This is a genomic window from Neorhizobium sp. SHOUNA12A, assembly GCF_023006505.1.
In the GTDB taxonomy this organism is placed as follows: Bacteria; Pseudomonadota; Alphaproteobacteria; order Rhizobiales; family Rhizobiaceae; genus Neorhizobium.
In genome coordinates, this window is record NZ_JALBGV010000036.1 from 1 (window position 1) to 55,270 (window position 55,270).

Here is a 55,270-nt window from a genome sequence, read left to right on the forward strand (position 1 = left end):
GCGCAACATTGTGAGAAGCTGGTTGAGGCGAACCTCATTTTTTAGTCTTTGAACACGTCTTTGAACCTTTCCGGACCTGACGAGCGCTTGAGGCACCCATACAGGCCAGCGGCCGTCGCCAATCGTTTGGCGGGCCGTCCGCAGCGCAGCATCCGAAGGATGCGACAGCGTCAGGACAAAGGTCTTTGGCATCATCAAGCAAAGCTTGATGAGCATGAACAATGAGAACGATCAAGCCAATCGGGCGATTAGTACCGGTAAGCTTCATGCATTGCTGCACGTCCACACCCGGCCTATCAACGTGGTCGTCTTCCACGGCCCTGATAGGGAATACTCGTTTTCAGGTTGGTTTCCCGCTTAGATGCCTTCAGCGGTTATCCATTCCATATATAGCTACCCTGCTATGCCCTTGGCAGGACAACAGGTCCACCAGAGATATGTCCATCCCGGTCCTCTCGTACTAGGGACAGATCCTGTCAATATTCCTACACCCACGGCAGATAGGGACCGAACTGTCTCACGACGTTCTGAACCCAGCTCACGTACCGCTTTAATTGGCGAACAGCCAAACCCTTGGGACCTGCTCCAGCCCCAGGATGCGATGAGCCGACATCGAGGTGCCAAACAACCCCGTCGATATGGACTCTTGGGGGTCATCAGCCTGTTATCCCCGGCGTACCTTTTATCCGTTGAGCGATGGCCCTTCCACGCGGGACCACCGGATCACTATGACCGACTTTCGTCTCTGCTCGACTTGTCAGTCTCGCAGTCAGGCGGGCTTATGCCATTGCACTCGACGACCGATTTCCGACCGGTCTGAGCCCACCATCGCGCGCCTCCGTTACTCTTTCGGAGGCGACCGCCCCAGTCAAACTACCCACCATACACTGTCCCGGATCCGGATAACGGACCGCGGTTAGACATCCATGACGATAAGGGTGGTATTTCAAGGATGGCTCCACGAAGACTGGCGTCCCCGCTTCAAAGCCTACCACCTATCCTACACATGCCGACACGAATGCCAGTGTAAAGCTATAGTAAAGGTGCACGGGGTCTTTCCGTCTGACCGCAGGAACCCCGCATCTTCACGGGGAATTCAATTTCACTGAGTCTATGTTGGAGACAGCGGGGAAGTCGTTACGCCATTCGTGCAGGTCGGAACTTACCCGACAAGGAATTTCGCTACCTTAGGACCGTTATAGTTACGGCCGCCGTTTACTGGGGCTTCGATTCAAAGCTTGCACCTCTCCTCTTAACCTTCCAGCACCGGGCAGGCGTCAGACCCTATACGTCGTCTTTAGACTTCGCAGAGCCCTGTGTTTTTGATAAACAGTCGCTACCCCCTGGTCTGTGCCACCCCATTATGGTTGCCCAAAATGGGGTCACGCTTCTTCCGAAGTTACGCGTGCAATTTGCCGAGTTCCTTCAACATAGTTCTCTCAAGCGCCTTGGTATACTCTACCTGACCACCTGTGTCGGTTTCGGGTACGGTCTATACGGTGGAGCTATTTCCTGGAACCGCCCCACTGCCCAACCAATCCAATAAGGTTGAACAATTTTTGCGATCCGTCACTACCACCAGGCCCACGAATATTAACGTGGTTCCCATCACCTACGCATTTCTGCCTCGGCTTAGGGGCCGGCTAACCCTGCTCAGATTAACTTTAAGCAGGAACCCTTGGTCTTTCGGCGAGAGGGTCTCTCACCCTCTTTATCGTTACTCATGTCAACATTCGCACTTCCGATACCTCCAGAGGCCCTCACGGGTCCTCCTTCACAGGCTTACGGAACGCTCCGCTACCACATACACTTGCGTGTACATCCTCAGCTTCGGTGCATGGCTTTAGCCCCGTTACATTTTCGGCGCAAAGACCCTTAATTAGACCAGTGAGCTGTTACGCTTTCTTTAAATGATGGCTGCTTCTAAGCCAACATCCTGGTTGTTTTGGGATCCTCACATCCTTTCCCACTTAGCCATGACTTGGGGACCTTAGCTGGAGGTCAGGGTTGTTTCCCTTTTCACGACGGACGTTAGCACCCGCCGTGTGTCTGCCGATTAGTACTCCCGGGTATTCGGAGTTTGGTTAGGATCAGTAAGACGGTGAGTCCCCATAGCCCATCCAGTGCTCTACCCCCCGGGGTATTCGATCGACGCACTACCTAAATAGTTTTCGCGGAGAACCAGCTATTTCCGAGTTTGATTGGCCTTTCACCCCTAGCCACAAGTCATCCCAATCTATTGCAACAGATGCGGGTTCGGTCCTCCAGTTGGTGTTACCCAACCTTCAACCTGCTCATGGCTAGATCACTCGGTTTCGGGTCTAATGCAACTAACTGAACGCCCTGTTCAGACTCGCTTTCGCTGCGCCTACACCTACCGGCTTAAGCTTGCTAGTTACACTAAGTCGTTGACCCATTATACAAAAGGTACGCCGTCAGGGTTGCCCCCTCCGACTGTTTGTAGGCATCCGGTTTCAGGTTCTATTTCACTCCCCTTGTCGGGGTGCTTTTCACCTTTCCCTCACGGTACTTGTTCGCTATCGGTCATGCACGAGTACTTAGGCTTGGAGAGTGGTCTCCCCATGTTCAGACAGGATTTCACGTGTCCCGCCCTACTCTAGGACAATCAGTGTTCTACGCCTACGGGGCTATCACCCGCTACGGCCGCCTTTTCCAAAGCGTTCGGCTTTATTCCTGATTGCCACTGGCCTGGTCCGTGTTCGCTCGCCACTACTTACGGAGTCTCGGTTGATGTCCTTTCCTTCGGGTACTTAGATGTTTCAGTTCCCCGAGTTCGCTTCTTACCCCTATTTTATTCGAAGGTAAGATACCTTATTATTGATATCTAGAAACCTTTCAGGTTTCACTCACGCTTGTTCCGCACTTGCGTGCGGCGCTGCGTGAACGCGCCGGACGACCGGCGACGGCCTCTGGCCTGCATGGGAATTCCCAATACAGCGCAGAGCGCGTCGGCGATCGTTCGCCGCAACGTCGGACCAAAGGTCCGACAACCAGAAAGATTTTCTAGATATCTAAGGTGGGTTGCCCCATTCGGAGATCCATGGATCAAAGCTCATTCGCAGCTCCCCACGGCTTATCGCAGCGTATCACGTCCTTCTTCGCCTGTGCATGCCAAGGCATCCACCAAATGCCCTTACGACACTTAATCGTTCTCATTGCCAATGCTCATCAATATAGCCACCCATCGGGCTTTCAGACCCAATGCGTGGCGGACCGGTTACCTTTTACAACCAGCCCTTCTCATGATGCCATCGACGTGTTCGACAGATCTGCTTGTATGGAACTACGCCGAGCAGTTCGCTTGCAGTCTGTCTTTAAGACCAGCTTCTCGAGATGTGATCCAGGACCGCGCGGTCAGGCAACGGCCATCAGTAAGTCATCAGAGCCATTCTTCAGGACAAGTCCCTCAAAATGACAACAACGACCGACCAGAGTGACAAGCTTCCTACCTATTCCGGCCCCTCTTTCGTATCCGGCCGGCTAGGCCATCAACGACATCATTGGAACCGGCTTCGGACATGGGCCTAAACCCATACCTGGAAGCCTCCAGATCAATCTTCTCTTCACGATTTTTGCAGAACAGGCACAGACGCAAATGCGTCGTGCAAACTTGTTTTTCTTCAGAAGACAAAGGCGGCAAACCCAACAACCGGTTCACCCATACAGGCCAAAGGCCGTCGCCGATCGTTCGGCGGCCCGTCCGGAGCGCAGCGGCCAAAGGCCGCGACAGCGTCAGGACAAAATATGGTGGAGCTGAGCGGGATCGAACCGCTGACCCCCTGCTTGCAAAGCAGGTGCTCTCCCAGCTGAGCTACAGCCCCAATCACTTGGGAACAGCTTGCAGCCGACAGCGTCAGCACAAAGCCCGTTCATCAACACCATAATCCGCGCGCCATTCAACTGTGTCCGCCACCCGTGCGGCGCCAAGCCATCCGCTTTTCAACAAATGGTGGGCCCGGGTAGACTCGAACTACCGACCCCACGCTTATCAAGCGTGTGCTCTAACCAACTGAGCTACGGGCCCATTCAGTCAAACCGGTCGTGCGGTTTTTTGTCTTCTTGAAGAAAGAGAAACGTAGTCGGCGGGTTCGCCATACCATCCGATGCTTAAAGCATTCCGTGGCGTATTGCGTTTCGATGGTCACCTGACTGGTGCCATCTATTGTTCTAAAAAGCACGGGAAGGTTCATATTGGGTTGATCCGAAGATCAGGCCAATCGTCTTACCGTTCCACAGCTTCCTTAGAAAGGAGGTGATCCAGCCGCAGGTTCCCCTACGGCTACCTTGTTACGACTTCACCCCAGTCGCTGACCCTACCGTGGTTAGCTGCCTCCTTGCGGTTAGCGCACTACCTTCGGGTAAAACCAACTCCCATGGTGTGACGGGCGGTGTGTACAAGGCCCGGGAACGTATTCACCGCGGCGTGCTGATCCGCGATTACTAGCGATTCCAACTTCATGCACTCGAGTTGCAGAGTGCAATCCGAACTGAGATGGCTTTTGGAGATTAGCTCGGGATCGCTCCTTCGCTGCCCACTGTCACCACCATTGTAGCACGTGTGTAGCCCAGCCCGTAAGGGCCATGAGGACTTGACGTCATCCCCACCTTCCTCTCGGCTTATCACCGGCAGTCCCCTTAGAGTGCCCAACTGAATGCTGGCAACTAAGGGCGAGGGTTGCGCTCGTTGCGGGACTTAACCCAACATCTCACGACACGAGCTGACGACAGCCATGCAGCACCTGTGTCCCGGTCCCCGAAGGGAACACTACATCTCTGTAGCTGTCCGGGCATGTCAAGGGCTGGTAAGGTTCTGCGCGTTGCTTCGAATTAAACCACATGCTCCACCGCTTGTGCGGGCCCCCGTCAATTCCTTTGAGTTTTAATCTTGCGACCGTACTCCCCAGGCGGAATGTTTAATGCGTTAGCTGCGCCACCGACAAGTAAACTTGCCGACGGCTAACATTCATCGTTTACGGCGTGGACTACCAGGGTATCTAATCCTGTTTGCTCCCCACGCTTTCGCACCTCAGCGTCAGTAATGGACCAGTAAGCCGCCTTCGCCACTGGTGTTCCTGCGAATATCTACGAATTTCACCTCTACACTCGCAATTCCACTTACCTCTTCCATACTCAAGATACCCAGTATCAAAGGCAGTTCCAGAGTTGAGCTCTGGGATTTCACCCCTGACTTAAATATCCGCCTACGTGCGCTTTACGCCCAGTAATTCCGAACAACGCTAGCCCCCTTCGTATTACCGCGGCTGCTGGCACGAAGTTAGCCGGGGCTTCTTCTCCGGATACCGTCATTATCTTCTCCGGTGAAAGAGCTTTACAATCCTAAGACCTTCATCACTCACGCGGCATGGCTGGATCAGGCTTGCGCCCATTGTCCAATATTCCCCACTGCTGCCTCCCGTAGGAGTTTGGGCCGTGTCTCAGTCCCAATGTGGCTGATCATCCTCTCAGACCAGCTATGGATCGTCGCCTTGGTAGGCCTTTACCCCACCAACTAGCTAATCCAACGCGGGCTCATCCATCCCCGATAAATCTTTCCCCCAAAGGGCGTATACGGTATTAGCTCCAGTTTCCCGGAGTTGTTCCGTAGGGATGGGTAGATTCCCACGCGTTACTCACCCGTCTGCCGCTCTGTATTGCTACAGCGCTCGACTTGCATGTGTTAAGCCTGCCGCCAGCGTTCGTTCTGAGCCAGGATCAAACTCTCAAGTTGAGAATCCAATCCGACTAATCACTCTTGTTCTGAATCGACGAGAACTCACTATGATAAGGTCCGCATCACTGCGCACCTAACCAGGTGTTCTCTTGTTCAAAACGTGACCGTCATTTGTCTTCCATAGATCAAGGCCTAAACCCTAATCCGCGAAAACCGCCGACCACGTTTCTCTTTCTTCTCATCTTCAATTGTCAAATAACCGACGCTTCAAAACCCAAGGGCCAAACCGTCAAAACTTCTCGAAACAGCAACACCCCAAGAGACCAAACCGAAACTCGGTCCCAACCAGCATGCGCCAATCAATCAGTGATTTCTGTAGAACGAAAGTCGTCGTCGCCAGCAGCGCCGCCGCCCTCGTTCAGTGAGCGGGTTATAGTGCCGACCCCAGTTTGAAGTCAACAGCATTGATTCAGAAATCTTGAGAAAAATGCCAACCTAATGATTTAAAAGATGAATTTCGGAAAAACTCTTCGAATTTCCGTTTTCCGGCAACTTTTGACCCCCTGAAGCAGGTATAAACAGCGCCCTTTCGGCCCTCGCCCCAAAACCGCCCCGACAAATTCACAATCTCATGGTTACGACAGGGCCAGTAGGGAATCGAAAAGCGCATGTCAGGCGAATGTACGCGTTTGCACCGTCGCCGATTTGACTCTCTATGTTGAAAGGGGCACATGTTTGGCCCAAGGTCCCGCAGGCAGTATAAAAGCTGCCTACGGCAATAACGAGTATCAGGGACTGGCTTTAATTGGCATGATGACGGCCCGCAGCATGATCCGCTCGCTCGGCAACGAACCGCCGATCCTCGCCGACGGCCGTCGCGCTCCGGATCGACGTGAGATTTCGTTGCGTTGGCTGTCCGGCACCTTCCTGACCGGCATTACCTCTTCCATTCTGATGGGCGTTGCTTTGTTTGCCGCCCTCGACGGCCGGCAGCAGCTTGCCATCCCCGCCGAAGCCTCCGCCGCCATCCCGACAAACGATGCTGATGCAGCGTCACGCGGCAAGCGGTTGCTCGGCGGCAATATCGTTGCCATGCCGACCGACCGGAAGGTGATGGAAGTCTCGACGGTCGTGCACGAGGGCAATAAGGAAGTCGTCCGCCGCAAGCCGTTCGCGCATGTGAAGATGAACCTTGCCGCAAACCACGTGGCGCAGGAAGATTACCCGAACTTCGATCCGATGACGATCTTCTCCTCAAGCGAGACCCCGCCGCCGCCTGCAGCGCGCGCCGGCGTCATCTACGGGTCGAACGTCGAATCCGAGGTCAGTCTCCAGACCGTGGCCTTCCCCATTAAGGGCAGCATGTATGCCTTCGCGCCGGCGATGACGCTGGAGGAGGTCGAGGAGAACGTCCGTTCCAACGGCTCGGTGCTCACCGACGGCGGTGGCCAGCTTTCGGCTCTCTATTATGTCGACCCGCAGCGCTTCTCCTCAAAGGATGACGGCGGCGGTCTCGATATCACCGCCGGCCTTTCGGCCCGCGTCGTCGAGGAAAACATCTCGGTTTCAACACCTGAGGCGATCAACTCCCATACCCGCGAATATGCCGACGACATCATTCCGGTGCGCAAGGCCGAAACGGTCAGCCAGGCGATGGCCGAGGTCGGTTATCCGGAAGGCAAGGCGCGGGAAATTTCCGGCTACCTGCAATCCCGCCTCGGCGAAGCCAATCTTTCCGTCGGCGACGTGCTGCGCATCGGGGTTATTCAGGAAGGCGACATGGTTCTGGTCGTGCGCGCCAGCCTCTACCGGCGCGGCGATCACCGGGTAACGGTCGCCCTCGACGACCACGGCCGCTTCGTGGATGGCCAGGAGCCGCCGATGTTGGACGCGGTCGCCTCGGCCTTCAGCGAACAGCCCGCACAGGTCGTCGCCGGCCGCGAACTGCCGCGCGTCTACGACGGCATCTACCGGGCAGCCCTTTCCTACGGCATGAGCAAGGAAATGACGGGGACGCTGGTGAAATTGCTTGCCAGCAACGTCGACCTGCAGGCCCAGCTAAAGCCGACGGACAAGATCGAGGCCTTCTTCTCGGTCGCCGACGAAAAGGGTCAGGCCAACAAGGATTCCGAACTGCTTTACGTCAACGCTCGCTTTGGCGACACAACGAGCCGTTTCTACCGCTTTCAGAATTCGGACGACAATTCGGTCGATTATTTCGACGAGGACGGCAAGAGCATCCGCCAATTCCTGCTGCGCAACCCGCTTCCGAACGGCCGCATGACCTCCGGTTTCGGCATGCGCGGCCATCCGATTCTCGGGAAAGCCCTCATGCATACCGGCACCGACTGGGCAGCCCCGCGCGGCACGCCGATCATCGCTACCGGCAACGGCGTCGTCGAAAAGGCCGGCTGGGACTCCGGCGGCTACGGCAACCAGACCCTCATCCGCCACGCCAATGGCTATGTCTCCTCCTATAATCACCAGAGCGCGATCGCGCCGGGGGTTCGCGAAGGCGCCAAGATCACCCAGGGCCAGGTCATCGGTTACGTCGGCTCCACCGGCCAGTCGACCGGCACCCACCTTCATTACGAATTGATCGTCAACGGTACCAAGGTCGATGCGATGAAAGTCCGCCTGCCCGGCGGCAATTCGCTGAATGGCAAGGCGCTCGCCCGGTTCGAAGAAGAACGCAAGCGGATCGATACGCTGCTCAACACCCAGTCGCCCGACGAAGTCGCCAGCCGGTAGCGAATTTGCCACCCGCTGAACTTCAAAACGCAGCACGCCCTCACTGATCAGGTCGATTTCTCGCGCAGGCTGCCCCGGATCGACCTTCATCCCGTCTAATACCGGCTCGATCCGCTCCGTCTTACGGCTGCAGTTCCGTATCCCAGTAGAGATAGTCCATCCAGCTTTCGTGCAGATAGTTCGGCGGGAACAGCCGACCGTTGTTATGCAGGTCCTGCACCGTCGGCTGGTAGGGCTTCTGGTGCGGGAACATGGCGGCCTGCTTCGGCAGCTTGCTGCCTTTCCTCAGATTGCAGGGTGAACAGGCGGCCACGACATTCTCCCAGGTGGTCTCGCCGCCATGAGCGCGCGGGATGACGTGGTCGAAGGTCAGGTCGTCGTGTTCTCCGCAATACTGGCACTCGAACCGGTCGCGCAGGAAGACGTTGAATCGGGTGAACGCCGGATTGCGGGTCGGCTGGACATAGGTCTTGAGGCTGACGACGCTCGGCAGCTTCATCGAGAAGCTCGGCGAGCAGACCGAGTGATCGTATTCCGCGATGATGTTCACACGGTCAAGAAAAACCGCCTTGATCGCGTCCTGCCAGGACCAAAGCGACAAGGGATAATAACTCAGCGGCCGGTAGTCAGCGTTCAGGACGAGCGCCGGCAGGGCCTGCGGGGAGACTGCAATCGTCAAATGACGCTCCTACCCGATTCGGCATCTGTATATTCTATATTAGGTCCGTTGTTACAGGATTGTGAAGCCCAATAAATGCAGTGGGATACTCGGACGCGGCTTCAGGCCAAAGGTGTGACATCCCGACGCATTTTTGCCGCGTAATAGGCCCAGAAAAGCCGCGCGGCGACGGACCTCCACGGCCCCCAGGCTTTAGCCATCACCGCCAGATTTTTGGCGGACGGCCGCGTTTCGAGCCCGAATGCGTGGGCGACCGCAGCCTGCAGCGCCACGTCGCCGGCCGGGAAAATATCCGCATGTCCGCCACAGAACATCAGGTAGACCTCCGCCGTCCACGGACCGATTCCCGGCAGCGTGGTCATCTGCCGGATCGCCTCGTCCGTTTCCAGCGCGCAAACGGAAGCGAGATCGAAATGCCCTTCCGAAATTGCCGTGGACAAATGATGAAGCGTCGCCGCCTTTGCCCGTGAGAGGCCGAACGTGGCGATGATAGTGGGATCCAAGGCCCGATACCCTTCGGCGGTAACCGGGCCGGCCGCCGTTATCCTCCGCCAGATCGCCTCGGCACTCGCCCTCGACACCATCTGCGATACGACGATCGACGCAAGGCCGGAAAAGCCCGGCTCGTTCAGCCTGAGCGGCACCGGGCCGGAAGCCTCGACGATATCAGCAAGCCTTGGATCGAGCGTCACCAACGCCTCGAGCCCCGCCTGAATGTCGGAATGATCGCGGATGATCGCCACCGCCTGCCTCCCCACTGGTTGCCTCCCCATGGCCGTTTTTCAAAAAGCATGGCAGAAGAAATCATGCCCGCTCCGCCTCCAGATAAACCGGTCTATCGTTTCGCGCCAAGCCCGAACGGATTTCTGCATCTCGGCCATGCGCTGTCGGCGCTGCTCAACTACGACATGGCGGAAGCAATGGGCGGCTATTTCCTGCTGCGCATCGAGGATATCGATCTAGCGCGCTGCACGCCGGAGTTCGAGCAGGCGATCTATCGTGATCTCGCCTGGCTGGGGCTTCGATGGGGAGAGCCGGTGCGGCGGCAATCCGAACATTTCGACGCCTACCATGCGGCGCTCGACCGATTGACCGAGATGGATCTCGTCTATCCGGCCTTCCTGACCCGCGGCGAGGTAAAAGCCAGGGTCGCTGCCTACGAGGCGGACGGGAAGAGCTGGCCGCGCGATCCGGATGGTTCGCCGCTTTATCCCGACCACGACAGATATCGCAGCGAGACCGAGCGGCGAAGGCTGATCGCGGAGGGTGTCCGGCATGCCTTTCGCCTCAACGTGGGAAAGGCACTTGGCCTCATCAAAGCGCCGCTGAACTGGACGGAGAGCGGCGACGGAGCGCGCGGCGAGATCCCCGCCGATCCGTCGGTCTGGGGCGATGTGGTCCTGTCCCGTTCGGATGCGCCGTCGAGCTACCATCTGTCGGTGACGGTGGACGATGCGGCGCAGGGCATCACCCATGTTGTGCGCGGGCTCGATCTCTTCGAAGCGACGGCCGTGCACCGCCTGCTGCAGGAGCTGCTGGAACTGCCGCAGCCGGCCTATCGTCACCACCGGCTGATCATGGGCCCGGATGGCAGGAAGCTGTCGAAAAGCGAGGGCTCAACCGGGCTCGCGGCGCTTCGCGACCAAGGCCTCTCGGGCGGCGATATTCGCCGCCTCGTCGGCCTCTGAGCGGATTTTCTCCCGCTCGCGATGCGCCTTCCGGCGGCGCGAGAAGACCGAATAGATCTTGTATTTCATCAGTGCGGCATTGAACTCGGCGCCGAGCATGAAGATGACGCCTACCATATAAAGGAAGATCAGCACGATCATGATCGACGCCAGACCGGCATAGGTGGCGGTATAATTGGCGAAGGTCGACAGATAGGCGGCAAAGCCGAGCCCGAAACACGTCCAGACGACGATCGTCAACGTCACGCCGGGAATGATGTCGATCAGCCGGCGGTGGCCGGCCGGCAGCCACTTGTGGGAAGCGAGCAGGCCGATCAGCAATAATAGGGCGGTGCCGTAGAGCCCCCAGTTTGCCGCCGTCGTGAGGTCGCTGATCAGCCACGGAAAATAAAAGCGGGTCTCGGCAAAACGCAGCGCCACGGGAACGGCAAGCAACAGAATGCTGAGGACCGCAAAGATCACCACCAGGATAACGACATAACCGAGGCTCGCCAGCCGCGTCACGTACCAGGGCCGGGTCTCCGTGACGCGATAGGCTCGGTTGAGCGAAATGCGCAGGGCTTCGACGCCATTCGAGGCGAAATAGGCAGCCGCCAGCACCGAGATCGTCAAAAGGCCGCCGCGCGGGATTTCGAGGACCCGCTGCAGCTCGGAGGCGATGGGCTGCGCGATATCCGCCGGCCAAGTATCGAAGAGCAGGTGGACAGTCGTCTGCGAGAAGTCGCCAGCCCCCAGAAAGCCCGCAAGCGCCGTGCCGAAGATCAGGAACGGAAACAGCGCCAGAAGGCCGGAAAGCGCGACATGGCTCGCCATCGCCCAGCCATCGTCATCCGAGAAATGCCAATAGGCGTCCCAAAGCACCCTGAAGGCGAGGCGATACCACCGGACGGGGCGGTTTTCTTCGGGCAATTGCAACTCCGTTGTGACGTGGTGGGAAATATGGGAGGAACTCTTTCGATTGTACAGGGAGCCTCACCGAATGGCCGAAAATAGAACGATCATCGTTACCGGCTGTTCCTCCGGCATCGGCGCCCATTGCGCGCGTGCCCTGAAGGCCGATGGCTGGCGGGTCTTTGCAACGGTGCGCAGGCAAGCCGATCTCGCAACCCTCGAGGCGGGCGGCATCGAAGCCCTTTTGATGGATTACACCAAGCCGGATACGATCGCCGCCCTGGTCGCAACAGTGCTCGAGCGCACCGGCGGACGACTCGATGCGCTATTCAACAACGGCGCCTACGGTCAGGCGGGTGCGGTGGAGGATTTGGCGACCGATGTGCTGCGCGAGCAGTTCGAGACCAATTTCTTCGGTTGGCACGAGCTGACGCGGCGGGTCATCCCGGTCATGCGGGCTCAGGGTTATGGCCGGATCGTCAACTGTTCGTCGATACTGGGCCTGCTGCCCTATCGTTATCGCGGCGCCTACACAGCCTCGAAATACGCCCTCGAAGGGCTGACGGTGACCATGCGCATGGAACTCGAAGGCAGCGGCATCGGAGTAAGCCTCATCGAGCCCGGACCGATCACCTCTCGCTTCACCGCCAACGCGCTCGCCAAGATCCGCGAGCATGTCGACCTCGAAGGTTCGGTCCATGCGGAGCAGTATCGGCGGCAGCTCAGGCGCCTCGAGGGCGGGGGGCAGGCCAACCGCCATAAACTTGGGCCCGAAGCCGTCTATGACGTCTTGACGCATGCCTTGACCGCACCTCGTCCGAGGCCACATTATCTGGTAACAACGCCCGCCAAACAGGGCGCTTTCCTGAAAAGAATACTCCCGGCCGCGCTCTTCTATAAATTGATGCGCCGGCTGGATTGAAAGGCAGCAATCCGACAATGTCCACTTTTACCACCGTCCTTGCCCTGATCGTCATGGGCCTCGTCGTGCTCGTCCTGATCCGCGGGCTGTTCAACATGGTCAAGGGCACCGATCCCAACAAATCCAACAAGCTGATGCAACTGCGTATTCTCTTGCAGGCAGTTGCAATCGTCCTCATCATGCTCACTCTCTGGATTACGGGCGGCGGTCGCCCGACCTGATTCTGATGATGGCGGATGGTAAAGCTCAACAAGATCTACACGCGCACCGGCGATAACGGCACCACCGCGCTGGTCTCGGGTGCACGCCGCGACAAGCATGACCTGCGCGTCGAGGCCTATGGCACGGTCGACGAGACGAATTCGACGATCGGGCTGGCGCGCCTGCACACGTCAGACATGGCCGAACTCGATGCCATGCTCTTCCGAATCCAGAACGACCTCTTCGACCTCGGTGCCGATCTTGCCACGCCGGATACCGGCGAGAAGCTGGACTACGAACCGCTTCGGATCGTCGAAGCCCAGGCGACGCGGCTGGAAACGGAGATCGATGCGCTGAACGCCCATCTCGACCCGTTGACCTCCTTCGTGCTGCCGGGAGGATCCCCCGCCGCCGCTCATCTTCATCTTGCCCGCACCGTGTCGCGCCGTGCGGAACGGCTGATGGTCGAGCTGTCCCGAAGCGAAACCGTCGGCGTCGCGGCGCTGAAATATATCAACCGGCTTTCCGATTTTCTGTTCGTTGCGGCGCGTTTTGCCAATGACGGAGGCAAAGCCGATATACTCTGGGTTCCTGGCAAGAACCGGTAACCGCAACGGCGCAGGAGCCACAGCATGTTCATCCCGCTGCACGACGCCGTCGAACTCAAGTACATCCGCGTGCAATATGTCACGATCAGCATCATCGCCATCAACGTGCTGATATGGCTGTTCACCAATTTTTCCGCGCCTGAAGTGGCCGAACACGCCTCGCTCGGGCTCGGCTTCATTCCAGCGGTGATCTTCAATTACGCGACGCTCGATCCGTCGCTGGTGATCGTGCCGGACGATCTGACCTTCGTCACCTATGCCTTTCTGCACATGGATTTCTGGCATCTCGCCTCGAACATGCTGTTCCTCTGGGTGTTCGGCGACAATGTCGAGGATGCACTGGGGCATGTGAAATTCCTCGCCTTCTATCTCGTCTGCGCAGCGGCGGGCGCCGCTCTCCACGGTTTCGTGGCATCGAGTTCGGAAGGGCCGCTGATCGGCGCATCCGGGGCGATCTCCGGCGTGGTTGCGGCCTATTTCCTGCTGCATCCGCGCGTGCGGGTCTGGGTGCTGGTTCTCTTCCGTATCCCGCTGCCGTTGCCGGCCTTCATTCCGTTGGCGCTCTGGATCGTTCAGCAGTTCGCCATGCTGGCGCTCGATCTCGATGGCATGGTCTCCTGGGGTGCGCATGTGGGCGGCATCATTGCCGGCGCCATCCTCGTGCTGTTCATGCGCCGCAAAGGCGTGCCGCTGTTCGACCGCAACATCGTCACCCCGAAAGCCGTCGAGCGAAAACCTGGCGCTCCGCAGATCGCCGCGGCAACCGAATAGAACTATGAGAAAACGGCAATGCCTGGAGGCAAATCCGCGTTGTAATCGCGCGAAAAATGCGTATCCATGTCGCCAACTGACAAATGAGGAAGCAGCAAATGTCGCAATTTGCGGCTGGAGATAGTCAAGGAAGGACCCCATGAAGATCCTGGTGCCAGTGAAGCGCGTGGTCGATTACAACGTCAAGATTCGGGTAAAGCCGGACGGTACGGGTGTCGAGCTCGCCAATGTGAAGATGTCGATGAATCCCTTCGACGAAATCTCCGTCGAGGAGGCTCTGCGTCTGAAGGAAGCTGGCAAGGCCGAAGAAGTGGTGGTCGTGTCGATCGGCCCGGCCAAGGCCGAAGAGACCCTGCGCACGGCGCTCGCCATGGGCGCCGACCGGGCGATCCTGGTCGAGACCGACGACCTGGTCGAGCCGCTTGCCGTGGCCAAGATCCTGAAAGGCATCGTCGATGCCGAACAGCCGGGCCTGATCATTGTCGGCAAACAGGCGATCGATGACGATTCGAACCAGACCGGCCAGATGCTGGCAGCCCTGCTCGGCTCCGCCCAGGCGACCTTCGCCTCGAAGATCGAGCTGGCCGACGGTTCCGCCAAGGTGACCCGCGAAGTCGATGGCGGCCTGCAGACGATCGAAGTCAAGCTTCCGGCCGTCGTTACCACCGACCTTCGCCTCAACGAACCGCGTTACGCTTCACTGCCGAACATCATGAAGGCCAAGAAGAAGCCGCTCGACAAGAAGACTCCGTCAGATTTCGGCGTCGACACCGCGCCGCGGCTCAAGGTCCTGAAGACGGAAGAACCGGGCGGCCGCAAGGCGGGCATCAAGGTGAAGACGGTCGAGGAACTGGTTGGCGCCTTGAAGACCGCCGGCGTTCTGTAAGGAAAGGGAGAACATCAACATGGCCATTCTTCTTCTGGCAGAACACGACAATGCGAGCCTCAACGACCAGACCGCCAAGGCGCTCTCGGCCGCCTCCAAGATCGGCGGCGAGGTGCACGTGCTGGTCGCCGGTTCCGGCGCCAAAGCCGCTGCCGATGCCGCTGCAAAGCTTGCCGGCGTTTCCAAGGTCCTGCTCGCTGACAGCGCCGACTACGCCAACAACCTCGCAGAACCGCTTTCGGCTCTGATCGTTTCGCTGGCCGGTTCCTACGACACGATCATCGCCGCTGCGACGGCATCCGCCAAGAACGTCATGCCGCGCGTCGCAGCCCTGCTCGACGTCATGCAGGTCTCGGAGATCGTCGAGGTCGTTTCGGCCGACACGTTCAAGCGGCCGATCTATGCCGGCAACGCTATCCAGACCGTCCAGTCGACCGACGCCAAGAAGGTCATCACGGTGCGCACCGCCTCCTTTCAGGCGGCTGGCGACGGCGGTTCCGCCTCGGTCGAAAACATTTCGGCTGCAGCCAACCCAGGCGTTTCGAGCTTCGTCTCGGATGCTCTTTCGTCTTCCGAACGTCCGGAACTGACGTCTGCCAAAATCATCATCTCCGGCGGTCGTGCGCTCGGCTCGTCGGAAAAGTTCAAGGAAGTCATCCTGCCGGTCGCCGATAAGCTCGGTGCAGCCGTCGGCGCATCGCGTGCCGCGGTCGACGCGGGTTACGCCCCCAACGACTGGCAGGTCGGCCAGACCGGTAAGGTGGTCGCACCGGCGCTCTATATCGCCGTCGGCATTTCCGGTGCCATCCAGCATCTCGCCGGCATGAAGGATTCGAAGGTCATCGTCGCCATCAACAAGGACGAGGAAGCCCCGATCTTCCAGGTCGCCGACTACGGCATCGTTGGCGATCTTTTCGAAATCCTGCCCCAGCTCGAAAAGGCGCTTTGAGCCTTTGTTCATTTCGCAAGCGCGAAAAATGCTGGCAAAACGACAAGCAGCAGAATAACAATCTGCCGGACTGCATACATGCAGTCCGGCATTTCTATGAAATCGGCGTACGCTTGAGATGGCGTAAACGCCCAGGGAGCGAAACCATGGGTTTGGTCATAAAAAGCATCGGCATCATCGGAGCAGGCCAGATGGGCTGCGGTATTGCGCATGTTTCGGCTCTCGCCGGATACAAGGTGCAGATGTACGATGTGTCCAAGGACCGGATCGAAGCAGCGCTCGCAACCATCAACGGCAATCTTGCCCGCCAGGTCTCCAACGGCAAACTCGGCGATGACGAGCGGAAAGCGGCCCTTGCGCTGATTTCCGGCTCTTCAGACCTCAACGATCTCGCGCCGATGGACCTGGTGATCGAGGCCGCGACGGAAGACGAAAGCGTCAAGCGCAAGATCTACGCGCAAGTCTGTCCGGTGCTCAAACCCGAAGCGCTGCTAGCAACCAACACCTCGTCGCTTTCCATTACCCGCCTCGCTTCCGCCACCGACCGTCCGGAGCGCTTCATGGGTATACATTTCATGAATCCGGTGCCGGTGATGAAGCTCGTGGAGCTGGTGCGCGGCATCGCCACCGACGAGCCGACCTTCCGTGCCGCCAAGGACTACGTCGTCGCGCTTGAAAAGACTGCGACGGTCGCCGAGGATTTTCCGGCCTTCATCGTCAACCGCATCCTGCTGCCGATGATCAACGAAGCGATCTACACGCTTTATGAAGGCGTCGGCTCGGTCGAGGCGATCGACACCGCCATGAAGCTTGGCGCCAATCATCCGATGGGCCCGCTGCAGCTCGCCGATTTCATCGGCCTCGATACCTGCCTGTCGATCATGCAGGTCCTGCACGACGGCTTGGCGGACAGCAAATACCGCCCCTGCCCGCTTCTGGTAAAATATGTCGAAGCCGGCTGGCTGGGCCGCAAAGCCGGCCGCGGATTCTACGATTATCGCGGCGAAGTGCCGGTACCGACGCGGTAGGCGATGCGAGCCATTGCCTTGTCAGGTATGCCATTCCGAACTATAGTGAGGGAGTGAGAGGCGAGCTTTCGCCCGCCCCTCTAGATCACCTCCGGAATAACACCCGCACGGTTACTTGCCAGTTCGTGCGGGTTTTCCGTATGGTGACCGTGATGCTAAATGGCCTGGACCACATAGATCACTCCTCCGGTTGAATGACGAGGCCCTCGCCGGGTCGAAGCGGCCTATCCTCTCCGAGGAGCACGGCAGTGCGCGTCTGCTTTCGTCATCACAACCAAAAGCAGAATAACGAAATACCTGCCGTCGTCCATCCGCGAAAATTGTCCGGGTTACAACCCCTTCGCCGCCGTGATCAGCGCCTTGGCATCCGGGCTGTCCCAGGCGGCCGGCCCGTTCATCGCCGAGATCAGGCAGCCCTTCTTGTCCATCACCAAGGTTACCGGCAGGCCGAAGGCGAGGCCTTCCTTCTTCAACGAATTGAAGACGCCCATCGAACTGTCGCGATAATAACCGAGCGTATCGACGCCGTATTCGGCGAGGAAAGCCTTGGGCTTTTCGTCGCTGCCGGTATCGATATTGACCGCCACGACCTCGAAGTCCTTAGCCCCCATGCCCTTCTGCAGCGCATTCAGCGCCGGCATCTCTTCCCGGCACGGGCCGCACCAGGTGGCCCAGAGATTGAGCAACACGGTCTTGCCGGCGAAATCGGCGGTCTTGAGGTCCCGGCCGTCCGGTCCCTTGAAGGCGAGGTCGAGCGGCCTCGGCGGCTGGGCGGCAACCATGGCGGCGACCTGGCCCTTGGAGAATTGCGAAACCGACTTCACCGTCTCGACAGCGCCCGCGCAGGCGCCGGAGGATTGGGCGGAGAGCCCGGTCTCGCCATTGCCAGACCCCACATTCGTCACGTATACCGCCACGGCACCGGCAAGTATTCCCGCAACGGCGGCAATCACGATCAATCTGGCGGACGGAAGGCCGAAAGGTCTTTTGGTCGTCATCAATTACTCCAGGACTAGACATCATGGCTGACGGCACGAAGGACGCAGTATCCTCCAACCAGATGTGGGGCGGACGCTTCGCTTCAGGGCCGGACGCGATCATGGAGGAGATAAATGCCTCGATCGGTTTCGACAAGAAGCTGTTCGCTCAGGATATCCGCGGCTCAATAGCGCATGCGACGATGCTCGCGGAAAAGGGCATTATTTCGGGCGAAGATAAAGACAAGATCGTCTCCGGCCTGAACACAATCATGTCAGAGATCGAAACCGGCAAGTTCGAATTTTCTAGGCAGCTCGAAGACATCCACATGAACATCGAGGCGCGGCTGGCAGTGCTGATCGGCCCCGCCGCCGGACGCCTACACACCGCCCGCTCGCGCAACGACCAGGTGGCGCTCGACTTCCGCCTCTGGGTCAAGGAAGAGCTCGTCAAGACGGAAGCGATGCTGACCCGCCTGATAGCAGCCTTTCTCGACCGCGCCGAGGAACACGCCGACACGGTCATGCCCGGCTTCACCCATCTCCAGACCGCCCAGCCGGTCACCTTCGGCCATCACTGCATGGCCTATGTGGAAATGTTCGGCCGTGACCGCGCCCGCGTGCGCCACGCGATCGACCATCTCGACGAAAGCCCGATCGGCGCCGCCGCACTCGCCGGCACGCCCTATCCGATCGACCGCCACATGACGGCCAAGGCCCTCGGTTTCCGCGAGCCGACCCGCAATTCGATCGATACCGTGTCCGACCGCGATTTCGCGCTTGAATTTTTGTCGGTCGCGGCGATCTGCGCCGTTCACCTGTCGCGCCTCGCCGAAGAGATCGTCATCTGGTCGACGCCGCAATTCGGCTTCGTGCGCCTGTCGGATGCCTTCTCGACCGGCTCATCGATCATGCCGCAGAAGAAGAACCCGGATGCCGCCGAACTGGTGCGTGCCAAGACCGGCCGCATCAACGGTTCGCTGGTGGCGCTGCTGACCGTCATGAAGGGCCTGCCGCTCGCCTATTCCAAGGACATGCAGGAAGACAAGGAACAGGTCTTCGATTGCGCCGAGAACCTGGAACTGGCGATCGCCGCGATGACCGGCATGATGCGCGACATGACGATCCGTGCCGACAAGATGCGCGCCGCAGCGGGCGCCGGTTATTCGACTGCGACGGACCTTGCCGACTGGCTGGTGCGTGAAGTCGGCCTTCCCTTCCGCGACGCCCATCATGTGACCGGCCGCGCCGTGGCACTTGCCGAAGAGAAGGGATGCGACCTCTCCGAACTGTCGCTGGAAGAACTGCAGTCGATCAATCCTGATATCACCGACAAGGTCTTCAACGTCCTCTCCGTCGACGCCTCGGTCGCCAGTCGCACCAGTTTCGGCGGCACCGCACCTGCTGAAGTGCGCAAACAGATCGCCTGGTGGCGCGGTCGGAATTGACGTCAGCCGGAACGAACGCTGAGAAGTGATGCCGGATAGTGACTGCACAAGCGCGCGGAACTTCGCTATGAAAGTTCCGCAGCCGTGCCGGAGAAGGAATAGAATGTCGAAGTCCCTGGTAAAAATCGCCCGCATCGCCTTTGTGCTGAGCCTCGCTGGCATCGTTGTCGTCGGCTGCGGCCGCAAAGGCAGCCTCGACCGCCCGAGCACGCCGGTGGAGCAGCAGAACATCCGCAAGAGCGGCAAACCGGATAAACAGAAAGCCGAGCCGGTTGCCGACCGGCCTTTCCTGCTCGACCCGCTCCTGTAATTTTCCGAGTTTTACCGTGAATCATTTTCATTACATCGACGGCGTGCTCCACGCCGAGAACGTGCCGATCCCGGAAATCGCCAAGGCGGTCGGAACCCCCTTCTACGTCTATTCGACGGCCACCCTGGAACGTCACTACAAGGTTTTCGCCAAGGCGTTCTCCGATGTGGACGCGATGGTCTGTTATGCCATGAAGGCGAATTCCAACCAGGCGGTGCTGAAGACGCTCGGTCGGCTCGGCGCCGGCGTCGATGTCGTCTCCGGCGGAGAGCTGCGTCGCGCGCTTGCAGCCGGTATTCCGGCAAACCGCATCATGTTTTCCGGCGTCGGCAAGACGGTGCAGGAAATGGATCTGGCGCTGCAAGCCGGCATCTACTGTTTCAACGTCGAATCCGAGCCTGAGCTGGAAGTTCTGAACCTGCGCGCTCTGAAAGCTGGAAAGCGGGCGCATGTCTCCTTCCGCATCAACCCGGATGTCGATGCCGGCACCCATGCCAAGATCTCGACCGGCAAGAAGGAAAACAAGTTCGGCATCGCTTACGAGCGCGCCCGCGCAGTTTACGCACACGCAGCGACGCTTGGCGGCATCGACGTCACCGGCATCGACATGCATATCGGCAGCCAGATAACCGAACTGCAGCCCTTCGATCACGCTTTCCGGCTGTTGCGCGAACTGGTCGAGACGCTTCGCACCGACGGCCACCGCATCGACCACGTCGATATCGGCGGCGGCCTTGGCATTCCCTATCGCGAGGACAACAACCCTCCGCCGCTTCCCGATGCCTATGCGGAAACGGTGAAGCGCCAACTGCGGTCGCTGGAGTGCAAGATCGTCACCGAGCCCGGCCGGCTGATCGTCGGCAATGCCGGCATCCTGGTCACCGAAGTCATCTACGTGAAGGACGGCGGCGAAAAGTCCTTCGTAATCGTCGACGGAGCGATGAACGACCTGATCCGTCCGACGCTCTATGACGCCTACCACATGATCCGTCCGGTCGTCGTGCCCGCCGCCGATGCGCCACGCATCAAGGGCGACGTCGTCGGTCCGGTCTGCGAAACCGGCGACTATCTGGCGCTTGACCGCGAGATGGCGGAACCCAAGCCCGGCGACCTGATCGCCGTCTCCTCAGCCGGCGCTTATGGCGCCGTGCAGGCAGGAACATACAACACCCGGCTGCTGGTGCCGGAGGTTCTGGTGAAGGGATCGGAGTTCCATGTGGTGCGGCCGCGCGGCAGCTACGAAGAACTCATCGGCCTCGACTCCGTGCCCGCATGGCTTGCGTGAACATTTAACGCGCCGTTCACTTTTACGGGAAAGCTTGGAAAATATGGGGGCGGATTGCCCCCTGCCCTCGTCTTCGCCACAAACATCGTTATCTTGGAAGCTTGATTTGCGCCGCCACGACTGGAGACGGATCGCATGAGCTTCATCCGCAAAGGTGCCTTCGAATTGCATCCCGTGCTTGCGCGTCGCGTCGCACTGAAACGGTCCTTCGCACGGATCGTGTTGTTTTTCGAACGGATTTTGCCGCTGCTGCTCGCACCCCTCGGGATTGCGGCGCTTTTCCTGTCGGTGGCCTGGTTCGGGATTTTCCGGATCGCGCCGGACTGGGTGCGCTGGGTCCTGGTCGGCGGCTTCGCCTTTGCCTTCGTCTATGCTCTGCTGCCGTTAAGCCGCCTGCGTTGGCCGGCGGTGGCTGATGCCGACCGGCTTCTGGAAGTCCGCAACAACCTGCCCCACCAGCCGGTCGGCGTGCAGGACGACCAGCCGGCTTTCGAAACGCCCTTCTCCCGTGCCCTGTGGAAAGAACATCAGATCCGCATGGCCGAGCGTATCGCAGCGCTCGATGCCGGCCTGCCGCAGCCCGATATCGCCCGGCACGACCGATTCGCGCTGCGCGCCATTCCTGCTCTCGTCTTCGTCGTCGCGCTCGGTTATTCCTTCTCGAACGGCGGCGGTTCTCCCGCCGATGCCTTCCGACCCGCACCGCCGGCGCCGAGCATCAATCCGGACCTGCGCATCGACGCCTGGCTGACGCCGCCCTCCTATACCGGCCGTGCGCCGGTCTTCCTGACCGGTCGCGAGGCGACCACGACCGTCGCCGCCGTCTCCATTCCGCAGAATTCGGCCCTGACGGTGCGCGTCACCGGCGGCGAAGGCGGCGAGGCCGTCGTCTTTGCCCCGAAGGCTGGAGGACAATCATCGACGCTGATCACCGAGGAAGCCAAGAAGGCCGCCGAGGACGCCGCGCAGCAGCAAAAGCAGGCCACCGGTCAGCAAGCGCAGCAGGCACCGGCCCCACAGACATCGGCTCAACCGGCCGCATCGCAACAGCAGCCTAACCAGCAGCGGCCGCCCCGCACCTATGCGCTCAACGTCGCCGAAAGCGGCAGCCTGACCGTCAATGGCCAAACCTGGGCCTTTGACGTGATCCCGGACCGGCCGCCGGAAATCGCTTTCGACGGACAGCCGAAACGTTCCGTCAACGGCGCGCTGGAAATCGGCTTCACCGGCAAGGACGATTACGGCATCCGCGAAGCTCATGCTCTGATCGAACCGGTCGACAAGCCGGCTCCGGGCGCGACCCCACTTTATCCGCTGCCGGACTACCGGCTCGACCTGCCGCGGCAGAACAGCCGCGAGGTCAAGAGCCTGACGAGCCGAAGCCTGATCGAGCATCCGCTCGCCGGCAAGCGCGTCAAGATCACCCTGATCGCCAAGGATGGCGCCGGCCAGACCGGCCGCAGCCCGACCCATGAAATGGTGCTGCCCTCGCGCGGCTTCTCCGAACCGCTGGCGGCGGCCGTCGCCGAAGAGCGCCAGGTCTTCGCGCTCGATACCCGCCAGATGCCCCGCGCCATCGAGCTCAACGAAGCGCTGGCGATCCGTCCCGACGAGACCATTCCCAACCTCAGCCACTTCCTGCTGATCAGGTCGGCGCTCGAGCGCATGAAGCTCGCCCGCAACGAGGAACAGCTGAAGGATACGGCCGAATATCTCTGGGAAATTGCGCTCGGCATCGAGGATGGTGACCTGTCCCAGGCCGAACGCCGCCTGCGCGACGCGCAGCGCAACCTTGCCGAAGCGCTGCAGAACAAGGCATCCGACCAGGAGGTCGCCCGGCTGATGCAGGAGCTGCGCGAAGCTATGCAGCAGTTCATGAACGAGCTTGCGCAGCGGATGCAGAACGCTCCGCAGGCGCCCAACAACATGCAGTCCCAGAATGTCATCCGCCAGCGCGACCTGCAGAACATGATGGACCAGATCGAAAACCTCGCCCGGTCCGGCAATCGCGACGCCGCCCAGCAGATGCTCAACGAATTGCAGCGGATGATGAACAACCTGCAGGCCGGTCGGCCGCAGCGGGGCCAGCAGGGGCAGCAGCAACAGAATGGCCAGATGCGCCAGCAGATCGACAAGCTCGGCGAAATCATGCAGGAACAGCAGCGTCTGATGGACCAGACCTTCAAGCTGGACCAGGCGCTCCGCGACCGCATGCAGCGCGGCGACCCGAGTGAGCGGCCCGGCCAGGAAGGCCAACAACAGCAGCAGCAGGGTCAACAGCAGCAAGGTCAACAGGGCCAACAGGGTCAGCAGAACACCGACCAGATGACCGCCGAGCAGCTGCGTGAAGCACTGAAGAACCTCCGCGCCCAGCAGGAAGGCCTTGGCAAGAAGCTGGAAGAGCTGCAGCAGGCGCTGAAGGGTCTCGGCATGCAACCCGGCGAAGGTTTCGGCAAGGCGCAGAACGAGATGGGCAATGCCGGCAAGGCGCTGGGCGATGGCCAGGGCGAGCAGGCCGTGCAGGGCCAGGGCAACGCGCTCAACGCACTTCGCCAAGGCGCCCAGAACATGATGCAGCAGATGATGCAGGCCATGCAACAGCAGGGCCAGGGCCAAGGCCAGGATCGTGGCGGCCCGGGCGAAAACATGACCTCGCAAGGCGGCCAGAACGGCCGCGACCCGCTTGGGCGCCCGCGTGCCACGTCAGGCCCGGATTTCGGCGATCAGGTGAAAGTGCCTGATGAAATCGATGTCCAGCGCGCCCGCCAAATCCTCGAAGCGATCCGCGAAAAGCTCGGCAATGCTCTTTCCGGCGAAGCGGAGCGGCAATACCTGGAACGGCTTCTGGATATTCGCTGACTTGAAGCCGGCCCTAAAGATTTATCAGGCGGCGCGGGAGTTTGCGGCTGCCAGCGCCGAGGCGACGGCACGGCGGATATCGGGAAGCGCAAACGGCTTCTGCACCACGTCGATCACCTTGGCCACAAGATCGTCGGCACGTTCCCGCTGCTCGGCATAACCGGTCATCAGCAGGATCTTCAGGTCGGGGAATTTTGCGGAAGCCTGATGCACGAGTTCGATGCCGTCCATGACCGGCATGCGGATGTCGGAGAGCAGCAGATCGAAGGTTCCCTCGCTGAGCTTTTCGAGGCCTTCCGCGCCGTCACCCGCTTCATGGGTCTCATGACCATCGAGACGAAGCGCCCGCGCAACGAACATGCGAAGCGAATCTTCGTCCTCGGTAATCAGGATTTTTGCCATTGCGGTGATCGCTCCCGTGTTTTGTTTATGTGGGAGCAAATCAACAGAGTTTTCTTGTCGAGGAGTAAACGCCGGCCTATTGCGGGGCGACATGGTTAACATCTCGTCTCGCCAAGTCAGGCAAATCGGTCAGGCGTCTCCGGTCACGACACCGACGAAAGGCAGCTCGCGAAAGGCATAGGCGACATCCATACCGTAACCGACGACGAAATAGTCCGGGCATTCGAAACCGACGTAATCCGCTTCCAGATCCTCCTGGCGCTTGACGCGTTTGTCGAGCAGCACGGCGACGGAAACATTGCGGGCGCCACGCTCATAGAGCATTTCCTTGGCGAATTTCAGCGTACGGCCGGATTCGAGGATATCGTCGATCAACAACACGTCGCGATCCTTCACGTCGCTGTCGATGTCCTTGACGATCCGCACCCCTTGCGAAACGGTTCCGGCGCCGTAGCTCGACAGCGTGACGAACTCGACTTCCGGCGCAAGACCCACATCATGCAGCGCCCGCAACAGATCGGCGGCGAAGACGAACGAGCCCTTGAGGATAGCAATGACCAGCAGGTCCTTGGTCGGACCGGTGGCGATCTGCGCAGCGATCGCATGGTTGCGCTCGGCGATCTGTTCGGCGGTGTAAAGCGGCTCGATGATTTTGCCGCGTACGACGGGCATGAGGTTCTCCTACGTGTCCGTAAAAAGCCGCGATACCACAATCCGCCGGGAAAGAGAAAGCTCTAGGCGCCGCGGTCCGCAAAGGAAAGCCGCAGATCGGGCAGTTTTCCACCGGGGTGGGGCACGCGCGCCGAAAAGCCTCGGCTCTGGCGGCCTTCGATCGACGAGACCGGCGGCGAGATCAGCGTCGTCGCAATGAGTGTCTGGCCCGACATCAGATCGGCGCGGATCTGCGGCATGGCCCGGTTGTCGCCGCTGCGGTTCTCGACGATGCCGTTGATCAAGAGCACGCGCATGCCATTGGCATCCTGCGGCGTCATCGTCACATGGGTGATATCGAGCGTCGGTCCGGCTCCTGCCGTCGCCGAACCGGCGAACAGGAACGTGAAGCCGCCCGCGAGGCTGAAAACGGTAACGAAGACGACGGCCACGACTGCCGAGAAGAAATCGGCGGAAAGACGCATCAGGCCACGCTCAGTTCCGGCGAGAACCCGTTCCGCGAACGACGCGGCAACGACCGTGGTTTCAGGCCGCCTGCTGCGATTGTCATTGTGCGAGCGCGGCGCCGGTCCCCGGCGGAAGGTCTCGCGAACCGGAACGAACTGGGCGTCGACCACCTCGCCGCGCCGCGGGTTTATCCGGGTCGTGCGCGCGGAAGGTTCCGGCGGCAGGATGTCCATCTGGATGACTGTTTTGCCCTGATGGCTGCTAAACGTGCTCATGGGGCCCTCTTCGGCCCGTTTTCCCCGTTGTTCGGGATCGCGGGCATTGAATCGAATCCTCCTCAGTCGTAAATTGAAATGGTTAACGCTTCGCAAATACGGCCTGAAATTAGCCCTTTTCCGCGCGTGATTTACCGTTCGTTTACCCGGGTCGTTAAGAGATAGACGGGCACCAGAGAGTCGAAAGAGCGAGGACTGGGTCATCCGTTGATTCATTTCGAAAACGTTGGTCTGCGCTATGGGATGGGGCCGGAGATCCTGCGGGATATGACCTTCGACATCCCCAAGCGCTCGTTCCAGTTCCTCACGGGCCCATCGGGCGCTGGGAAGACCACGCTCCTGCGCCTGCTGTTCATGTCGCTGCACCCGACCCGCGGCATCATCCATATGTTCGGCCGTGACCTGTCGCAGATCCCCCGCGCCGAACTGCCGATGCTGCGCCGGCGGGTCGGCATCGTCTTCCAGGATTTCCGCCTGCTTGACCACCTGACCACCTATGAGAACGTCGCGCTGCCGCTGCGCGTGCGCGGCAAGGAGGAAAGCTCCTACCGCAACGACGTGATCGAGCTTCTGAAATGGGTCGGGCTCGGCGAGCGTATCAACGTGCTGCCCGCCGTCCTCTCGGGCGGCGAAAAGCAGCGTGCCGCGATCGCTCGCGCCCTGATGGACCAGCCGGAAATCCTGCTCGCCGACGAACCGACCGGCAATGTCGATCCGCCGATGGCGCGCCGGCTCCTCAGTCTGTTCCTGGAACTCAACCGGCTCGGCACCGCCGTCGTCATCGCCACGCATGATCTGGCGCTGATGGACCAGGTGGATGCAAGGCGGATGATCCTCACCGAAGGGCGGCTCGACATCTATGAATGAGCTGAGCCGCCCGGAAGCGACGAAGAGCGCCCAATCGCCGAAGCCCGAAGGCGAGCGGCAGGCCCAACCTGCGGGCCAGAAGCAGGCGCGCCGCGTCGAGATGCGGGTGCGCCCGACGGCCCCGATCCTGCCGCCCTCCAACATCCAGGGCAATGCGCTGATGGTGGTGATCGCCATCATGGCCTTCCTCGCCTGCCTGACGCTTGGCGCGGTGAGCATGGTAAGGGCCACGGCGTCGAGCTGGCAGAGCCAGATTTCCCGCGAGATCACCATCCAGATCAAGCCCGATGACGGGCTCGACATGGACGCCGCTTTGAAGAAGGCCCGCGACCTGGCGCTCACCTTCGTCGGCACCCGCGAAGGTACGATCATGGACGAAAGCGCGACCGCAAGGCTTCTGGAGCCGTGGCTCGGCACCGGACTGAACTTCGACGATCTGCCTATACCGCGCCTCGTCATCGTCACCATTGACGAGCAGAACCCGCCAGATTTCGCCGGGATGCGCGATCTCCTGAAGACGGAAATCCCGCAGGCCTTCCTCGACGATCACCGCACCTGGGTGGATCGCCTGGTGTCGATGGCCCATACGACGGTGCTGATCGGCATGGGCGTCCTCATCCTCGTCTTCACGGCGATGATCCTGACGGTGATCTTTGCCACCCGCGGGGCGCTTTCCGGCAATCGCCATATCGTCGAGGTGCTGCATTTCGTCGGCGCCGAGAGTTCATTCGTGGCCGGCGAATTCCAGAAACATTTCCTGAAGATCAGCATCAAGGGTTCCGCCGCCGGCGGTGCGCTCGCAGCCGCTATGTTCGCCATTGCCAACATGTGGCAGGCGAATTCGCTCGCGACGCCCGAAAGCGATCAGGCGAGCGCCCTGTTCGGTTCCTTCACGATAGGCGCCGGCGGTTATCTTGGCATCTTCGCCACGATGATCGTGATCGCGCTGCTGACGACGCTCACGGCCCGGTTCACGGTCATGCGCACCATCGACGAGATCGACCTGATCCGATCCGATCCATCGCGTTCCGACGGGTTATCAGCTTCTTGAATCGGTTGCCGTCCCTCTGTAGGTTGGCCCTGTTCTCGCCACGAATCTCCGGCTATGGACAATCATGACACCGGCTCCGACCACACCCGAAAATGAAGCGGATAGCCACCCGCGGCGGTGGCTCGGGAGAGTGTTTTCGCGCAACAGCCGGCTGCGATGGGCCGCCCGGCGCATCATCATGGCCTGCGTGCTCGGGCTGGCGCTGCTTTTCGGTGGTTTTTTGTGGTTTGCAAATGCGGTGACGTCACTGAAGGCGCCTGACGGCGTCAAGGCCGATGCGATCGTCGTATTGACCGGTGGCTATCTGCGCATCGAACAGGCGCTCGGACTTTTGCGGGATGGAGCCGGCCAGCGCCTGCTGATCTCGGGAGCGCATCCGTCCACCAGCCCGACCCAGATCCGCAAGGTCACGCAGGCCTCGCCCGACCTCTTCGCCTGTTGCGTCGATATCGGCTACGATGCGATCGACACGATCGGCAATGCCAACGAAATCACCCGCTGGATCCACGACCACGGCTACAAGTCCGTGCTGGTCGTCACCAACAACTATCACATGCTGCGCAGCCTGCACGAATTGCGGCGTGCCGACCCGGTAACCGAGTTCATTGCCTATCCGGTGGTCAGTTCTGATCTCACCCGAAAAGCCTGGTTCGCCGAGCCGGACGTGTTGCGCACCATGCTTTCCGAATACGGCAAGGTCGTGCTGGCTACCTGCCGCGACTGGTTCGGCATCGAGCGCGGCACCGGATTGCGCAACGAAGACCCGCCGAAGACTGCATCAAAGCCCGCGCTCTGATACTTTTCCCTCCGGATGACGAGCCGACGCTTTTTTCCCCGCCCGATCTCGTGTAGGCAACGCCTGTCCAAGAGGAAGCTTCCATGCTGCTGGTGCGTTCGGTTCTTTTCAACATCGCCTTCTACACAAACCTGATCGTCCGCATGATCGTGCTGAGCCCGATCTATTTCCTGATGCCGCGCAAGGCGGCCTACCGCATCCCCAAAGCCTGGGCCGCCTCCTGCAACTGGCTGATGGCAAAGATCGTCGGCGCCACGTTCGAGATCGAGGGGCTGGAGAACGTACCTGAAGGCGGCTGCATCTTCGCCCCCAAGCATCAATCCGCCTGGGATACCGTGGCACTTCTGCCCTGGCAGCGGGACCCGGTCTATATCCTCAAGCGTGAGCTGATGTGGATCCCGCTGTTCGGCTGGTACGCCGCCAAGCAGAAGATGATCCCGGTAAACCGCGGCGCCCGCGGCAAGGTGATGGTCGATGTTATGAACCGGACGAAGGAGGAGATGGCAAACAACCGCCAGCTCATCATCTATCCGGAAGGCACGCGCCGACCGCCGGGCGCCGAGCCGCAATACCGCTACGGCATCGCCCGTATCTATCGCGACGTGCAGGTGCCGGTCGTGCCGGTCGTCGCCCATTGGGGCCTGTTCTGGGGCCGCCGCAAACTCATCAAATATCCCGGCCATTTCAAGGTCCGTGTCCTGCCGCCGATCGCACCGGGCATGGATCCGGATGCTTTTTACGCCCATCTGGTCGAAACCCTGGAACGGGAAAGCGACAGGCTGCTGGTCGAAACCGTGGCCGCTAATCCGCACCTGCCGCTGCCGCCGTCAGCGGTGAAGCGGCTTGCGGAGCTGAAAGCTCAGACGGCGGCCTGAAATCCAGCCGTCACGGCCGCGCCAACGCCTTCCAGCCAGTGATCGCGGATACCCATATCTTTCAGATGGGCCAATGTGTTGAACACATAGGTATCGTTGGGGCCCGACTGGCCGGAGGAGACGCCGACGATCTCCGCCGCCTGTTCGATTTCCAGCGCGCCAGCATATTGGACATGGTGGCGATCGACGATATAGCCGACTGCCTTCACCTGCCGCCCGTCGCCGAGCGAGACGGGCAGAATCTTTTCCAGATAAACATTGGTGACAAGTTCGCGCCGGCGCAGATAGTCGAGCACATCCTCTCGGCTGTCCTCACTCACCCGGAAGGCGACGCCTCGGCATGAGCCGCCGCGGTCGAGGCCGAGGACAAGTCCCGGACGATCCGGCGTGCCGCGATGCACGTAAGACCAGACGCAGAGGGAGCGGCGGAAGCCGAAAGCACGTGCGGGCAGTCTTTCCTCAAACGTAAAACCGGGATTCCACATCAGAGACCCGTAGCCAAACACCCAAAATTCGTCCATATCCCGCGCCACACCATTCCAATTGAAGCATCCCGCCCCAAGTTTTCAGCACCATTGGAGAACATCATGGCAGCGTCAAGCCGAACTGGCGTCAGCGGCAAATTGTGGCTACTCGCCTCCGGCGTGGTGCTGGTAATCGCGCTCTACACCGCAGGCTGGTTCTATGGCGCCTCGACGCTGAAGGAGCGGACGCTAGCCCTGCTCGGCAGCCAGGAAAGCCGCGGCATCTCGGCCGAATGCGCCGACGCGGACTATCGTGGCTATCCCTTCCGGATCGGCCTGTTCTGCTCGAAGGTCTCGGTCGACGACCGCACCAACGGCATTTCCGCCACGTTCGGCGCGCTGCGGTCCGCCGCCCAGGTTTACAATCCCGGCCATATCGTCTGGGAACTCGATTCACCGATCGAGATCCGCACCGGCCACGGGCTTTCGGTTTCGACCACCTGGGAAAATTTCCAGTCGAGCCTCATCACCCGGTTTCGCGGCGTGGAGCGCACCTCGACGGTGATCGAGAATGCGAAGACGAACATCCTATCGTCGGCAACCGGCCAGGCCTTCAATATCAGCGCCGGTCACACCGAAATCCATCTGCGCCAGAACGGCAACGACCTCGACGCGGCCATGACGCTGCAGAACACCGATGTGGTGATGAAGGACCTGCCGCAGCTTCTGCCCCGGTTTACGACCAATCTGCACCTGACCCTGACCGGCCGCGCCGGCATGATCGACGGAACCGATCCGAATGGAACCGCTCTCTACGGTACACAGGGCCAGATGCGCAGCCTTTCGGCCGATCTCGGCGACGGCAAGCTGATCACCGTCTCAGGGCCTTTCTCCTTCGACGAGCAGGGTTATCTGTCTGGCAAGCTGAAGCTCCGGATCGAGCGGATCGATGCCTGGCGGGACAGCCTCAGCCAGGCCTTTCCGCAGATCGCCCCGACGCTGAAGAGCGCCGCCAACATGCTGTCCGCGCTCGGCCGCGGCAAGAGCGCGTCGCTCGACCTCACTATCAACCGCGGCAAGGTGTTCGCAGGCGGCTTCATCCAGATCGGCGAAATTCCGCCGATCTGACCCCGGTCACTTTTTGGCGTCGAGTGAATGGCGGCCGAAATCCGGAGCGTCAACATCCTGGCCGGCCTGGACGATGGAGCGGCGGATGGCGCGGGTGCGGGTGAAGAGCTCGAACAGCTTGTCGCCTTCGCCCCAGCGGATCGCCCGCTGCAGATAGGCGAGATCTTCCGAAAAACGCGCCAGCATTTCCAGGATCGCATCCTTGTTGTGCAGGCAGACGTCCCTCCACATGGTGGGGTCGGACGCGGCAAGACGGGTGAAATCGCGAAAACCGGAGGCGGAATATTTGATGACTTCCGCGTCGGTCACCGTCTCGAGATCGTCCGCCGTGCCGACGATGTTGTAGGCGATGATATGCGGCAGGTGGGAGACGATCGCCAGAACCTTGTCGTGGTGCTGCGGGTCCATTTCGTCGATGCGCGAGCCGAGCGCCATCCAGAAGGACTTCAGCTTATCGAGCGCGCCTTGATCCGTATCCGGGAGCGGCGTGAAGATGCACCAGCGGTCCCGGAACAGACCGACAAAACCGGCATCCGGGCCGGATTTTTCGGTGCCCGCCAGCGGATGGCCCGGAATGAAATGCACGCCTTCCGGCATATGCGGCGCCATCTGCGCGATGACGGAGGCCTTGGTGGAGCCGACATCGGTAACAATCGCGCCGGGCTTCAGGCTGCCGGCGATCTGCTTTGCAACCGCCTCCGATGCGCCGACCGGCACCGAGACGATGACCAGATCGGCATCCTTCACCGCATCAGCAGCCGAGGAGACGTAGTGCGTGCCGAGCGTCAGCTCTTCGGCACGTTTCAGGGTTTCGGCGCTGCGCGTGGAAATCACCACCTCGCCGGCCAAACCCTGTTCCTTGACGTCCCGTGCGATCGAGGAGCCGATCAGGCCGATGCCGATCAGCGCGATTCGGTCGAAAAGCGGCGTGCTCATGCGCTTTTGCCCATGAATTCGCCGAGCGTTTCGATGACGCCGCGATTGGCCTCCTCCGACCCGATCGTCATGCGCAGCGCATTCGGGAAACCGTAGCCCCGGACGGCGCGCAGGATGTAACCGCGGCTGGTGAGGAAGGCATCCGCTTCCGGCGCCCGCTTGCCGTCGACATCCGGGAAATGGATGAGCACGAAATTGGCGACCGAAGGCGTCACCTTGAGGCCGATCGCCTGCAGCGCGTGGGTAAGCTTGCCCTGCCAGAGATTGTTGTGCTCGACCGCTTTTTCGACAAAGGCCTGGTCGCGGATGGCGGCCGCACCTGCGGCAATCGCCGGGGCGTTCATGTTGAACGGGCCGCGCACGCGGTTCAGCGCGTCGAGGATGCCGGCCGGGCCGTACATCCAGCCGATGCGCAGCGCCGCAAGCCCGTAGACCTTGGAGAAGGTGCGGGTCATCACGACGTTCCTGTTGGACGACACCAGTTCGAGGCCGGCTTCGTAATCGTTCTTGCGCACGTATTCCGCATAGGCAGCGTCGAGCACGAGGATGACGCTCTTCGGCAGCCCGGCATGCAGGCGGCGGACATCGGCGACCGGGACATATGTACCAGTCGGATTGCCGGGATTGGCGATGAACACCATCTTCGTCTTGTCGGTGGCGGCGGCAAGGATCGCGTCGACGTCGACGGTGCAATCCTTCTCCTTCACCTCGACGACCGTGGCGCCGGCGCCCATGATCTGGATCTTGTAGACGAGAAAACCATGCTGGGTGATGATGGCCTCATCACCGGCACCGAGATAGACGTGGCAGAGCAGGCCCAGCAGCTCGTCGGAACCGTTGCCGCACATGATGTTTGCGACGTTGAGCCCGTGCACCGAGGCGATCGCCTCGCGCAGCGCTATCGCCTGGCCGTCCGGATAGAGTTCGAGATGGCCGGCCGCCTGTTTGAAAGCGTCGATCGCCTTCGGGCTGGCGCCGAGCGGCGTCTCGTTGGACGAAAGTTTGAAGACCCGCGCAACGCCCGGAGCATGTTCCTTGCCGGGCACATAGGCGGCGATATCCAGGATGCCGGGACGCGGAACGGGCTCACTCGTGACGATGCTCATCGGATCAACCTTTTTGGAAAGCCTGAATGGCGGGTGTGATCCAGTGGGATTAAAGCCGAATTTCGGCTTTGTCGAGGGGTGAGGAATGGTCGGCGCAGCCGACGAAACGATCCAGTCAATCGTTTCGAATGACGAACGCCCTGAGCCAAAGCCAAGGGCCGGAGAATGCAGCCAGATGAGGGACGATCCTCACCGCGTCCGCGTCGTAGGCACGCCTTGAGGTGCCAGCACCGGCACGAAGACGCGCCGGGAGGCGCGGGCGGCGACCGGCAGGCCCTGGTAGAGCCGCTTCTGGGCCTCCAGCACGATGACCCCCGAAAAAACCGGCCAGAAACGCCGGCCCATGCGCTCGAAGGCCTGGCGCAGCTTCAGCACGGCGCGGATCTTCGACGGCGGGAAGAACAGCGCCTCGGCACTGGCACCGGGCGTGAAATTGGTCTCGCGCAGCAGCGAGGTGAGCTGCCCGCGTGAATAGGGCCGGCCGGAGCCGAACGGCGTGTGTTCCATGCGCGCCCAGACGCCGCGCCGATTGGGCACGACGATGACCAGCCGCCCACCGGGTGCCAGCACCCGCCAGAGTTCCTTCAAGGTCTCCCGCGGATTTTCGGCAAACTCCAGCGAATGCACCATCAGCACGCGGTCGACGGAAGAGTCCGGCAGCGGCAGTTCCTCGTCGAAGACGAGGGCCGTCGAGGAAAGCTCGCTGACCGGCCAGTTCACCGCCCCCTGCCCCGCCGGCATGAAGGCAAAGGTGCGCTCCGTATCGGCGCGGAACCGGTCGAGATACGGTACGGCGTAACCAAGGCCCACCAGCCGCTCCTCCGGCAGCCGCGCCCAGAGCGAAGACAGCGCGAACGTGATCGACTGCTCGGCGAGATGGCCGAGGGGCGAGTGATAGAATTCGCGAAGATCGACGATATCCGTGTGCATGCGTGATTTGGTACCAGACGGTGGTTGGACTTCAAGGGACCAGTCTCTACATTGTGACGCAAAACACTTTCAGCAATGGGGTTATGTTATGAGACCACTGGAACTCGAAGTTTTTTCATGCCGCAGCGATAATTACGGCGTTCTCGTGCACGATCCGGAAAGCGGTCTTACGGCCTCGATCGATGCGCCGGAGGAAAAGCCGATCCTCGAAGCGGCGGCCCGGCGCGGCTGGAAGATCACCCACATCTTCACCACCCACCACCATGGCGACCACGTGGAAGCCAACCTGGCGCTCAAGGAAAAGTTCGGGCTGGAGATCATCGGCCCGTTTAACGAGGCCGTGGCGATCCCCGGCCTCGACAAGACCATGGCGGATGGCGACGAATTCCAGTTCGGCGAACATCTCGTCTGCGTCATCGAGACGCCGGGCCACACGGCCGGCCATATCTGCTACCATTTCCCGGATGACAAGATCCTGTTTGCGGCAGACACGCTGTTTGCGCTCGGCTGCGGCCGGCTGTTCGAACGCCCGGCCGCCGACATGTGGCACTCGCTGCAGAAACTCGCCGTTCTGCCGGACGAGACTGCCGTCTATTTCGGTCATGAATATACGCTCTCGAACGCGAAGTTCGCGCTGAGCGTCGATCCGGACAACGGGCGTCTGCAGGCGCGCGCAAGCGAGATCGAGGCGCAGCGCGCGGCCGGCCGGTTCACCATTCCGACGACGATCGGGCTGGAAAAGGAAACCAATCCCTTCCTGCGCGCATCGGACCCGGCCATCCGCCGCAACCTCCTGATGGAGGGCAAATCCAACGAGGAAGTGTTTGCCGAAATCCGCAAGCGCAAGGACAACTTCTGAATGACGCCGGAGGAGATCATCACCACGCTCGGCATGCAGCGGCATCCGGAAGGCGGCTGGTACGTCGAGACGTTTCGTGACGCTGAGGGTGGCTCGCGTGGCCACTCGACGGCGATCTATTATCTGCTGGAAGCCGGCGAACGCTCACACTGGCATCGGGTTCGCGATGCGGCGGAGACCTGGCATTTCTATGCCGGCGATCCGCTGCTCTTGCGGATTTCCGAGGGCGAGACGGTCGAAGAGGTGAGGCTCGGCACCGATCTCGCCAGGGGCGAACGGCCGCAGGCCGTGGTCCCTGCGAACGCCTGGCAGGCGGCGGAACCGCTTGGCCGGTTCACGCTGGTGGGTTGCACGGTCGCGCCAGGCTTTCAGTTTTCGAGCTTCGAGATGGCTCCGCCCGGATGGGAACCGTCGGTCTAAGACAACGGCAGGCCGGCAATTGCCAGCGTAAAGATCAGCTGTGCCGTGAAGTAAGTGCCCCACACGAACGGCTTCAGCCTCGCCATGACAGGCGCATCCGGCTTGACCAGGAATTTCTGGACCGCCAGTGCGGTGTCGGACATGACGAACAGCGCAGCACCGGCCGCCGGCAGGATCGGCTTCACCGCCAGCGCCGAAAGTGCCATGGCGAGGATCGCGACCCCATAGGCGGCGACGGGGATGGCGAGCCGTCCGGCAGGGCGCCACAGCATGAAAAACGTCATGCCCGTCAGCACCACGAAGATCCATGCCGCCGTATAACGCCATGCGGAGGCGACGAGTAGGCTCGGTTCTATCGACGGCCAGAACAGCGCCGCATAGGCAATATGCGAAGCGAGGAAGGCCGCGAGCCCGGCGACGAAGGCTGGCTCTCCCTCGTAGGCAAGGCAGGCGTCTCCGAGTGCACCGAGCGCCAGCGCTGCGACGAACAGCACCGGCGCGCCGGAAAGACCGGCGTAGAGCACAAGCAGCAAGGCCGGTACGGTCTTCAGCATCGCGCGAAGATGGCTTGCCGGCCTTTTCAGCCAGCGGAAATAATGGATCGCAAGCGCGATCGAGGCGGCAAGCACCGCCCATAACGACAGATACATCTCTTCCCCCACGTCCCCGACCCTTTCAGGAACGCCTATTCGGCCGCGGCTTCCGCAATTGGCTTCGGCCGGAACATATCCCGCGCCGCCAGCACCGCCCCTCCGGTGATCAGCAGGCAGGCCAACAGGATGTTCCAGTTCGCTTCGGCAAAACCCGATGCGACCAGGATCAGCGTCGACAGCAGCGGCGCCGCATAACTTGCCGCGCCGATGATCTGGATATCGCCGTTCTTGACCCCGTAATCCCAGGCATAAAAAGCAGCGCCGACCGGCAGCAGGCCGAGGCCGACAACTGCCGCCCACTCGCTGCCATTAGCCGGCCAGACGGTCGTCTCGAGCACCAGATGGCAGATCAGCGAGAGCAGCGACGTGCCGAGGCAGAAACCGGTGACGACATCGGTCGAAACCCGGTCGAAGCGCCGCGTCAAAAGCGAATAACCCGACCAGGTGAAAGCGCAAAGAAAAGCCGCGCCATAACCCACGAGATAGGCGTCGTCGAAGGCAAGGCCATTGCGGGAAACGATGGCGATCGTGCCGCAAAGCCCGGCGACAGCACCAGCCACGTGATACCAGCGCAGCCTTTCGCCCGGCAGCAGGGCCGAACCGACGACGATGAACAGCGGCCAGAGATAGGCGATCAGCCCCGCCTCGACTGCCGGCGCATTCCGAAGCGCGGTGAAATAGAGGAAATGATAACCGAAAAGACCGCCAATGCCGGTGATCCACACTTTCGGTGGCTGCTTCAGGAAAGCAATACGCTCAGGCTTGACGATAAAAAGCACGATACCCGGCAGGCTGCCGATCGCGAACGTCATCGCGCTCATCTGGAAAGGCGGCACTTTTCCGGATGCGGCCGTCATCAGGGCCAGCAGCGACCACATCAGGATCGCCGTAAAACCGATCAACGTTCCCCGGATTTTCACCCCTGCCCCCTTGGACGCCCGGGCGGGCGCCTTATTCAACCGCCATATTTGACGGCCGTCACGTAAACCTGCCCCATCCTTGTCGGGATGACGGCGTAGACGGGAGCATATACATTTACCGACTGCGCTTTGGCAAACCAGATTTCCATCGGCGTCTTGCGCAAATATTCGATATCGCTGCGCCCGCGCTTGAAGCCCGATCTCGGAAGGTAGCGGATCGAACAGACGATCGCCTCACCCTTGAAACCGTCGGTCGAAAACGGCCTGGTGCCCTTCAGCGTCAACACCAGGTCCATCCGCGACTCACCGTCATAGATCGGCAACCGACTGGGGCAGACCTTAGCGTCGCCCGGGAAGATGAGGCCGCTCAACGGGTCGAGAACCGCGTGCAGGTCCTTGTCCGTCACAGGAATCCAGGTTTCCGGATTGCGGGTCGGCTCGGGCTTGACAGTCGTCTCGGTGACATTGCCGTTGCGGTACTCGACGTCGTAGACACGCGTGCGCCGGCCGGCGCTGTAAACGAGGTTGTAGCGCTCGGCCTGCAGCTTGTCGGCCTGCATTCGCCCGCTGACGCTGGTCTCGGCGGAGATGCGGCTGATGATGTTGACGATCCCGGCCGATTTGAACGTCCCGGTGATCTTGTAGTCGCTGCTGTTGAATTCGCTCGCGAATGATGCCTTGGCGATCGGCAGGATCCCGAGCGAAATATCGTATTCGCTGACATGCCGGATTTCCGCCGAGCCGAGCGGAACGGTCGTGAACCCGAAGACGAGCACGAAGGCACTGACGAAACAGCCGTGAAGGTTCATGATTCTGCCCTGACCGATGAGGACGCCGAAAAGCGTCTTCCTGGAGACATATAGACGGTGCATCATGGCAAGAAAATAGCGGCGTCAGGGCACTGGCAGCGGATTCTCTTAGGGTTAGGCTAAGGTTTTGGCTTGACGCGACGAGCCCCACTGACTATAGAACCGCAACTTTCCACTCAGGACCAGTTGGATCGGCGCGCCGGGCATTGTCCGGAAGTACCATCCGATTGCAGAAGAACAAAGGTGTATCCATGTCTCGTGTGTGCGAACTGACCGGTAAGGGCGTTCTGACCGGCAACAACGTAAGCCACGCCAACAACAAGACCCGCCGTCGGTTCCTGCCGAACCTGTGCCAGGTCACGTTGATCTCCGACGCTCTCGGCCAGCGTTATCGCCTGCGCGTTTCAGCGCACGCTCTGCGCTCCGTCGAACATCGTGGCGGCCTCGATGCCTTCCTGTTGAAGTCCGACGAGACCGAACTGTCGATGCGCGCCCGCCTGCTGCGCCGCCAGATCGTCAAGAAGACCGCCGAAGTCGCTGCTGCGGCCTGATCGGCCTGACGACAAATCATCCGGCTTTGAACAAGGCTTGAACGGGTAATACCGGCCAGGCCTTTTCTCTTGGCCTTCATAAAACTCCAACTGGTGGCATCACCCAGGATAAAAAAATGCTGAGCTCACGCTATACTTTCATCTATGCCCTGCTGATGGCGGCCGTCGTGGTCGCATCGAACTTCCTGGTCCAGTTCCCGGTCACGGGAACGCTCTGGGGCATCGCCCTTGGCGATCTCCTCACCTGGGGCGCCTTTATCTATCCCTTTGCCTTCCTGGTGACCGATCTCGCCAACCGGCAGTTCGGGCCTTCGATCGCCCGACGCGTCGTTCTCGCAGGCTTTGTCGTCGGCGTGACGCTGTCGTTCCTGGCCTCCGCCCCGCGCATCGCCATCGCCTCGGGCACCGCCTATCTGGTTGGCCAGCTTCTCGACATCTCCGTGTTCAATCGGCTCCGCCGCCAGACCTGGTGGCGCGCGCCGCTCGCTGGCTCCCTGCTCGGTTCGGCGCTCGACACGCTGCTGTTCTTCTCGTTGGCCTTCGCCCCGCTCTTCGCCTTCATCGGCCCGAACGAGGATTTCGCCATCCAGTCCGCACCGATCCTCGGCGCGTTTGCCGCAGAAGCCCCGCGCTGGGTCTCCTGGGCGCTCGGCGACCTCGTGGTCAAGATCCTGGTCGGCGTCGTTCTTCTCCTGCCCTATGGCGCGCTGATGAACGTGCTGAAGCCGATGCCGCAGGTCGCTCCGGCCAGCTAACTCAAGCGCAGACATTCCGCCTGGCATCATTGCGTCAGGCGGAATTCCAGCATCACGTTACGCTGCAGCAGATTGCCGTTATCATCCGAAATCAGGATGAGGTGCGGCCTGCCCTCCGGCCCGGTGATGACGTCGAGCCCTTCCATGTTGTCGATGGCATAACCCATATCGGCATCGATGAGCACTTCGCCGTCGACGACAGCGCCGGGACGGATGCTGCCGCCCTTGATGAGGCGGATGCGCATGCCAAGGCCGCCGAGGAAGCTGAAACGGCGTTCGAGCAGCAGGAAATCGCCGTTTGGCAGGAAGGCACCATCGGTCGCGTCGAACGGATCGTGCCGCACCACCGTGAACACGCCCTTGAGCGGCCCCTCCAGGATGGCGGCGAAAAGGTTCCCCTGGTCATCGAGGCTATGCTCGGTGACCACGATGGGCGATCCCTTGAGCGGACTGGCCTGGGGCGAGACCGCCACCGTCTCCATGCCCGCATTCATCCGGAACTCGTGGCGGGGGATCGGCAGATCAAGGCTTTTCAGGGGATCGGAGGTCTCGAACCCCGGATCGGGATAGGCATCGACGCGATGCAGCTGCTCGAAGCTGACGATCGCCTGGCCGTCCCTCAGCGCCAGCCCCTCGGCGTCCGAAGTGTATTTCGAACCGACCCGGCCGCCGCGGATGAGGATCGGATTGATGGCGAGATCGGTGAGGTTGGCGAGGCGCCCCTTGGCATCCCGCTCGATGCGGCCGGTCAGCCAGGAACCGGTATCGAGCACCGACACGAACCTTTCGCCATCGGCGCGAAAGCGGATGCTCGACAGCGACTGCAGCCGGCTATCGGACGATGAAAATTCGATTCCACCGAGAAATTCGAGAGGTCCAAAGCGTGTTTCCGCCGAACCGCGCTTGAATTCGGTGATCGCGCGCGCCCTGACCGAGATATTTTCGGTGGCAGGCGCCACCGGGAAAGCGATGACGCCAAAAATGCCGGCCCAGACGACGAGGCGGGAAAGTTTCAAGCGGCGGACCTCAGCTGGCCCGTCGCATGCGGCCCTGCTGCCTGCCGTTTTCCGCAAACAGTTCGGCGAGCTGCTCGGTCATCGCGCCGGCAAGCTCGTCCGCATCAACGATGGTCACGGCCTTGCGATAGTAGCGCGTCACATCATGGCCGATGCCGATTGCCAGCAGCTCCACCGGCGAGCGCGTCTCGATCTGCTCGATCACGGCGCGAAGATGCCGCTCGAGATAATTGCCCGGATTGACCGACAGCGTCGAATCGTCGACCGGCGCGCCATCCGAAATCATCATCAGGATCTTGCGCTGCTCGCGGCGGGCGATCAGGCGGTTATGCGCCCACATCAGCGCTTCGCCGTCGATGTTTTCCTTGAGCAGGCCTTCGCGCATCATCAGGCCGAGATTGCGGCGTGAACGGCGCCACGGCGCATCCGCCGACTTGTAGACGATATGGCGCAGGTCGTTGAGGCGGCCGGGCGTCGGCGGTTTGCCGCTCGCCAGCCACTTTTCGCGCGCCTGCCCGCCCTTCCAGGCCTTGGTGGTAAAGCCGAGGATCTCGACCTTGACGCCGCAGCGCTCCAGCGTGCGGGCCAGGATATCGGCGCAGGTGGCAGCGACCGTGATCGGCCGGCCGCGCATCGAGCCGGAATTGTCGATGACCAAGGTCACGACCGTATCGCGGAACTGCGTGTCGCGCTCCTTCTTGAAGGAGAGTGGCTGCATGGGGTCGATGATCAGGCGCACCAGACGGGCCGGATCGAGATACCCCTCTTCCAGATCGAAGTCCCAGGAGCGGTTCTGCTGCGCCATCAGGCGGCGCTGCAGGCGGTTGGCAAGCCGGCCGACGGCACCCTGGAGATGGGCAAGCTGCTTGTCGAGGAAGGCCCGCAGCCGGTCGAGCTCCGCTTCGTCGCAAAGCTCCTCGGCCGTGATTTCCTCGTCGAATTCCTGGGTGAAGATCTTGTAGTCGACCTTCTCGTTGAAATCGTCGAACGGACTGTTGGGCCGCCGGGTCTCGCCGGGCGTCTCGGAATGTTCGTCGCTATCGTCCGACATGTCGTCGTCGGACATTTCCGCGCCGTCCATCTCGCCGTCGTCCATTTCCTCGTCGGAAGCGTCGCTCTGCTCGGCAGGTGCAGCGTCGGAGCCGGCCTCTTCCTCGACCTCGTCGTTCTCGGTCTCGTTGCTGCGCGGCTGGTCCTCCTGGTCCGGGTTCTCCATCTCCTCCGGATCGGTATCGTCGTCGGCAAACTCCTCCGCCATCTGCATGGAGGTCAGCATGTGCCGCACCAGCTTGGCGAACGCCTGCTGGTCCTCGATCACGTTGCGGAGGTTGTCGAGATCGCCAGCCGCCTTGTCCTCGATGAACGGACGCCAGAGATCGAGCACCTTGCCGGCGCTCGGCGGCGGCTTGATGCCGGTCAGCTTTTCGCGCACCAGCATGGCGACCGCCTCGCCGATCGGCGCGTCTTCCTGCCGTTCAACGCCAGAGAAATTCGCCTTCGAGTATTTTTCCGCATGCATTGAACTGAGGTTCGACGCCATGCCGGCCATCCGCAATGCGCCAATCGACTCGACGCGCGCCTGCTCGACGGCGTCGAAGACGACGCGTGCGTCGGCGCCCTGCGGCGACATGCTGGCATGCACGTTGGTATCGTGGCAGGCGATCCGAAGCGCCATGGAATCGCCGAGCCCGCGGGTCACCGCGAGCTCGTGTGCGGTCGGCCGCTTGGAGATTTCCGGCAGGCGGATGCGCTCGCCGGCAAGGCCCGGACGCTCGTTGGCGAACGTGACCTCGACTTCCGCGTCACCGGCGATGGAACGCACGCAGCCGGTAATTGCCCGCCGCAACGGTTCGGTATCGACCGGACCGCCGGATTTGGCTTTCGAATTGTCTCCGCGACCTGCCATGATCTCGTCTCCGCTTAGGCTCCGAGGACGATGTTGGCGGCACTTTCCTTCAGCTCGACGCCGAAGGCACGCTGGTACTGTTCGGCGACCAGCGTGCGTTCCAGTTCGTCGCACTTGTTGAGGAAGGTGATGCGGAAGGCGAATGCAATGTCACCGAAGATCTCGGCGTTTTCCGCCCAGGTAATGACGGTACGCGGGCTCATGACGGTCGAGAGATCGCCGTTGATGAAGGCCGAACGGGTAAGATCCGCGACGCGCACCATCTTCGACACCGTCTCGCGGCCCTCGGCCGTGCGACCGAAGGACTTGACCTTGGCGGCGACGATGTCGACTTCCTTCTGGTGCGGCAGATAGTTCAGCGTCGTCACGATCGACCAGCGGTCCATCTGTGCCTGGTTGATCTGCTGCGTGCCGTGATAAAGGCCGGTCGTATCGCCGAGGCCGACCGTGTTGGCGGTCGCGAAGATGCGGAATGCCGGGTGAGGACGGATGACACGGCTCTGGTCGAGCAGGGTCAGGCGGCCGGAGGATTCCAGAACGCGCTGGATGACGAACATGACGTCCGGGCGGCCGGCATCGTATTCGTCGAAGACGAGCGCGACATTATGCTGGTAGGCCCAGGGCAGGATGCCGTCCTTGAATTCGGTGACCTGCTTGCCATCCTTCAGGACGATCGCGTCCTTGCCGACGAGATCGATACGGCTGACATGGCTGTCGAGGTTGATACGCACGCACGGCCAGTTGAGGCGAGCTGCGACCTGCTCGATATGGGTGGACTTGCCGGTGCCGTGGAAGCCGGACACCATGACGCGTCGGTTATGTGCAAAGCCGGCGAGAATGGCGAGCGTCGTATCGCGGTCGAACAAGTAGTCCGGGTCGAGATCCGGTACGTAGGGGTCGCCGCTGCTATATGCCGGAACCCTGATATCGCTGTCGATGCCGAAGACTTCCCTGACCGAAACGGTGGTGTCGGGAAGGTTGGAAATATCTAGATCAATCTTACTCATCGTCTCTCCAAGGCGCGAGCCGCCGCCCGGCCGTCATCCTTACTGCCATAATTTTTACGGCTTAGCAGAAACCCGCCTGCTTCAACAACTGATATGCTTGAATGACGGCACGAAAACGTTCTTCCGAACCGCGGTCGCCGCCATTCGCATCCGGATGATGTTTCTTGACTAGTTCCTTGTAGCGGGTCTTGATCTCCGCAGCCGACGCATTGGCCGCCAACTCCATCGTATCGAAGGCTTTGGCTTCCAATGTCTTCAGCTTGCGCCCCTGCGTCTGGAAACGGGGGCCGGCCGCCCGCGCACTCGACACGAAGCCGAACGGATCCCTGAAGCGCTGCTGGGCGCCGGTGGCGCCGGCAGCCCCCGAACGCGCCGTCGAATGAAGCGGGGCATCCTTGGCGGCCTTGTTGACGCCGACAGTCCAGGTCGGGCGATGGCCGGTGATCGCCTCTTTCTGGTAACGGGCGATCTCGCTGTCCGAGAGGCCGGAGAAATAGTTATAGCCCTTGTTGTATTCCCTGACGTGTTCGAAACAGAACAGAAAGAACTGGCCTTCCGCGTTGCGGCCAACGGGTGCACGATGGACGCCGGGTTTGTCGCACCCGTCCCATTGGCAAGTGGGCGCTTCAGGCACAGCTTCCTGCTGCCTGTTCTTGCGCGTCCGGATGCGGTCGAAATATTTGGAATCTAGTTTCATAAGGCCCTCATTATGGGGCGACGAACAGGGCGCGGCAAGAATTGACAAAGTTCTTTCTTACTGGTTTGTGGGATGCCCCTTTTGCGTCGCAACGGAGACCGAAATGTCCGTCAAATCCCGGATCGAAATCACGCTCACCGACAATCTCGAACCGGAACGGCTGGTCGTCATCGATGAAAGCCATCAGCACGCCGGCCATCAGCCCGACATCACCGGAACCGGCGAGACCCATATGCGGGTCCGCATCGTTTCGAAAAAGTTCTCCGGAATGAGCCGGCTCGACCGGCATCGGACGGTGAATGCCCTGCTGAAGCCGGAACTCGACGCCGGGCTGCATGCGCTCGCGGTGGAGGCTGCGGCACCGGGCGAGCCGACACGCTGGTAGCTGGGCTTAGATAGGGATGGCGGGGTGAGAGGCCAAGGTAGGGGCATCGCTCATTGTGGGAAATCGCCTTGACCAGCCCGGCCGTTTTTCCAATAGCTGGGGGTGTAGCGGCCGTTTGGAGCCAATAGCGGTCACGGATCAGATAACCGCCCATAATGGAACGATATTCGATTGATGACTACTTCAGATTTTATCGCGCAATCGCGTTGCGATAAAGTACCGGCCCTGTTCATTGTTCCGCTCTTCAACAGCTACACTATCACCGGGTAAAAATTCCCATTCTTCAAAATCCGGTATAGTCTGTGGGGTAATTAAATAGCTGCCATCAGGATTTTTCGTTGCCTCTACGGGCCGCCACACCGGGACAGGTTCATCCGTTAGCTTAACGTGAATAACAAACAAGTCGCTTTTAGAATTTGAAGCCATCGCCGCCAACCTGAATTACGCCTTTAGTTGTATTGTCAATAATTACTGAGCGGCCCGTTTCGGGGTGCTCATAGCGGGTTGCTGCTCCACCCGTCTGATAATTAGTGGCTGGATGCTGCTTTCCGTTTTGTACAGCCTCATCAATTTGTTTATGCGTCCATCCTCGTTGCTCCATTTGCCTCTCAAGCTTTTCTTGATTTTTTATCGAATCGGCCTGCCATTTGTTAGAGCTTTCAGCCTTTGCCTCCTGTTTATCTTTATCTTTATCTTTGTCGTCATCGGGATCAGGCGTTCCGGTAACGGCTCCTTGAGTGTTTGCCTTGGCATCATCCCTCATTTCCCCGTTGCCCATCTCTGTAGGATAGGCAGCGATGGCGACAACACCGAGCACTGCACCTGTCGTCGCGATTCCCGCTCCTACCGCCGCAGTGGTTCCGCTGCTGAATCCTAATGATGAGAGGAAACCGCCTATCGCTGCTCCAACTGCATCAAAGAACCCTCCGGCCGCAGCAGCTCCCGCCGCGTGACCATTTGGGTCACTTTTGTTGATCGGGTCATTTTCCGAATAGGCGTATCGGTTTGTGCCTACACCCAGCATGGTCGGGTCCATGGGGTCAGGCGAGATAAATCGTGCATTCGCGGCTGATCCGAAAAACCCCAGTACGATGCTGCATGCGAGCAGCAGGCTCAAAAGTCTTTGGAGAATTACCTTCATGAAAAGCCCCACATCTAAAAACGCGCAGCGTTGCGCGGCTGATTCGTCCCCGGATATCAACCTCCGGTTTCGGTGATGTGCGGTCAATAGGGTCAGATTTGCGATCCACAGCGAGCTGGCGCTCTCAATATCTCGCAGATGCAAAACCGGGTGTATTTGATGTCCGCTTCGGGCCGAAAACCGCCAACTCAGCGCTAGACTGAAAGGCTGTCGCGAAACGGACGACTACTCCGCCGGCAGCGTCACATCTTCCGCAGGCCTGATCCTTAGCCGCGTAATCCGGTTCTTCTCCCGCTTCATCACCGTGAAACGCTTCCCATAGAACGTAAACGCCTGCCGTTCTTCCGGGATCAGCTTCGACTCGTGGATGACGAGGCCGGCGATCGTGGTTGCTTCCGCATCCGGCAGGCTCCAGTCGAGCGCCCGATTCAGGTCGCGGATCGGCACCGAACCGTCGACGACGATCGAACCGTCCGCTTCCTGGCGCACGCCCTGGATCTCGATATCGTGCTCGTCGGCAATGTCGCCGACGATCTCCTCAAGGATGTCTTCGAGCGTGACGATGCCCTGTACCTCGCCATATTCGTCGACGACGACCGCGAAATGCCCCTTGCGTCGCAGGAAGGCGCTGAGCTGGTCCTTGAGGCTGGTGCTGTCGGGCACGAACCATGGTTTTTGGGCGATCTTGACGATATCGAGGTTTTCCGGCTCGACATTCGGCTCGGCGAGCGCCCGCAGCAGATCCTTGGCGTGGACGACGCCGATGATGTTCTCGGTCGAATTGCGCCAGAGCGGCATGCGCGTATAGGGGCTTTCGAGGACGGTGCGCACCGCCACTTCCGGCGGGTCGTCGGCATTGACCGCCCGCATGACCGTGCGGTGCCGCATCACGTCGGAGACTTCGAGCTCCTCGAGTTCGAAGAGGCCGTTCAGGCGGTCGCGGTCCTGCTTTTCGAAATTTCCGTCGCGATGAACGATATCGAGAGCGGCGTGCAGATCGTCATGGCTGGAAAGCGCCAGGGTCTGTTCCGACAGGGAAACGCCGAGCGCGCGAAGAAACCCGCGGATCACCGCGTTGACAGCACGCGACTTGAGGCCCTGTTTGGACGTCATTTCGGCCGTTTTTCCTCCAGGAAACTCAAGACCTCGGACGACGGCACGTCGTTGGCGACGAAGGACTGGCCGATGCCATGGGTGAGGATGAAGGTGAGCTTGCCGCTCATCACCTTCTTGTCCTGCGCAATCGCATCGAGCAGCTTTTCGGTCGGCGGCAGTTTTCCGGGAATATCGCTCATCGATGTGGGCAGGCCGACGGCCTTGAGATGGGCCGTCACCCGTGCCGCGTCGTCCGGGCTTGCAAGGTTCAGGCGCGCCGAGAACTGATGTGCCAGCACCATGCCGATCGCCACGCCCTCACCGTGCACCAGACGGCTGCTGTCGTATTCCGTTGCAGCCTCCAGCGCGTGGCCGAACGTGTGGCCGAGATTGAGCAACGCCCGCCGGCCGGTCTCGCGCTCGTCCTCGACCACCACGTCGGATTTCGCCTGGCAGCTGATGGCAATCGCCTCGATCCGCTCCGGACCGCCGGCAAATACGGCTTTCCAGTTCTTTTCGAGCCACGCGAAGAAATCCGGCTGGTCGATCAGTCCGTATTTCGCTACTTCCGCATAACCGGCCCGGAATTCGCGATGGGAGAGCGAATCAAGCGCCGCGGTATCGGCGAGAACGAGGTCCGGCTGATGGAAGACGCCGAGCAGGTTCTTGCCGTGGCGGGTGTTGATACCGGTCTTGCCTCCGACCGACGAATCGACCTGCGCCAGAAGCGAGGTCGGGATCTGCACGAAGCGCACGCCGCGCCGCACGATGCCCGCTGCAAAACCGGCAAGATCGCCGATCACGCCGCCGCCGAGCGCTATCACCGCGTCGTTGCGTTCGATACGGGCCGACAGCACCATGTCGGTGACCGTTGCCAGATGTTCGAAACTCTTGGTCTTTTCGCCGGCCGGCAGCGTCAGGGACACGGCTTCGATCCCGTCCGTCTGCAGGCTGTCCATCAGCGCTTCGAGATAAAGCGGCGCGACGTGCTCGTCGGTGACGATGGCGGCCTTGCGGCCCTTCAGCCGCGCGGTGATCTCGCCGCCGGCACGCGTGATCAAGCCGGGGCCGATCAGGATGTCATAGGCCCGTTCGCCGAGCGGCACGTGCACCAAACGCTCGGCGTTACGGCCCTCGGATCGGGAAGACATGTTCATTGCAATTCACCTTCGCTGGGCAATTCATCTTCGCCGGACAGACTGGCCACCGCGGAGAGCACCTCGTTGACCACTACGTCCTTGCGGACATTTTCAGACCGCACCGTTACGTCGGCCTCGGCATAGATCGGATAACGCTGGATCATCAGATTTTCGAGCGTCTGCTTGGGGTTCTCGGTCTTCAGCAACGGCCGGTGGTCGCGTTTGTTCACCCGTTCCCACAAAACGTCGAGATCTGCCTTCAGCCAAATGGAAATGCCGCCGATCTTGATCTGGTGGCGGGTGTTCTCATTGATGAAGGCGCCGCCGCCGGTCGAAACCACGCGCGGGCCGCCCCTCAGCAGCCGCTCGATGACCCTGGTTTCCAATGCCCGGAACTCCGTTTCGCCGTAAGCCGCAAAAAGTTCGCTGATGGTCATGCGGGAAACCTTCTCGATCTCCGCATCCGTATCGATGAAGGGAATCGAAAGGCTCTGCGCCACCAGCCGGCCGATCGCCGATTTGCCCGCCCCCATCAGCCCGACGAAGATCAGGTTGCGCTTGCCGAGAACGGCGCGCGCCTTTTCGCTGAGGGCGGGTGCGGCGGAGGTTGCGGCTTCTGTCATCGTTAAGTCCGTTTCGAGAAAACGGTATCGACAAATGCATCGGCAGCGTCAAGCCGTCGCAACCCTCAAAGAATGCGGGGGATTGTTTGTTCTTGCCGATATGTAAACCTTTATCGATATATTGCGACGCAACCCCAGGAGTCGTGAATGCCCACCCTTTTCCGTTTCCTCTTCGTGCTGGCGGCGATCGCAGGCATCGTTTATGGAAGCATGGTGGCTCTCGTCATGCTGGTGGACCCGCACGAGCGCGATGTGACGGTGCGCATTCCTTCCGAGAGGTTGAACCCGGCAGCGCCGAAACAATAACGGCAGGGAACATGGCCGATCTTTCCCGAGCTCATATCGAAGCCTTTCTCGAAATGATGAGCGCCGAGCGGGGAGCCGCCGGCAACACGCTCACCTCTTACGAACGCGATCTCGAAGATCTGCAGTCCTTCCTCGTTGCCAGCAACACCTCGGCCCTGACGGCTGAAAGCGCCAGTCTCTCCGCCTATCTCGCCCATCTCGGCGCCCAGGGTTTTGCCGCTTCGTCCCAGGCAAGAAAACTGTCGGCGATGCGGCAGTTCTACAAATTCCTCTATGCCGAGGGCCTGCGCGGCGATGACCCGACCGCGATCCTGGACGCGCCGAAAAAAGGCCGTTCGCTGCCGAAGATCATGAGCGAGGACGAGGTGACGCGCCTGCTGGACCTCGCTGCCAAGGAGGCCGGCGAACCCGGGCCGGACCAGCTCGGGCGTCTCAGAATGCTGGCGCTGCTTGAACTGCTCTACGCGACCGGCATGCGCGTCAGCGAACTGGTATCGCTGCCGATCAAGGTTCTCGACCAGGAGGGCCGTTTCCTGATCATCCGCGGCAAGGGCAACAAGGAGCGCCTCGTGCCGCTTTCCCGTTCGGCGATCGCGGCCGTCGCATCCTATGGCGAGGTCCGGCGGCTGGCACTCGCAAAGACCGGCGACAGCCCGTGGCTGTTTCCTTCGGCCGGCAAAGGAGGCTATCTGCCGAGGCAGGTGTTTGCCCGCGACCTCAAGGGTCTGGCGGCGCGCGCCGGACTTAGAGCCGCCGCAATCTCTCCCCATGTGATGCGCCATGCCTTCGCAAGCCACCTCCTCCAGAACGGGGCAGACCTTCGCGTTGTGCAGGAACTGCTCGGCCATTCCGACATTTCCACCACTCAAATCTACACGCATGTACTGGAAGAAAGGCTGCGAGAGCTGGTTCAAACACACCACCCTCTTGCAAAACAGGCCAAAAACCGGGATTAGAGGCCCCAAACACAAAATGGGAACTCCGTGTTCCTGAGATAAAACAACCGGAAACCGGCTCTCATGCAGACTTATCTCGATTTCGAAAAGCCAATCTCGGATCTCGAAGGCAAGATTCACGAGCTCAAAAAGCTCGCCTCCGAGGACGAAAGCATCGATACGTCCGAGGAAATCGGCAGGTTGGAGACCCGAGTCAGGGAAGCCACAAGGGAAATCTATTCCAAGCTTGGCGCCTGGGAGAAAACGCAGGTCGCGCGCCATCCGCAGCGACCGCATTTCCTCGATTACTCCGCCCACTTGTTCACCGATTTCACGCCGCTCGCCGGCGACCGCAATTTCGGCGAGGACGCCGCCATCCAGGCCGGCCTCGCCCGCTTCAACGGCATGCCCGTCGCGGTCATCGGCCAGGAAAAGGGCCATGACACCAAGACGCGTCTCAAGCACAATTTCGGCAGCGCGCGTCCGGAAGGCTATCGCAAGGCAATCCGCGTCATGGAAATGGCTGATCGTTTCCACCTGCCGGTCATCACCCTCATCGACACTGCAGGCGCCTATCCCGGCGTCGGCGCCGAGGAACGCGGCCAGGCAGAGGCCATCGCGCGCTCGACTGAAATGTGCCTGGGCCTGAAGGTTCCGATGGTTTCGGTCGTGATCGGCGAAGGCGGTTCCGGCGGCGCGATTGCGATTGCCACCGGCAACCGCGTCTACATGCTCGAACATTCGATCTATTCGGTCATCTCGCCGGAAGGCGCGGCATCGATCCTCTGGCGCGATTCGACCCGCGCCCGCGAGGCTGCGACCAACATGAAGATCACCGCCGAAGACCTGAAGGGTCTCGGCATCATCGACGACATCATCCCGGAGCCAGTCGGCGGGGCGCATCGCGAGCCCGAGGCCGTCATCACCGCGACGGGCAAGGTCATCGCTTCGGCGCTGGAAGATCTCGGCAGGCTTTCGGGCGAGGAAGTCCGGGCTGCACGCCGGCAGAAATTCCTCGATATCGGCCGTAATCTGTGATCTCCGGCTGTCCGCCGCTCAAATAGCCAAATTTAGCCATATTGCTGATAACATTGGGGCCTGGGCGGTTTTGCTGGACAGGCCGGCGCAAGCGGTTAAGAATATGTAAAGATTACCGCTTTATTCCTAGAAGTCCTGTACCGAATTCGTTCGTCGTTCCAAGTCTATGTGGTCCGTCTCGATGCGCCTGAAACACATCGCTTTCGCCCTCCTCGTGGCAACAGCCCTGACGGGCTGCAACGATACGCTCGATTCCGCGAGCGTCGACCTGAAGAGCGTCAAGAACAAGGTCGAGCAGCCCCTACCTTCGAGCATTCTCGCCGAGATGCAGAAGAAGGACATGCCGCGCAATTCGCCGATCATGATCCGCATCCTCAAGGAAGAGGGCAAGCTGGAGGTCTGGAAGGCGAGAGCTGACAACCGCTTCGAAGTGATCAAGAGCTACGACATCTGCGCCTGGTCCGGGAAGCTCGGCCCCAAGGTCAAGGAAGGCGACCGGCAGGCTCCGGAAGGCTTCTATAACCTGACGCCGGCGCACCTGAACCCGAATTCCAAATATTACCTCGCCATCAACACCGGCTTCCCGAACCGCTACGATGCCGCCAACGGCCGCAGCGGATCGAACCTGATGATCCACGGCGCCTGTTCGTCCTCCGGCTGCTATTCGATGACCGACGAGCAGGTCCTGGAAATCTATGCCTTCGCCCGTGACGCCTTCAAGGGCGGCCAGACCTCGGTGCAGTTGCAGGCGCTTCCCTTCCGCATGACCGCCGAAAACATGGCGCGTCACCGCGACAGCCAGAATTTCGACTTCTGGAAGATGCTGAAGACCGGCTACGATCATTTCGAGGTCACCAAGCGTCCGCCGGAAGTCAACGTCTGCGAAAAGAAATATGTCTTCAACCAGCAGGCCGATAGCAACGGCACCTTCGCTCCCGCCTCAGCCTGCCCGCCCATGTCCACTCCGCCGGCCCTCTCGGCTGCGCTCACCTCCTACGAAAAGACCTATCAGGTGACTTACGCGAAGGCGCTGGAGAAGTTCGACGGTAAGGTCTGGTACGAGCCGACCGAAGCCGAGCGCAAGGCAGTCGTCGCCGACAAGCGCAAGGGCCGCGATATCGCCTATGCGCCGACCGGAACCTCGCTCGAAGCCGGCAAGCTGCTGAGCCAGTCGGAATTCCAGCAGATGATGGAAAAGCGGATGGCCTCCCAGAACAAGCCGGCTAATACCGTGCTTGCCTCCGCCTCGCCCGTCACCTTCCGTGCCGGTTCCGCCGCCGACCGCATGAAGCAGGACCGCCTGCCGGCAGCCGGCCCCAACGCGCAGAACAATGTCGCACAGAGCACCGGTACGGTCCCGACCGTCACGACGGCGCAGGGCACGACCGCCACGGTTCCGATCCCGGCTCAGAACCCACTTGCCTATGCAGCACCGCCGATCAGCGAAGAAAAGAAAAAGCCGTTCTGGAAGTTCTGGAGCCAGGAATGAGCTTTGAGACCGCAGGCCTCTACGATCTGAGAGGCCTGAAGTGTCCCCTGCCCGTCCTGAAGACGCGGCGCCGGCTGAAAGGCATGCCAAGCGGCACGGAGCTTGCGATCGAAACTACCGATCCCCTGGCCGGCATCGACATCCCCCATTTCTGCAATCAGGAAGGCCACGAACTGGTCCGCTCGGAAAAGACCGACACGGGACACCGGTTTCTGATCCGCAAAGGTTGAGCGGGCCTACATCCGAAGGCCGGGAACGGCAAGCGGATTGTCCTCCAGCGCCGCGCGGTCCGGCCGGTCGACGCGGGGCTGGCCGGTGAATGCGGCAAAAAGATCCGAGACGAAAGCTTCTTCCAACCCTTGAGTGATCAGCACCATGCGGGTGCGCCGGTCGGAGCCGTCAGGCCATTTCGGCAGGCGCTGCGGCGGATGGAAGACGCTCTGCACCCCATGCAGCACCAGCGGACGATCCGGATTATCCGACAGCGCCACAATCGCCTTCATCCGGAGCAGCTTTTCGCCATGGGCGGAGCGCAGCAGGTCGATGAACATCTCGATCGCCATCGGATCGATCGGCCTCTCGTGGATGATCGAGAAGGAGCGGATGTCGTCGCCATGGCGGTTCACGTCATGGTTATGGTGGTGATGGCCATGCCCGTGGTGCTCGTGGCCATGGTGATGATCATCGTGGTGGTCATGACCATGATCGTGATGATGATGCTCTTCGGCATCGCTCGCCATCTCGTCGTGCAGCCAGCGATCGACATCGGCGATCTTCGTCGCCGGGTCGTAGAGGCCGTTCACCAGAATGGCGGCCGTGCCGGCCTCCTCACTGTCTCCATCGACGACCAGCGCCCGCGGATTGAGCGCGGCGAGCCGGCTTTTCAGCGCCGCCAGCTGGGAAGCGTCCGCCATTGACTGTTTGGAGATGATCAGCCGGTCGGCCACCGCCACCTGCTTCACCGCCTCCTGATGACGGTCGAGCGTGGAGACGCCGTTCACCGCATCGACCACGGTGATGACGCCGTCGAGCTCGAAATTCTGGGCGATGACCGGGTTACCCATCACCGACTGCATGACCGGCGCCGGGTCCGCAAGGCCGGTCGTTTCGATGACGATGCGGCGGATCGGCCTCAGACGGCCGGTCTGGATGCCATCCATGATCGAAGCGAGCGAATCCACCAGTTCGCCGCGCACCGTGCAGCAGAGGCAGCCATTGGCAATCTCCAGCAGCGCATCGCCGGACGCTTCGACCAGGAAGTTGTCGATCCCGACCTCGCCGAACTCGTTGATGATCACAGCCGTATCACTGGTGCCCGGATCCTCCAGGATGCGGTTCAGCAGGGTCGATTTTCCTGCGCCGAGAAACCCGGTGAGGATGGAGACGGGAATCCGGTTGCGGGCAGAGGACATGATCTATTCTCGTTCAGAATGTCGGACGCGGCTGCGGGATCGGCACATTGAGGGCATTGGCGGCGACCGCTGCCTTCTTGGCGCCCTTCGGCGGCGGTGGCGGAGCCTCGCCGCCGGAAAGCAGGGCGAGCAGCGCATAGACGGGCGGCCGGACCATTTCATGGATATAGGGCGAATGCTGGATGGTGCGGCCCGCATCGTCACGCGTTTCGCTGCGCACTTTTGCGGCCTTCGGATTGCAGATCTCGGCGCTGACGTCGTTAACCTCAGCCGTATCGCCATAGGGCGCGAGCGCCGGCAGCGCCACGCCCCCGGCCGCCGTCGAGGTCAGTCCCTGCTGCAGCAGGTTGGCGGTGTCGTCGGCTCGGCCGGCGAGGCTGTCCGAACCCAGCACCACGGATATCACCGAGCGACCGTCCCGCGTGGCGGAGCCGATCTGGTTGAACCCGGAGGCACAGATGAAGCCGGTCTTCATGCCGTCGGCGCCGTCGAACCGGCCGATCAGCGTGTTGAAATTGGGATATTGCTTGGAGCCGGTATCGATGCCCTCAAGCGAAAAATAGCTCTGGTATTCCGGGAAATCCTGCTTGAGCCTCAGCGTCAGCAGCGCGAGATCCCGGGCGGTCGAGAACTGCCCCTTGCCCGGCAGGCCGTGCGGATTGATGTATTGGGTCGAACTCATGCCGAGCGCCTTGGCCTGGGCATTCATCATCGCCACGAACTGCTCCTGCGTGCCCCCGACGGCCTCGGCCACCGCAACCGCCATGTCGTTGGCCGATTTCACCAGCATCATCTTCAGCGCGTTGTCCATCGTCATCGTCGTGCCGGGTGTGAAATACATCTTGCTCGCCGGCTGGTCGGTCGCCCACTTGCTCATCACCACAGGCGTCTCGAGCGAGAGCTTGCCGCTCTTCAGGGCCTTGAAGGCAACGTAGGCGGTCATCAGCTTGGTCAGCGACGCCGGATACCATTTCAGGAAGGCGTCCTCATGGGCAATCACCTTGCCGGTCTTCGCATCGACAACGATCTTCGGATTGGCGGCAGCGCTGCCCGCGGATACGAAAAGCCCAATGGCCGTCACGGCAGAAATCAACCGGGTGGCAGACACGGATCGGAGGCTTGAAGTCGGCAAGGGTTTCCCTCGTTGTTACGGCTTTAACGAGTGCGGCGCATATGCGGCGTATGTGGCCAAGCAATGGCAAAGAAGATTGATTACGTCAATCATGACAGGCACACTCCGGCCGGGAGGACTTGTCATAACCGCGTGACCAGCCAGCAACAGGGAACATTATGCCGATTTTGAACCGAGCCGCCGAACTTCAGGGCGAAGTCAGCGAGTGGCGACGATATCTTCATGAAAATCCTGAGATTCTTTACGAGGTCGAGAACACCGCCTCCTTCGTGGAACAGAAGCTGAAGGAATTCGGCGTCGACGAAGTGGTGCCCGGCATCGGCCGCACCGGCGTCGTCGGCGTCATTCGCGGCAAGGGCCCGGGCGGCCGCACGATCGGCCTTCGCGCCGACATGGACGCGCTGCCGCTCACCGAAATCACCGGCAAACCCTGGGCGTCGAAGGTCCCCGGCAAGATGCACGCCTGCGGCCACGACGGCCACACGTCGATGCTCCTGGGTGCGGCGAAATACCTCGCGGAAACCCGCAATTTCAACGGCACCGTGGCACTGATCTTCCAGCCCGCCGAAGAGGGCGGCGCTGGCGCGCTGGCGATGGTCGACGACGGCATGATGGAGCGTTTCGGCATCGAGGAAGTCTACGGCATGCACAACATGCCCGGCATTCCGCTCGGCCAGTTCGCCATCCGCAAGGGCGGCATCATGGCGGCGCCCGACCGGTTCACCATCACCATCAAGGGCCGAGGCGGCCATGCCGCCCAGCCGCACAAGACCATCGACCCGATCTTCATCGGCTCGCAGCTGGTGGGCAGCCTGCAGGCGATCGCCGCCCGCAACGCAGACCCGGTCCATTCGGTCGTCATCTCGGTGACCCGCTTCGACGCCGGCACGGCCTATAACATCATTCCCGACCAGGCGACGCTCTGGGGCACGGTGAGGACCCTCAGCGAGGCGACCCGCGACCTTGCCGAGAACCGCATCCGCCAGATCGTCGAGGGCATCGTCAGCGCTCATGGCGCCACGTCCGAGATCGATTATTACCGCCAGTGCCCGGTCACCTTCAACCATGACCTCGAAACCGATCACGCG

General features: G+C 60.9%; 55 protein-coding genes, 2 tRNA genes, 2 rRNA genes and 1 pseudogene (1 of these 60 cut by a window edge). 29 read left to right on the forward strand and 31 right to left on the reverse strand.

The window, feature by feature from the left end; translation table 11 throughout:
- The 5 genes from MOV63_RS17075 to MOV63_RS17095 form a co-directional block, all read right to left on the reverse strand.
- A partial coding sequence (locus MOV63_RS17075; RefSeq protein WP_247035132.1) for a hypothetical protein occupies positions 1-222 on the reverse strand: 222 nt, incomplete at its 3' end.
- 5 nt (positions 223-227) lie between these two features.
- Positions 228-3,169: ribosomal RNA gene (locus MOV63_RS17080) — 23S ribosomal RNA — on the reverse strand.
- A 597-nt stretch (positions 3,170-3,766) separates the two neighbouring features.
- Positions 3,767-3,842: transfer RNA gene (locus tag MOV63_RS17085), tRNA-Ala, on the reverse strand.
- A gap of 126 nt (positions 3,843-3,968) precedes the next feature.
- A tRNA-Ile gene (locus tag MOV63_RS17090) sits at positions 3,969-4,045 on the reverse strand.
- A gap of 221 nt (positions 4,046-4,266) precedes the next feature.
- Positions 4,267-5,749: ribosomal RNA gene (locus tag MOV63_RS17095) — 16S ribosomal RNA — on the reverse strand.
- Together the 16S and 23S rRNA genes with 2 tRNA genes alongside form the textbook arrangement of a ribosomal RNA operon.
- A gap of 753 nt (positions 5,750-6,502) precedes the next feature.
- Here MOV63_RS17095 and MOV63_RS17100 point away from each other — a divergent pair.
- Entirely contained in the window at positions 6,503-8,443 is a 1,941-nt protein-coding gene (locus MOV63_RS17100; RefSeq protein WP_247035134.1) for a M23 family metallopeptidase, read from the forward strand.
- 121 nt (positions 8,444-8,564) lie between these two features.
- Here the strand turns inward: MOV63_RS17100 and MOV63_RS17105 are convergent, their stop codons facing one another.
- Together MOV63_RS17105 and MOV63_RS17110 are read right to left on the reverse strand one after the other, a co-directional pair.
- Positions 8,565-9,122, reverse strand: a complete 558-nt coding sequence (locus tag MOV63_RS17105; protein ID WP_007767848.1) for an HNH endonuclease — start codon at positions 9,120-9,122, stop codon at positions 8,565-8,567.
- A 101-nt stretch (positions 9,123-9,223) separates the two neighbouring features.
- Positions 9,224-9,895, reverse strand: a complete 672-nt coding sequence (locus MOV63_RS17110; RefSeq protein WP_157885186.1) for a DNA-3-methyladenine glycosylase — start codon at positions 9,893-9,895, stop codon at positions 9,224-9,226.
- Positions 9,896-9,913: 18 nt separating this feature from the next.
- Between MOV63_RS17110 and gluQRS the strand changes: the two genes are divergently transcribed.
- Positions 9,914-10,810, forward strand: a complete 897-nt coding sequence (gene gluQRS / locus MOV63_RS17115) for a tRNA glutamyl-Q(34) synthetase GluQRS (RefSeq protein WP_247035136.1) — start codon at positions 9,914-9,916, stop codon at positions 10,808-10,810.
- On the opposite strand, the gene MOV63_RS17120 is transcribed toward gluQRS, so the two are convergent.
- Positions 10,739-11,719, reverse strand: coding sequence for a YhjD/YihY/BrkB family envelope integrity protein (locus MOV63_RS17120; RefSeq protein ID WP_051899853.1), 981 nt, complete (start codon positions 11,717-11,719; stop codon positions 10,739-10,741). The genes gluQRS and MOV63_RS17120 overlap by 72 nt on opposite strands.
- Before the next feature lie 70 nt (positions 11,720-11,789).
- Between MOV63_RS17120 and MOV63_RS17125 the strand changes: the two genes are divergently transcribed.
- The 6 genes from MOV63_RS17125 to MOV63_RS17150 all read left to right on the forward strand — a co-directional run bounded on the left by MOV63_RS17125 (position 11,790) and on the right by MOV63_RS17150 (position 16,038).
- Complete coding sequence (locus tag MOV63_RS17125) at positions 11,790-12,623, forward strand: SDR family oxidoreductase (protein WP_247035138.1); 834 nt, start codon at positions 11,790-11,792, stop codon at positions 12,621-12,623.
- 17 nt (positions 12,624-12,640) lie between these two features.
- Positions 12,641-12,844, forward strand: coding sequence for a twin transmembrane helix small protein (locus MOV63_RS17130; protein ID WP_038590614.1), 204 nt, complete (start codon positions 12,641-12,643; stop codon positions 12,842-12,844).
- A 15-nt stretch (positions 12,845-12,859) separates the two neighbouring features.
- Positions 12,860-13,432 (forward strand): cob(I)yrinic acid a,c-diamide adenosyltransferase, encoded by a 573-nt coding sequence (locus MOV63_RS17135; protein WP_247035148.1) that lies wholly within the window; start codon positions 12,860-12,862, stop codon positions 13,430-13,432.
- A gap of 24 nt (positions 13,433-13,456) precedes the next feature.
- A complete protein-coding gene (locus MOV63_RS17140) occupies positions 13,457-14,203 on the forward strand; it encodes a rhomboid family intramembrane serine protease (protein WP_247035150.1) in 747 nt (248 codons plus the stop codon).
- 139 nt (positions 14,204-14,342) lie between these two features.
- The gene (locus MOV63_RS17145) at positions 14,343-15,089 is read left to right on the forward strand and encodes an electron transfer flavoprotein subunit beta/FixA family protein (protein ID WP_105431195.1); all 747 of its coding nucleotides are present in this window, start codon (positions 14,343-14,345) and stop codon (positions 15,087-15,089) included.
- 19 nt (positions 15,090-15,108) lie between these two features.
- Complete coding sequence (locus MOV63_RS17150) at positions 15,109-16,038, forward strand: electron transfer flavoprotein subunit alpha/FixB family protein (RefSeq protein ID WP_247035151.1); 930 nt, start codon at positions 15,109-15,111, stop codon at positions 16,036-16,038.
- A gap of 8 nt (positions 16,039-16,046) precedes the next feature.
- On the opposite strand, the gene MOV63_RS17155 is transcribed toward MOV63_RS17150, so the two are convergent.
- Positions 16,047-16,250, reverse strand: a complete 204-nt coding sequence (locus MOV63_RS17155; RefSeq protein WP_191969694.1) for a hypothetical protein — start codon at positions 16,248-16,250, stop codon at positions 16,047-16,049.
- Between MOV63_RS17155 and MOV63_RS17160 the strand changes: the two genes are divergently transcribed.
- Entirely contained in the window at positions 16,185-17,066 is an 882-nt protein-coding gene (locus tag MOV63_RS17160) for a 3-hydroxybutyryl-CoA dehydrogenase (protein WP_247035153.1), read from the forward strand. The genes MOV63_RS17155 and MOV63_RS17160 overlap by 66 nt on opposite strands.
- A 329-nt stretch (positions 17,067-17,395) precedes the next feature.
- Here the strand turns inward: MOV63_RS17160 and tlpA are convergent, their stop codons facing one another.
- Positions 17,396-18,064 (reverse strand): thiol:disulfide interchange protein TlpA, encoded by a 669-nt coding sequence (tlpA, locus tag MOV63_RS17165; protein WP_038546307.1) that lies wholly within the window; start codon positions 18,062-18,064, stop codon positions 17,396-17,398.
- 23 nt (positions 18,065-18,087) lie between these two features.
- Between tlpA and argH the strand changes: the two genes are divergently transcribed.
- The 4 genes from argH (at position 18,088) to MOV63_RS17185 (ending at position 23,945) form a co-directional block, all read left to right on the forward strand.
- Positions 18,088-19,491 carry an argininosuccinate lyase gene (gene argH, locus MOV63_RS17170; RefSeq protein ID WP_038546309.1) on the forward strand — a complete coding sequence of 468 codons (1,404 nt, stop codon included), beginning with the start codon at positions 18,088-18,090 and terminating at the stop codon, positions 19,489-19,491.
- 103 nt (positions 19,492-19,594) lie between these two features.
- The gene (locus tag MOV63_RS17175; protein WP_247035155.1) at positions 19,595-19,801 is read left to right on the forward strand and encodes an LPS translocon maturation chaperone LptM; all 207 of its coding nucleotides are present in this window, start codon (positions 19,595-19,597) and stop codon (positions 19,799-19,801) included.
- Positions 19,802-19,817: 16 nt separating this feature from the next.
- Positions 19,818-21,086: a diaminopimelate decarboxylase gene (lysA, locus tag MOV63_RS17180; RefSeq protein WP_247035157.1), complete on the forward strand. Its 1,269-nt coding sequence runs from the start codon at positions 19,818-19,820 to the stop codon at positions 21,084-21,086.
- A gap of 135 nt (positions 21,087-21,221) precedes the next feature.
- Entirely contained in the window at positions 21,222-23,945 is a 2,724-nt protein-coding gene (locus MOV63_RS17185; protein ID WP_247035159.1) for a TIGR02302 family protein, read from the forward strand.
- Between the two features lie 24 nt (positions 23,946-23,969).
- Here the strand turns inward: MOV63_RS17185 and MOV63_RS17190 are convergent, their stop codons facing one another.
- The 3 genes from MOV63_RS17190 to MOV63_RS17200 form a co-directional block, all read right to left on the reverse strand.
- Positions 23,970-24,347, reverse strand: coding sequence for a response regulator (locus MOV63_RS17190; RefSeq protein ID WP_247035161.1), 378 nt, complete (start codon positions 24,345-24,347; stop codon positions 23,970-23,972).
- A gap of 129 nt (positions 24,348-24,476) precedes the next feature.
- Entirely contained in the window at positions 24,477-25,019 is a 543-nt protein-coding gene (hpt, locus tag MOV63_RS17195) for a hypoxanthine phosphoribosyltransferase (protein ID WP_247035170.1), read from the reverse strand.
- 62 nt (positions 25,020-25,081) lie between these two features.
- A complete protein-coding gene (locus MOV63_RS17200; protein ID WP_247035172.1) occupies positions 25,082-25,741 on the reverse strand; it encodes a hypothetical protein in 660 nt (219 codons plus the stop codon).
- A 207-nt stretch (positions 25,742-25,948) separates the two neighbouring features.
- Here MOV63_RS17200 and ftsE point away from each other — a divergent pair, with 207 nt between their 5' ends.
- The 4 genes from ftsE to MOV63_RS17220 all read left to right on the forward strand — a co-directional run bounded on the left by ftsE (position 25,949) and on the right by MOV63_RS17220 (position 29,330).
- A complete protein-coding gene (gene ftsE, locus MOV63_RS17205; RefSeq protein ID WP_038590651.1) occupies positions 25,949-26,608 on the forward strand; it encodes a cell division ATP-binding protein FtsE in 660 nt (219 codons plus the stop codon).
- The gene (locus MOV63_RS17210; protein ID WP_405029343.1) at positions 26,601-27,659 is read left to right on the forward strand and encodes a cell division protein FtsX; all 1,059 of its coding nucleotides are present in this window, start codon (positions 26,601-26,603) and stop codon (positions 27,657-27,659) included. The genes ftsE and MOV63_RS17210 overlap by 8 nt, the downstream gene beginning before the upstream one ends.
- Before the next feature lie 64 nt (positions 27,660-27,723).
- A complete protein-coding gene (locus MOV63_RS17215; protein WP_405029344.1) occupies positions 27,724-28,455 on the forward strand; it encodes a YdcF family protein in 732 nt (243 codons plus the stop codon).
- 83 nt (positions 28,456-28,538) lie between these two features.
- Positions 28,539-29,330, forward strand: a complete 792-nt coding sequence (locus MOV63_RS17220) for a 1-acyl-sn-glycerol-3-phosphate acyltransferase (RefSeq protein ID WP_247035174.1) — start codon at positions 28,539-28,541, stop codon at positions 29,328-29,330.
- Here the strand turns inward: MOV63_RS17220 and MOV63_RS17225 are convergent.
- The gene (locus tag MOV63_RS17225; protein WP_247035176.1) at positions 29,315-29,863 is read right to left on the reverse strand and encodes a gamma-glutamylcyclotransferase; all 549 of its coding nucleotides are present in this window, start codon (positions 29,861-29,863) and stop codon (positions 29,315-29,317) included. The genes MOV63_RS17220 and MOV63_RS17225 overlap by 16 nt on opposite strands.
- A 54-nt stretch (positions 29,864-29,917) precedes the next feature.
- Between MOV63_RS17225 and MOV63_RS17230 the strand changes: the two genes are divergently transcribed.
- Positions 29,918-30,922, forward strand: a complete 1,005-nt coding sequence (locus tag MOV63_RS17230) for a DUF2125 domain-containing protein (protein WP_247035177.1) — start codon at positions 29,918-29,920, stop codon at positions 30,920-30,922.
- Positions 30,923-30,928: 6 nt separating this feature from the next.
- Here the strand turns inward: MOV63_RS17230 and MOV63_RS17235 are convergent, their stop codons facing one another.
- From MOV63_RS17235 to MOV63_RS17245, 3 genes are all read right to left on the reverse strand, one after another.
- Entirely contained in the window at positions 30,929-31,858 is a 930-nt protein-coding gene (locus MOV63_RS17235; RefSeq protein WP_247035179.1) for a prephenate/arogenate dehydrogenase family protein, read from the reverse strand.
- Positions 31,855-32,964, reverse strand: a complete 1,110-nt coding sequence (hisC, locus tag MOV63_RS17240) for a histidinol-phosphate transaminase (protein ID WP_247035181.1) — start codon at positions 32,962-32,964, stop codon at positions 31,855-31,857. Before hisC ends, MOV63_RS17235 begins: the two co-directional genes overlap by 4 nt.
- Positions 32,965-33,153: 189 nt before the next feature.
- Complete coding sequence (locus MOV63_RS17245) at positions 33,154-33,894, reverse strand: class I SAM-dependent methyltransferase (RefSeq protein WP_247035182.1); 741 nt, start codon at positions 33,892-33,894, stop codon at positions 33,154-33,156.
- Positions 33,895-33,982: 88 nt separating this feature from the next.
- Between MOV63_RS17245 and gloB the strand changes: the two genes are divergently transcribed.
- The gene (gene gloB, locus MOV63_RS17250) at positions 33,983-34,753 is read left to right on the forward strand and encodes a hydroxyacylglutathione hydrolase (RefSeq protein WP_038546356.1); all 771 of its coding nucleotides are present in this window, start codon (positions 33,983-33,985) and stop codon (positions 34,751-34,753) included.
- Entirely contained in the window at positions 34,754-35,173 is a 420-nt protein-coding gene (locus tag MOV63_RS17255) for a cupin domain-containing protein (RefSeq protein WP_247035183.1), read from the forward strand. It abuts the gene before it with no gap.
- Here MOV63_RS17255 and MOV63_RS17260 read toward each other — a convergent pair.
- From MOV63_RS17260 to MOV63_RS17270, 3 genes are read right to left on the reverse strand one after another with little or no spacing between them, the layout of a single operon-like run.
- Positions 35,170-35,823, reverse strand: a complete 654-nt coding sequence (locus MOV63_RS17260) for a lysoplasmalogenase (RefSeq protein ID WP_247035184.1) — start codon at positions 35,821-35,823, stop codon at positions 35,170-35,172. The genes MOV63_RS17255 and MOV63_RS17260 overlap by 4 nt on opposite strands.
- Before the next feature lie 35 nt (positions 35,824-35,858).
- A complete protein-coding gene (locus tag MOV63_RS17265; RefSeq protein ID WP_247035185.1) occupies positions 35,859-36,746 on the reverse strand; it encodes a DMT family transporter in 888 nt (295 codons plus the stop codon).
- Between the two features lie 35 nt (positions 36,747-36,781).
- Entirely contained in the window at positions 36,782-37,555 is a 774-nt protein-coding gene (locus tag MOV63_RS17270; RefSeq protein ID WP_247035186.1) for a DUF3108 domain-containing protein, read from the reverse strand.
- Positions 37,556-37,806: 251 nt separating this feature from the next.
- On the opposite strand from MOV63_RS17270, the gene rpmB reads away from it, so the two are divergent.
- Both rpmB and MOV63_RS17280 read left to right on the forward strand, forming a co-directional pair.
- Positions 37,807-38,106 (forward strand): 50S ribosomal protein L28, encoded by a 300-nt coding sequence (gene rpmB / locus MOV63_RS17275; RefSeq protein WP_151044732.1) that lies wholly within the window; start codon positions 37,807-37,809, stop codon positions 38,104-38,106.
- A 116-nt stretch (positions 38,107-38,222) separates the two neighbouring features.
- Positions 38,223-38,861, forward strand: a complete 639-nt coding sequence (locus tag MOV63_RS17280; protein WP_247035191.1) for a queuosine precursor transporter — start codon at positions 38,223-38,225, stop codon at positions 38,859-38,861.
- Positions 38,862-38,887: 26 nt separating this feature from the next.
- On the opposite strand, the gene MOV63_RS17285 is transcribed toward MOV63_RS17280, so the two are convergent.
- From MOV63_RS17285 to MOV63_RS17300, 4 genes are all read right to left on the reverse strand, one after another.
- Positions 38,888-39,877, reverse strand: coding sequence for an esterase-like activity of phytase family protein (locus MOV63_RS17285; RefSeq protein ID WP_247035192.1), 990 nt, complete (start codon positions 39,875-39,877; stop codon positions 38,888-38,890).
- A gap of 10 nt (positions 39,878-39,887) precedes the next feature.
- Positions 39,888-41,783 (reverse strand): cobaltochelatase subunit CobT, encoded by a 1,896-nt coding sequence (gene cobT, locus MOV63_RS17290; protein WP_247035193.1) that lies wholly within the window; start codon positions 41,781-41,783, stop codon positions 39,888-39,890.
- A 14-nt stretch (positions 41,784-41,797) separates the two neighbouring features.
- Positions 41,798-42,790 carry a cobaltochelatase subunit CobS gene (gene cobS, locus MOV63_RS17295; RefSeq protein ID WP_038546380.1) on the reverse strand — a complete coding sequence of 331 codons (993 nt, stop codon included), beginning with the start codon at positions 42,788-42,790 and terminating at the stop codon, positions 41,798-41,800.
- Positions 42,791-42,851: 61 nt separating this feature from the next.
- Positions 42,852-43,487 carry a J domain-containing protein gene (locus tag MOV63_RS17300; RefSeq protein WP_038546382.1) on the reverse strand — a complete coding sequence of 212 codons (636 nt, stop codon included), beginning with the start codon at positions 43,485-43,487 and terminating at the stop codon, positions 42,852-42,854.
- Between the two features lie 103 nt (positions 43,488-43,590).
- Between MOV63_RS17300 and MOV63_RS17305 the strand changes: the two genes are divergently transcribed.
- On the forward strand, positions 43,591-43,872 hold the full coding sequence (locus tag MOV63_RS17305; protein ID WP_046605302.1) for a BolA family transcriptional regulator: 282 nt from the start codon (positions 43,591-43,593) through the stop codon (positions 43,870-43,872).
- A gap of 183 nt (positions 43,873-44,055) precedes the next feature.
- Here the strand turns inward: MOV63_RS17305 and MOV63_RS17310 are convergent, their stop codons facing one another.
- From MOV63_RS17310 to MOV63_RS17330, 5 genes and pseudogenes are all read right to left on the reverse strand, one after another.
- Positions 44,056-44,298 (reverse strand): hypothetical protein, encoded by a 243-nt coding sequence (locus MOV63_RS17310; protein ID WP_247035195.1) that lies wholly within the window; start codon positions 44,296-44,298, stop codon positions 44,056-44,058.
- Entirely contained in the window at positions 44,282-45,013 is a 732-nt protein-coding gene (locus MOV63_RS17315; RefSeq protein WP_247035196.1) for an RHS repeat-associated core domain-containing protein, read from the reverse strand. The genes MOV63_RS17310 and MOV63_RS17315 overlap by 17 nt, the downstream gene beginning before the upstream one ends.
- Positions 45,014-45,238: 225 nt before the next feature.
- A pseudogene (locus MOV63_RS17320) lies at positions 45,239-46,111 on the reverse strand (HlyC/CorC family transporter); the annotation flags it as partial.
- An 11-nt stretch (positions 46,112-46,122) separates the two neighbouring features.
- Positions 46,123-47,265 carry a 3-dehydroquinate synthase gene (aroB, locus tag MOV63_RS17325; RefSeq protein ID WP_247035197.1) on the reverse strand — a complete coding sequence of 381 codons (1,143 nt, stop codon included), beginning with the start codon at positions 47,263-47,265 and terminating at the stop codon, positions 46,123-46,125.
- Positions 47,262-47,870 carry a shikimate kinase gene (locus MOV63_RS17330; RefSeq protein WP_247035198.1) on the reverse strand — a complete coding sequence of 203 codons (609 nt, stop codon included), beginning with the start codon at positions 47,868-47,870 and terminating at the stop codon, positions 47,262-47,264. The genes aroB and MOV63_RS17330 overlap by 4 nt, the downstream gene beginning before the upstream one ends.
- 147 nt (positions 47,871-48,017) lie before the next feature.
- Between MOV63_RS17330 and MOV63_RS17335 the strand changes: the two genes are divergently transcribed.
- The 5 genes from MOV63_RS17335 to MOV63_RS17355 all read left to right on the forward strand — a co-directional run bounded on the left by MOV63_RS17335 (position 48,018) and on the right by MOV63_RS17355 (position 51,868).
- The gene (locus MOV63_RS17335; RefSeq protein WP_038546390.1) at positions 48,018-48,176 is read left to right on the forward strand and encodes a hypothetical protein; all 159 of its coding nucleotides are present in this window, start codon (positions 48,018-48,020) and stop codon (positions 48,174-48,176) included.
- A gap of 11 nt (positions 48,177-48,187) precedes the next feature.
- On the forward strand, positions 48,188-49,132 hold the full coding sequence (gene xerD, locus MOV63_RS17340) for a site-specific tyrosine recombinase XerD (RefSeq protein ID WP_151044744.1): 945 nt from the start codon (positions 48,188-48,190) through the stop codon (positions 49,130-49,132).
- A 63-nt stretch (positions 49,133-49,195) separates the two neighbouring features.
- A complete protein-coding gene (locus MOV63_RS17345) occupies positions 49,196-50,149 on the forward strand; it encodes an acetyl-CoA carboxylase carboxyltransferase subunit alpha (RefSeq protein ID WP_038546395.1) in 954 nt (317 codons plus the stop codon).
- 181 nt (positions 50,150-50,330) lie between these two features.
- Entirely contained in the window at positions 50,331-51,638 is a 1,308-nt protein-coding gene (locus tag MOV63_RS17350) for a murein L,D-transpeptidase family protein (protein WP_247035199.1), read from the forward strand.
- Positions 51,635-51,868: a sulfurtransferase TusA family protein gene (locus MOV63_RS17355; RefSeq protein ID WP_038546397.1), complete on the forward strand. Its 234-nt coding sequence runs from the start codon at positions 51,635-51,637 to the stop codon at positions 51,866-51,868. The genes MOV63_RS17350 and MOV63_RS17355 overlap by 4 nt, the downstream gene beginning before the upstream one ends.
- 6 nt (positions 51,869-51,874) lie before the next feature.
- On the opposite strand, the gene MOV63_RS17360 is transcribed toward MOV63_RS17355, so the two are convergent.
- Positions 51,875-53,050: a GTP-binding protein gene (locus MOV63_RS17360; RefSeq protein WP_247035200.1), complete on the reverse strand. Its 1,176-nt coding sequence runs from the start codon at positions 53,048-53,050 to the stop codon at positions 51,875-51,877.
- 13 nt (positions 53,051-53,063) lie between these two features.
- The gene (locus MOV63_RS17365) at positions 53,064-54,140 is read right to left on the reverse strand and encodes a D-alanyl-D-alanine carboxypeptidase family protein (protein ID WP_405029345.1); all 1,077 of its coding nucleotides are present in this window, start codon (positions 54,138-54,140) and stop codon (positions 53,064-53,066) included.
- Between the two features lie 200 nt (positions 54,141-54,340).
- Between MOV63_RS17365 and MOV63_RS17370 the strand changes: the two genes are divergently transcribed.
- Positions 54,341-55,270: the 5' portion of a M20 aminoacylase family protein gene (locus tag MOV63_RS17370; RefSeq protein WP_247035202.1), read on the forward strand. It continues 234 nt past the right edge of the window; only the first 930 of its 1,164 coding nucleotides appear in the window; its start codon is at positions 54,341-54,343; its stop codon lies off the right edge, out of view.

Bases quoted from the DNA above. Each gene is read 5' to 3' on its own strand.
- aroB (WP_247035197.1), bottom strand. From the start codon at position 47,265: ATGAACATGTCTTCCCGATCCGAGGGCCGTAACGCCGAGCGTTTGGTG.
- MOV63_RS17135 (WP_247035148.1), top strand. From the start codon at position 12,860: ATGGTAAAGCTCAACAAGATCTACACGCGCACCGGCGATAACGGCACC.
- MOV63_RS17360 (WP_247035200.1), bottom strand. From the start codon at position 53,050: ATGTCCTCTGCCCGCAACCGGATTCCCGTCTCCATCCTCACCGGGTTT.
- MOV63_RS17220 (WP_247035174.1), top strand. From the start codon at position 28,539: ATGCTGCTGGTGCGTTCGGTTCTTTTCAACATCGCCTTCTACACAAAC.
- MOV63_RS17175 (WP_247035155.1), top strand. From the start codon at position 19,595: ATGTCGAAGTCCCTGGTAAAAATCGCCCGCATCGCCTTTGTGCTGAGC.
- MOV63_RS17145 (WP_105431195.1), top strand. From the start codon at position 14,343: ATGAAGATCCTGGTGCCAGTGAAGCGCGTGGTCGATTACAACGTCAAG.
- MOV63_RS17355 (WP_038546397.1), top strand. From the start codon at position 51,635: ATGAGCTTTGAGACCGCAGGCCTCTACGATCTGAGAGGCCTGAAGTGT.
- MOV63_RS17345 (WP_038546395.1), top strand. From the start codon at position 49,196: ATGCAGACTTATCTCGATTTCGAAAAGCCAATCTCGGATCTCGAAGGC.
- MOV63_RS17110 (WP_157885186.1), bottom strand. From the start codon at position 9,895: ATGGGGAGGCAACCAGTGGGGAGGCAGGCGGTGGCGATCATCCGCGAT.
- MOV63_RS17315 (WP_247035196.1), bottom strand. From the start codon at position 45,013: ATGAAGGTAATTCTCCAAAGACTTTTGAGCCTGCTGCTCGCATGCAGC.
- MOV63_RS17330 (WP_247035198.1), bottom strand. From the start codon at position 47,870: ATGACAGAAGCCGCAACCTCCGCCGCACCCGCCCTCAGCGAAAAGGCG.
- MOV63_RS17245 (WP_247035182.1), bottom strand. From the start codon at position 33,894: ATGCACACGGATATCGTCGATCTTCGCGAATTCTATCACTCGCCCCTC.
- MOV63_RS17210 (WP_405029343.1), top strand. From the start codon at position 26,601: ATGAATGAGCTGAGCCGCCCGGAAGCGACGAAGAGCGCCCAATCGCCG.
- gluQRS (WP_247035136.1), top strand. From the start codon at position 9,914: ATGGCAGAAGAAATCATGCCCGCTCCGCCTCCAGATAAACCGGTCTAT.
- MOV63_RS17140 (WP_247035150.1), top strand. From the start codon at position 13,457: ATGTTCATCCCGCTGCACGACGCCGTCGAACTCAAGTACATCCGCGTG.
- MOV63_RS17230 (WP_247035177.1), top strand. From the start codon at position 29,918: ATGGCAGCGTCAAGCCGAACTGGCGTCAGCGGCAAATTGTGGCTACTC.
- MOV63_RS17270 (WP_247035186.1), bottom strand. From the start codon at position 37,555: ATGAACCTTCACGGCTGTTTCGTCAGTGCCTTCGTGCTCGTCTTCGGG.
- MOV63_RS17350 (WP_247035199.1), top strand. From the start codon at position 50,331: ATGCGCCTGAAACACATCGCTTTCGCCCTCCTCGTGGCAACAGCCCTG.
- MOV63_RS17150 (WP_247035151.1), top strand. From the start codon at position 15,109: ATGGCCATTCTTCTTCTGGCAGAACACGACAATGCGAGCCTCAACGAC.
- argH (WP_038546309.1), top strand. From the start codon at position 18,088: ATGGCTGACGGCACGAAGGACGCAGTATCCTCCAACCAGATGTGGGGC.
- MOV63_RS17200 (WP_247035172.1), bottom strand. From the start codon at position 25,741: ATGAGCACGTTTAGCAGCCATCAGGGCAAAACAGTCATCCAGATGGAC.
- MOV63_RS17305 (WP_046605302.1), top strand. From the start codon at position 43,591: ATGTCCGTCAAATCCCGGATCGAAATCACGCTCACCGACAATCTCGAA.
- xerD (WP_151044744.1), top strand. From the start codon at position 48,188: ATGGCCGATCTTTCCCGAGCTCATATCGAAGCCTTTCTCGAAATGATG.
- MOV63_RS17125 (WP_247035138.1), top strand. From the start codon at position 11,790: ATGGCCGAAAATAGAACGATCATCGTTACCGGCTGTTCCTCCGGCATC.
- cobS (WP_038546380.1), bottom strand. From the start codon at position 42,790: ATGAGTAAGATTGATCTAGATATTTCCAACCTTCCCGACACCACCGTT.
- MOV63_RS17260 (WP_247035184.1), bottom strand. From the start codon at position 35,823: ATGTATCTGTCGTTATGGGCGGTGCTTGCCGCCTCGATCGCGCTTGCG.
- MOV63_RS17310 (WP_247035195.1), bottom strand. From the start codon at position 44,298: ATGGCTTCAAATTCTAAAAGCGACTTGTTTGTTATTCACGTTAAGCTA.
- MOV63_RS17190 (WP_247035161.1), bottom strand. From the start codon at position 24,347: ATGGCAAAAATCCTGATTACCGAGGACGAAGATTCGCTTCGCATGTTC.
- cobT (WP_247035193.1), bottom strand. From the start codon at position 41,783: ATGGCAGGTCGCGGAGACAATTCGAAAGCCAAATCCGGCGGTCCGGTC.
- MOV63_RS17100 (WP_247035134.1), top strand. From the start codon at position 6,503: ATGATGACGGCCCGCAGCATGATCCGCTCGCTCGGCAACGAACCGCCG.
- tlpA (WP_038546307.1), bottom strand. From the start codon at position 18,064: ATGACGACCAAAAGACCTTTCGGCCTTCCGTCCGCCAGATTGATCGTG.
- MOV63_RS17160 (WP_247035153.1), top strand. From the start codon at position 16,185: ATGGGTTTGGTCATAAAAAGCATCGGCATCATCGGAGCAGGCCAGATG.
- gloB (WP_038546356.1), top strand. From the start codon at position 33,983: ATGAGACCACTGGAACTCGAAGTTTTTTCATGCCGCAGCGATAATTAC.
- MOV63_RS17335 (WP_038546390.1), top strand. From the start codon at position 48,018: ATGCCCACCCTTTTCCGTTTCCTCTTCGTGCTGGCGGCGATCGCAGGC.
- MOV63_RS17155 (WP_191969694.1), bottom strand. From the start codon at position 16,250: ATGCGCAATACCGCAGCCCATCTGGCCTGCTCCGATGATGCCGATGCT.
- hpt (WP_247035170.1), bottom strand. From the start codon at position 25,019: ATGCCCGTCGTACGCGGCAAAATCATCGAGCCGCTTTACACCGCCGAA.
- MOV63_RS17130 (WP_038590614.1), top strand. From the start codon at position 12,641: ATGTCCACTTTTACCACCGTCCTTGCCCTGATCGTCATGGGCCTCGTC.
- MOV63_RS17300 (WP_038546382.1), bottom strand. From the start codon at position 43,487: ATGAAACTAGATTCCAAATATTTCGACCGCATCCGGACGCGCAAGAAC.
- MOV63_RS17215 (WP_405029344.1), top strand. From the start codon at position 27,724: ATGACACCGGCTCCGACCACACCCGAAAATGAAGCGGATAGCCACCCG.
- MOV63_RS17255 (WP_247035183.1), top strand. From the start codon at position 34,754: ATGACGCCGGAGGAGATCATCACCACGCTCGGCATGCAGCGGCATCCG.
- MOV63_RS17235 (WP_247035179.1), bottom strand. From the start codon at position 31,858: ATGAGCACGCCGCTTTTCGACCGAATCGCGCTGATCGGCATCGGCCTG.
- MOV63_RS17280 (WP_247035191.1), top strand. From the start codon at position 38,223: ATGCTGAGCTCACGCTATACTTTCATCTATGCCCTGCTGATGGCGGCC.
- MOV63_RS17185 (WP_247035159.1), top strand. From the start codon at position 21,222: ATGAGCTTCATCCGCAAAGGTGCCTTCGAATTGCATCCCGTGCTTGCG.
- rpmB (WP_151044732.1), top strand. From the start codon at position 37,807: ATGTCTCGTGTGTGCGAACTGACCGGTAAGGGCGTTCTGACCGGCAAC.
- hisC (WP_247035181.1), bottom strand. From the start codon at position 32,964: ATGAGCATCGTCACGAGTGAGCCCGTTCCGCGTCCCGGCATCCTGGAT.